The sequence below is a fragment of the Pseudonocardia nigra genome (assembly GCF_019396355.1).
Lineage (GTDB): Bacteria > Actinomycetota > Actinomycetes > Mycobacteriales > Pseudonocardiaceae > Pseudonocardia > Pseudonocardia nigra.
Genome location: NZ_JAHKRK010000032.1, coordinates 1 through 50886, shown reverse-complemented (window position 1 = coordinate 50886; position 50886 = coordinate 1). Strand labels below are relative to the sequence as shown.

49 protein-coding genes and 3 pseudogenes are annotated in these 50886 nt (G+C 73.2%); 26 read left to right on the top strand and 26 right to left on the bottom strand.

All coding sequences use genetic code 11. From position 1 onward, the window contains the following. A partial coding sequence (locus KME75_RS11215) for a cytochrome c oxidase subunit I (protein ID WP_219414532.1) occupies nt 1-992 on the top strand: 992 nt, incomplete at its 5' end. Between the two features lie 4 nt (nt 993-996). Here KME75_RS11215 and KME75_RS11210 read toward each other — a convergent pair. Then, nucleotides 997-1437, bottom strand: a complete 441-nt coding sequence (locus tag KME75_RS11210) for an Lrp/AsnC family transcriptional regulator (protein WP_219414531.1) — start codon at nt 1435-1437, stop codon at nt 997-999. 177 nt (nt 1438-1614) lie between these two features. Between KME75_RS11210 and KME75_RS11205 the strand changes: the two genes are divergently transcribed. Next, complete coding sequence (locus KME75_RS11205) at nt 1615-5106, top strand: indolepyruvate ferredoxin oxidoreductase family protein (protein ID WP_219414530.1); 3492 nt, start codon at nt 1615-1617, stop codon at nt 5104-5106. Between the two features lie 124 nt (nt 5107-5230). Here the strand turns inward: KME75_RS11205 and KME75_RS11200 are convergent, their stop codons facing one another. From KME75_RS11200 to KME75_RS11190, 3 genes are all read right to left on the bottom strand, one after another. Further along, nucleotides 5231-5713: a hypothetical protein gene (locus KME75_RS11200; RefSeq protein WP_219414539.1), complete on the bottom strand. Its 483-nt coding sequence runs from the start codon at nt 5711-5713 to the stop codon at nt 5231-5233. 14 nt (nt 5714-5727) lie between these two features. Further along, nucleotides 5728-7008 carry an NsdA family TPR-like regulatory protein gene (locus KME75_RS11195; protein ID WP_504739507.1) on the bottom strand — a complete coding sequence of 427 codons (1281 nt, stop codon included), beginning with the start codon at nt 7006-7008 and terminating at the stop codon, nt 5728-5730. 604 nt (nt 7009-7612) lie between these two features. After that, nucleotides 7613-8299 (bottom strand): DUF305 domain-containing protein, encoded by a 687-nt coding sequence (locus KME75_RS11190; RefSeq protein ID WP_219414528.1) that lies wholly within the window; start codon nt 8297-8299, stop codon nt 7613-7615. Nucleotides 8300-8502: 203 nt separating this feature from the next. Here KME75_RS11190 and KME75_RS11185 point away from each other — a divergent pair, with 203 nt between their 5' ends. The 4 genes from KME75_RS11185 (at nt 8503) to KME75_RS11170 (ending at nt 12120) form a co-directional block, all read left to right on the top strand. Beyond that, on the top strand, nt 8503-9873 hold the full coding sequence (locus KME75_RS11185) for an LVIVD repeat-containing protein (protein WP_246631885.1): 1371 nt from the start codon (nt 8503-8505) through the stop codon (nt 9871-9873). Nucleotides 9874-9927: 54 nt separating this feature from the next. Then, complete coding sequence (locus KME75_RS11180; RefSeq protein ID WP_308282694.1) at nt 9928-10350, top strand: STAS domain-containing protein; 423 nt, start codon at nt 9928-9930, stop codon at nt 10348-10350. A gap of 105 nt (nt 10351-10455) precedes the next feature. Next, nucleotides 10456-11694 (top strand): phospholipase D-like domain-containing protein, encoded by a 1239-nt coding sequence (locus tag KME75_RS11175; RefSeq protein WP_219414526.1) that lies wholly within the window; start codon nt 10456-10458, stop codon nt 11692-11694. A gap of 27 nt (nt 11695-11721) precedes the next feature. Beyond that, a complete protein-coding gene (locus tag KME75_RS11170; RefSeq protein ID WP_219414525.1) occupies nt 11722-12120 on the top strand; it encodes a sunset domain-containing protein in 399 nt (132 codons plus the stop codon). Nucleotides 12121-12141: 21 nt separating this feature from the next. Here KME75_RS11170 and KME75_RS11165 read toward each other — a convergent pair whose 3' ends face one another. Continuing rightward, the gene (locus KME75_RS11165; protein WP_219414524.1) at nt 12142-12564 is read right to left on the bottom strand and encodes a hypothetical protein; all 423 of its coding nucleotides are present in this window, start codon (nt 12562-12564) and stop codon (nt 12142-12144) included. A 359-nt stretch (nt 12565-12923) separates the two neighbouring features. On the opposite strand from KME75_RS11165, the gene KME75_RS11160 reads away from it, so the two are divergent. From KME75_RS11160 to KME75_RS11150, 3 genes and pseudogenes are all read left to right on the top strand, one after another. Beyond that, nucleotides 12924-13445: a cation diffusion facilitator family transporter gene (locus tag KME75_RS11160; protein ID WP_219414523.1), complete on the top strand. Its 522-nt coding sequence runs from the start codon at nt 12924-12926 to the stop codon at nt 13443-13445. A 242-nt stretch (nt 13446-13687) separates the two neighbouring features. Further along, nucleotides 13688-14085: pseudogene (locus KME75_RS11155) on the top strand (VOC family protein). A gap of 500 nt (nt 14086-14585) precedes the next feature. Further along, nucleotides 14586-14968, top strand: a pseudogene (locus tag KME75_RS11150) (oligopeptide/dipeptide ABC transporter ATP-binding protein); the annotation flags it as partial. 133 nt (nt 14969-15101) lie between these two features. On the opposite strand, the gene KME75_RS11145 reads toward KME75_RS11150, so the two are convergent. From KME75_RS11145 to KME75_RS11125, 5 genes are all read right to left on the bottom strand, one after another. Next, nucleotides 15102-16574 carry an LCP family protein gene (locus KME75_RS11145; protein ID WP_219414522.1) on the bottom strand — a complete coding sequence of 491 codons (1473 nt, stop codon included), beginning with the start codon at nt 16572-16574 and terminating at the stop codon, nt 15102-15104. 112 nt (nt 16575-16686) lie between these two features. Further along, entirely contained in the window at nt 16687-17166 is a 480-nt protein-coding gene (locus KME75_RS11140) for a peroxiredoxin (protein ID WP_219414521.1), read from the bottom strand. A gap of 10 nt (nt 17167-17176) precedes the next feature. Beyond that, nucleotides 17177-18511, bottom strand: a complete 1335-nt coding sequence (gene paaK, locus KME75_RS11135) for a phenylacetate--CoA ligase PaaK (RefSeq protein ID WP_219414536.1) — start codon at nt 18509-18511, stop codon at nt 17177-17179. Nucleotides 18512-18516: 5 nt separating this feature from the next. Further along, nucleotides 18517-20559 carry a phenylacetic acid degradation bifunctional protein PaaZ gene (paaZ, locus tag KME75_RS11130; protein WP_246631872.1) on the bottom strand — a complete coding sequence of 681 codons (2043 nt, stop codon included), beginning with the start codon at nt 20557-20559 and terminating at the stop codon, nt 18517-18519. 13 nt (nt 20560-20572) lie between these two features. Continuing rightward, nucleotides 20573-20728, bottom strand: coding sequence for a hypothetical protein (locus KME75_RS11125; RefSeq protein ID WP_372452584.1), 156 nt, complete (start codon nt 20726-20728; stop codon nt 20573-20575). A 62-nt stretch (nt 20729-20790) separates the two neighbouring features. Here KME75_RS11125 and KME75_RS11120 point away from each other — a divergent pair, with 62 nt between their 5' ends. From KME75_RS11120 to paaE, 7 genes are all read left to right on the top strand, one after another. Further along, entirely contained in the window at nt 20791-21615 is an 825-nt protein-coding gene (locus KME75_RS11120) for an enoyl-CoA hydratase/isomerase family protein (protein WP_219414520.1), read from the top strand. Then, entirely contained in the window at nt 21612-22259 is a 648-nt protein-coding gene (locus KME75_RS11115; RefSeq protein WP_372452583.1) for a TetR/AcrR family transcriptional regulator, read from the top strand. The genes KME75_RS11120 and KME75_RS11115 overlap by 4 nt, the downstream gene beginning before the upstream one ends. Before the next feature lie 72 nt (nt 22260-22331). Then, a complete protein-coding gene (gene paaA, locus KME75_RS11110) occupies nt 22332-23291 on the top strand; it encodes a 1,2-phenylacetyl-CoA epoxidase subunit PaaA (protein WP_219414519.1) in 960 nt (319 codons plus the stop codon). Next, nucleotides 23288-23647, top strand: a complete 360-nt coding sequence (paaB, locus tag KME75_RS11105; protein WP_219414518.1) for a 1,2-phenylacetyl-CoA epoxidase subunit PaaB — start codon at nt 23288-23290, stop codon at nt 23645-23647. The genes paaA and paaB overlap by 4 nt, the downstream gene beginning before the upstream one ends. Continuing rightward, on the top strand, nt 23644-24558 hold the full coding sequence (gene paaC / locus KME75_RS11100; RefSeq protein WP_219414517.1) for a 1,2-phenylacetyl-CoA epoxidase subunit PaaC: 915 nt from the start codon (nt 23644-23646) through the stop codon (nt 24556-24558). The genes paaB and paaC overlap by 4 nt, the downstream gene beginning before the upstream one ends. Continuing rightward, nucleotides 24552-25058, top strand: a complete 507-nt coding sequence (gene paaD, locus KME75_RS11095; RefSeq protein ID WP_219414516.1) for a 1,2-phenylacetyl-CoA epoxidase subunit PaaD — start codon at nt 24552-24554, stop codon at nt 25056-25058. The genes paaC and paaD overlap by 7 nt, the downstream gene beginning before the upstream one ends. After that, entirely contained in the window at nt 25058-26149 is a 1092-nt protein-coding gene (gene paaE / locus KME75_RS11090; RefSeq protein ID WP_219414515.1) for a 1,2-phenylacetyl-CoA epoxidase subunit PaaE, read from the top strand. The genes paaD and paaE overlap by 1 nt, the downstream gene beginning before the upstream one ends. Here paaE and KME75_RS11085 read toward each other — a convergent pair. Continuing rightward, the gene (locus KME75_RS11085; RefSeq protein ID WP_219414514.1) at nt 26127-27158 is read right to left on the bottom strand and encodes an HNH endonuclease; all 1032 of its coding nucleotides are present in this window, start codon (nt 27156-27158) and stop codon (nt 26127-26129) included. The genes paaE and KME75_RS11085 overlap by 23 nt on opposite strands. A gap of 140 nt (nt 27159-27298) precedes the next feature. Between KME75_RS11085 and KME75_RS11080 the strand changes: the two genes are divergently transcribed. Next, the gene (locus tag KME75_RS11080; protein ID WP_219414513.1) at nt 27299-27544 is read left to right on the top strand and encodes a hypothetical protein; all 246 of its coding nucleotides are present in this window, start codon (nt 27299-27301) and stop codon (nt 27542-27544) included. A gap of 45 nt (nt 27545-27589) precedes the next feature. Here the strand turns inward: KME75_RS11080 and KME75_RS11075 are convergent, their stop codons facing one another. Then, the gene (locus KME75_RS11075; RefSeq protein WP_219414512.1) at nt 27590-28135 is read right to left on the bottom strand and encodes a MarR family winged helix-turn-helix transcriptional regulator; all 546 of its coding nucleotides are present in this window, start codon (nt 28133-28135) and stop codon (nt 27590-27592) included. Nucleotides 28136-28206: 71 nt separating this feature from the next. Between KME75_RS11075 and KME75_RS11070 the strand changes: the two genes are divergently transcribed. Continuing rightward, nucleotides 28207-29046 carry a hypothetical protein gene (locus KME75_RS11070; protein ID WP_308282693.1) on the top strand — a complete coding sequence of 280 codons (840 nt, stop codon included), beginning with the start codon at nt 28207-28209 and terminating at the stop codon, nt 29044-29046. Beyond that, a complete protein-coding gene (gene fahA, locus KME75_RS11065) occupies nt 29043-30257 on the top strand; it encodes a fumarylacetoacetase (RefSeq protein WP_219414511.1) in 1215 nt (404 codons plus the stop codon). Before KME75_RS11070 ends, fahA begins: the two co-directional genes overlap by 4 nt. Here fahA and KME75_RS11060 read toward each other — a convergent pair. The 9 genes from KME75_RS11060 to KME75_RS11020 all read right to left on the bottom strand — a co-directional run bounded on the left by KME75_RS11060 (nt 30232) and on the right by KME75_RS11020 (nt 40553). Next, nucleotides 30232-31464 carry an amidohydrolase gene (locus KME75_RS11060; protein ID WP_219414510.1) on the bottom strand — a complete coding sequence of 411 codons (1233 nt, stop codon included), beginning with the start codon at nt 31462-31464 and terminating at the stop codon, nt 30232-30234. The genes fahA and KME75_RS11060 overlap by 26 nt on opposite strands. A 24-nt stretch (nt 31465-31488) precedes the next feature. After that, nucleotides 31489-32190 (bottom strand): hypothetical protein, encoded by a 702-nt coding sequence (locus KME75_RS11055; protein WP_219414509.1) that lies wholly within the window; start codon nt 32188-32190, stop codon nt 31489-31491. A gap of 15 nt (nt 32191-32205) precedes the next feature. Next, nucleotides 32206-32955 (bottom strand): DUF5058 family protein, encoded by a 750-nt coding sequence (locus KME75_RS11050; protein ID WP_219414508.1) that lies wholly within the window; start codon nt 32953-32955, stop codon nt 32206-32208. Between the two features lie 115 nt (nt 32956-33070). Further along, complete coding sequence (locus KME75_RS11045; protein WP_219414507.1) at nt 33071-33790, bottom strand: aspartate/glutamate racemase family protein; 720 nt, start codon at nt 33788-33790, stop codon at nt 33071-33073. A gap of 118 nt (nt 33791-33908) precedes the next feature. Further along, nucleotides 33909-35456 (bottom strand): helix-turn-helix domain-containing protein, encoded by a 1548-nt coding sequence (locus KME75_RS45790; protein WP_219414506.1) that lies wholly within the window; start codon nt 35454-35456, stop codon nt 33909-33911. Continuing rightward, the gene (locus tag KME75_RS11035) at nt 35453-36532 is read right to left on the bottom strand and encodes a DUF917 domain-containing protein (protein WP_219414505.1); all 1080 of its coding nucleotides are present in this window, start codon (nt 36530-36532) and stop codon (nt 35453-35455) included. Before KME75_RS11035 ends, KME75_RS45790 begins: the two co-directional genes overlap by 4 nt. Before the next feature lie 31 nt (nt 36533-36563). Continuing rightward, on the bottom strand, nt 36564-37628 hold the full coding sequence (locus KME75_RS11030) for an S-methyl thiohydantoin desulfurase family protein (RefSeq protein WP_219414504.1): 1065 nt from the start codon (nt 37626-37628) through the stop codon (nt 36564-36566). Then, nucleotides 37621-39183, bottom strand: a complete 1563-nt coding sequence (locus KME75_RS11025) for a hydantoinase/oxoprolinase N-terminal domain-containing protein (RefSeq protein ID WP_246631871.1) — start codon at nt 39181-39183, stop codon at nt 37621-37623. The genes KME75_RS11030 and KME75_RS11025 overlap by 8 nt, the downstream gene beginning before the upstream one ends. A 29-nt stretch (nt 39184-39212) precedes the next feature. Beyond that, nucleotides 39213-40553 carry a purine-cytosine permease family protein gene (locus KME75_RS11020; RefSeq protein WP_219414503.1) on the bottom strand — a complete coding sequence of 447 codons (1341 nt, stop codon included), beginning with the start codon at nt 40551-40553 and terminating at the stop codon, nt 39213-39215. A 332-nt stretch (nt 40554-40885) separates the two neighbouring features. Between KME75_RS11020 and KME75_RS11015 the strand changes: the two genes are divergently transcribed. The 3 genes from KME75_RS11015 (at nt 40886) to KME75_RS11005 (ending at nt 43818) form a co-directional block, all read left to right on the top strand. After that, the gene (locus KME75_RS11015) at nt 40886-41554 is read left to right on the top strand and encodes a hypothetical protein (RefSeq protein ID WP_219414502.1); all 669 of its coding nucleotides are present in this window, start codon (nt 40886-40888) and stop codon (nt 41552-41554) included. 17 nt (nt 41555-41571) lie between these two features. Next, nucleotides 41572-42207, top strand: a complete 636-nt coding sequence (locus tag KME75_RS11010) for a protein-L-isoaspartate(D-aspartate) O-methyltransferase (RefSeq protein ID WP_219414501.1) — start codon at nt 41572-41574, stop codon at nt 42205-42207. Nucleotides 42208-42345: 138 nt separating this feature from the next. Beyond that, the gene (locus KME75_RS11005) at nt 42346-43818 is read left to right on the top strand and encodes an Nramp family divalent metal transporter (protein WP_219414500.1); all 1473 of its coding nucleotides are present in this window, start codon (nt 42346-42348) and stop codon (nt 43816-43818) included. Nucleotides 43819-43836: 18 nt separating this feature from the next. Here the strand turns inward: KME75_RS11005 and KME75_RS11000 are convergent, their stop codons facing one another. Together KME75_RS11000 and KME75_RS10995 are read right to left on the bottom strand one after the other, a co-directional pair. Beyond that, nucleotides 43837-45021 carry a mandelate racemase/muconate lactonizing enzyme family protein gene (locus KME75_RS11000; protein WP_219414499.1) on the bottom strand — a complete coding sequence of 395 codons (1185 nt, stop codon included), beginning with the start codon at nt 45019-45021 and terminating at the stop codon, nt 43837-43839. Then, entirely contained in the window at nt 45021-46181 is a 1161-nt protein-coding gene (locus KME75_RS10995; RefSeq protein WP_219414498.1) for a M24 family metallopeptidase, read from the bottom strand. Before KME75_RS10995 ends, KME75_RS11000 begins: the two co-directional genes overlap by 1 nt. A 72-nt stretch (nt 46182-46253) precedes the next feature. On the opposite strand from KME75_RS10995, the gene KME75_RS10990 reads away from it, so the two are divergent. Then, nucleotides 46254-47147, top strand: a complete 894-nt coding sequence (locus tag KME75_RS10990; protein WP_219414497.1) for a LysR family transcriptional regulator — start codon at nt 46254-46256, stop codon at nt 47145-47147. Nucleotides 47148-47175: 28 nt separating this feature from the next. Beyond that, the gene (locus tag KME75_RS10985) at nt 47176-47871 is read left to right on the top strand and encodes a haloacid dehalogenase type II (protein ID WP_219414496.1); all 696 of its coding nucleotides are present in this window, start codon (nt 47176-47178) and stop codon (nt 47869-47871) included. A 4-nt stretch (nt 47872-47875) separates the two neighbouring features. Here the strand turns inward: KME75_RS10985 and KME75_RS10980 are convergent. After that, nucleotides 47876-48335 (bottom strand): annotated as a pseudogene (locus KME75_RS10980) (universal stress protein). Between the two features lie 114 nt (nt 48336-48449). On the opposite strand from KME75_RS10980, the gene KME75_RS10975 reads away from it, so the two are divergent. After that, nucleotides 48450-49184, top strand: a complete 735-nt coding sequence (locus KME75_RS10975; RefSeq protein WP_219414494.1) for an AfsR/SARP family transcriptional regulator — start codon at nt 48450-48452, stop codon at nt 49182-49184. Nucleotides 49185-49301: 117 nt separating this feature from the next. Continuing rightward, nucleotides 49302-49460 carry a hypothetical protein gene (locus KME75_RS10970; protein WP_219414493.1) on the top strand — a complete coding sequence of 53 codons (159 nt, stop codon included), beginning with the start codon at nt 49302-49304 and terminating at the stop codon, nt 49458-49460. Between the two features lie 26 nt (nt 49461-49486). On the opposite strand, the gene KME75_RS10965 is transcribed toward KME75_RS10970, so the two are convergent. Both KME75_RS10965 and KME75_RS10960 read right to left on the bottom strand, forming a co-directional pair. Next, nucleotides 49487-50569 (bottom strand): acyltransferase family protein, encoded by a 1083-nt coding sequence (locus KME75_RS10965; RefSeq protein WP_219414492.1) that lies wholly within the window; start codon nt 50567-50569, stop codon nt 49487-49489. Nucleotides 50570-50675: 106 nt separating this feature from the next. Next, nucleotides 50676-50886 (bottom strand): hypothetical protein (locus KME75_RS10960; protein ID WP_219414491.1); only part of this gene is annotated, 211 nt, incomplete at its 5' end.

The following is a 50886-nucleotide window of genomic DNA, read 5'->3' as shown; positions in this document are numbered from 1 at the left end:
ACCTGTTCTGGTTCTTCGGCCACCCCGAGGTCTACATCGTGGCGTTGCCGTTCTTCGGGATCATCACCGAGGTCATCCCGGTGTTCAGCCGCAAACCCCTGTTCGGCTACCGCACCATGATCTTCGCGACCGTCGCGATCACCGGGCTGTCCGCGGTGGTCTGGGCGCACCACATGTTCGCCACCGGGGCGGTGCTGCTGGCGTTCTTCTCCCTGACCACGTTCCTGATCGCGATCCCGACGGGGATCAAGTTCGTCAACTGGATCGGCACGATGTGGCGGGGCAAGATCACGTTCGAGACGCCGATGCTGTGGTCGGCCGGGTTCCTGGTGACGTTCCTGCTCGGCGGGTTGACCGGGATCCTGCTGGCCTCCCCACCGCTGGACTTCCACGTCAACGACACCTACTTCGTGGTGGCGCATTTCCACTACGTGCTGTTCGGCACGATCGTGTTCGCCACCTTCGCCGGGATCTACTTCTGGTTCCCCAAGATGACCGGCCGGTTCCTCGACGAGACCCTCGGCAAGGTCCATTTCTGGACCACGTTCGTCGGGTTCCACCTGACGTTCCTGGTGCAGCACTGGGTGGGTAACGAGGGCATGCCGCGGCGGTACGTCGACTACCTGCCCACCGACGGGTTCACCGTGCTCAACGCGGTCTCCTCGATCGGGGCGTTCGTGCTGGGTGCCTCCACCCTGCCGTTCCTGTGGAACGTCTTCCGCAGCTACCGCTTCGGCCGCGTGGCCACCGCCGATGACCCGTGGGGGTTCGGCAACTCGCTGGAATGGGCCACCACCTGCCCGCCGCCGCGGCACAACTTCACCGAGCTGCCCCGCATCCGCTCCGAACGGCCGGCGTTCGAGCTGCACTACCCGCACCTGGTGGAGCGGTTCCGGCACGAGGCCCACACCGGGCGCCCGGACCCCGGGGAGCTGGCGGCCCAGCAGGTCGGGCGCGAGGAACAACCCGACGCGGACCCGAAGTCGCGCTGACCGCTCAGCTCTCCCTGGTCCAGGAGCCGAGCACCATCAACGTCTTCGTCCCGACGACGTTGCCCGTGCGGCGCAGCTGGTCGATGGCCTGCTGGAGGTGGTCGAGGTCGCGCACCCTCAGCTGGATGAGCGCGTCCGGGTCACCGGCGATCGTGAACACGGCGTGCACCTCCGGGATGGCCGACGCACTCTGGACGATGTCCGCGACCCGCGTCGTCCCCGCGTAGCGCAGCTCCGTGAACGCCTCGATGGTCCAGCCGAGCTTGGCGTGGTCGACCTGGACCGTGAAGCCGGTGATCACACCCAGCTCCTGCAGCCGGTCGACGCGGCGCTTCACCGCCGCCACCGACAGACCGACCTCGCCCGCCATGTCCGAGTAGGTGCGGCGCCCGTCGCTCCGCAGCAGCCGCAACAGGGCGTGGTCGGTCGCGTCGATGTCGGGCACGGCACGGGCTCCTGGGACGGGACGTCGGTACTCTCCGGTCGCAAACAACCTCGCACGAGCGGGGTCACGCCGACAAATCCTTGCGTCTTCCCGGCGGATTCGCGGGGGGCACTTGTGTCAGCCGCCGGGCGCGCGGTGTCCTCTGCCCGACCCGGCCGGCCCGCCAGAGGGGGTTTCGTGAGCACCGTCGCCACACCCGTGACGCTCGATGACAAGTACGCCGCCGACGGCGGCCGCGTCCTGATGTCCGGCATCCAGGCGCTGGTCCGGCTGATGCTGGAGCAGCGGCGCCTCGACGAGGGGCGCGGCCTCGACACGCGCGTGTTCGTGAGCGGCTACCAGGGCTCGCCGCTGGGTGGGCTGGACATGGAGATGGGCCGGGCGCGCCGGTTCCTCGACCCGGCCGGGGTGGTGTTCCGCCCCGGGCTCAACGAGGAGCTCGCCGCCACCGCCGTCGCGGGCACGCAGTTGCTCGGCCAGGTGCCGGGGCGCCGGCACGACGGCGTCGCCGGGTTCTGGTACGGCAAGAACCCCGGCCTCGACCGGGCAGCCGACGCGATCCGGCACGCCACCATGTCCGGGACCTCGCCGCTGGGCGGGGCCGTCGCGCTCATCGGCGACGACCCGGGCAGCAAGTCCTCGACCGTGCCCAGCTCGTGCGAGCCGATGTGCCAGAGCCTCTCGATGCCGCTGCTCGCCCCGGGCTCGGTCGCCGAGGTGGTCACCTACGGGCTGCACGCCGTCGCGCTGTCGCGGGCCAGCGGGCTGTGGACCGGCCTGAAGATCATCGCGGACGTCGCCGACGCGTCCGCCACCGTGGACGTCGGGGCGCTGCGCCACGGCATCCCCGCCCCGCAGCGCGTCGAGCGGGGTGCGCCGCCCGTGCTGCTCGGCACCGCGTCCCTCGACGCCGAGCACGACATGCTCACCCGCAGGCTCGACCTCGCCCGCGACTACGCGCGCACGGCTGGGCTGAACCGCGTCGTGTTCAGCGCCCGGCAGGCACGCCTCGGAGTGCTCGCCTCCGGCACGGCGTTCGCCGTGGTGCAGCGGGCACTGGACGACCTGGGGCTCGACGAGGCCGCGATGGACGCGCTGGGCCTGCGGCTGATCAAGCTCGGAATGCCCTTCCCGGTCGACGCCGACGCGCTGGCCGAGCTGACCGTCGGCCTCGACGAGGTGCTGGTCGTGGAGGACAAGGTCCCGTTCCTCGAGGGGCACCTCAAGCAGGCGCTCTACCGCCGCCCGGGCGCGCCGGAGGTCGTCGGCAGGCGGGACGGGACCGGCAGGCCGCTGCTCACCGCGCGCAGCACCCTCGGTGCCGACGACGTGGCCCGCGCGCTCGCCGCCCGGATCGGGCCCGACCGGCTGCCCCGGGCCGCGGCCGCGCACGTGGAGGCGCTCGCGCCGGTGCGCCGCTCGCGCATCGCCCTACCTACGATCACCGGGCCCACGCTCGGCGGCGACGTCCCGTCGCGCACCCCGTACTTCTGCTCCGGCTGCCCGCACAACACCTCCACGCGCGCGGGCGACGACACGCTGGTCGGCGTGGGCATCGGGTGCCACGCGATGGTCGCGCTCGACGGCGGGGGCCGGGGCAACCAGGTCGGGATCACGCAGATGGGCGGCGAGGGGGCCCAGTGGATCGGGCTGGCCGCGTTCACCGACGACCGGCACTTCGTGCAGAACCTCGGCGACGGCACCTTCCACCACTCCGGGTCGCTGGCGATCCGCGCCGCCGTCGCCGCCGGCGTGACGATGACCTACAAGCTCCTCTACAACGACGCCGTGGCGATGACCGGCGGGCAGCGCGCCGAGGGCAGGCTCGACGTGCCCGCGCTGACCCGGCTGCTCGCGGTCGAGGGCGTGCGCCGCGTGGTCATCACCACCGACGAACCGCAGACCTACCGCGGCGTTCGGCTGGACCCCATCGCGACCGTTCGCCACCGCGACGAGTTCGCCGACGCCGAGCGCGAGCTCGCCGCCGTGGACGGGGTCACCGTGCTGATCCACGACGACCGCTGCGCCGCCGAGCAGCGCCGCCTGCGCAAGCGCGGGCAGCTGCCGACGCCCGCCGAGAAGGTCGTGGTGAACGAGCGGGTGTGCGAGGGCTGCGGCGACTGCGGGGACGTCTCCACCTGCCTGTCGGTGCAGCCGGTGGCCACCGAGTTCGGTCGCAAGACCCGCATCCACCAGGCCTCCTGCAACTCCGACTTCTCCTGTCTCAAGGGCGACTGCCCCTCGTTCCTGCTCGTCGAGCCGGGCAGCGCATCCCGCCGCCGCAAGGAGGTGCCGCCGCTGCCGGTGGCGCTGCCCGAGCCGCAGCCGCGGCGGGGTGGCGACGAGGTGCTCCTGCGGATGCCCGGCATCGGCGGCACCGGCGTGGTGACGGTCTCGCAGATCCTGCAGATGGCCGCGCACCTCGACGGCCTGCACGCGGCCGGGCTCGAGCAGACCGGGATGGCGCAGAAGGGCGGCCCGGTCGTGTCCGACGTCCGCATCGCCAAGCAGCCCGTCACCGGCGCGTTGCGGGCCTCGCGCGCCACCGCGGACGTCCTCGTCGGGTTCGACCTGCTCGGCGCGGCCGCCGAGGCGAACCTCTCGGCCGCGCGCCCCGGGCACACGGTCGCCGTGGTGAACACCGCCATCGTGCCGACGGCGGCGATGGTGACCGGCCGGGTCGTCCTCCCCGGCGGCCCGGAGGACGCGCTGGAGCGGATCGCCGCGGTCACCCGCGACCCGCTGCACCTCGATGCGCAGGCCCTCGCCGAGGCGCTGTTCGGCGACCACATGCCGGCGAACATGCTGCTCGTCGGCGCCGCCTACCAGCACGGGTGCCTGCCGGTGTCGGCCGAGGCGATGGAGGAGGCGATCCGGCGGGGCGGCGCGGCGGTGGAGAAGACCCTCGCGGCGTTCCGCTGGGGCCGCGCCGCGGTCGTCGACCGCGACGCCGTGCTCGCCGCCGTCGCGACGCCCGCCCGGGCCGTCGTCGAGGTCGACCCGGCTGCCGCATCGGTCGTGTCCGCGACGGGGGCGATCGGTGCCCTCGCCGACGTGCTCGCCACCCGCGTCGCCGACCTCGCCGGCTACCAGGACGAGGCCTACGCGCGCCGCTACGCCGAGGAGGTGCGCCGGGTCGCCGTGATCGCCGCCGAGCGGGCGGGCGCGGAGGCGGGGGAGCGCGTCGCCGTCGCCTATGCCACGGGCCTGCACAAGCTGATGGCCTACAAGGACGAGTACGAGGTCGCCCGGCTGCACCTCGACCCCGTCGAGCAGGCCCGCCGCGACGCCGAGTTCGGCCCGGACGCCCAGGTCTCGGTGCTGCTGCACCCGCCGGTGCTGCGGGCGATGGGGATGACTCGCAAGATCCGGCTGCGGCGCACGGCGGGCCCGGCGTTCCGGGCGCTGCGGGCGGCCCGGAAGCTGCGCGGCACGCCGCTCGACGTGTTCGGCTACGCGCACGTGCGCCGCGTCGAGCGCGAGCTCGTGGGCGAGTACCAGGGTGCCGTGCGGGCCGCGCTCGCCCACCTCGACGCCGCCACGGCGGACGCGGTGGTGGAGCTGGCCGAGCTGCCCGACGTCGTCCGCGGCTACGAGGACATCAAGCTGGCGAGGGTCGCGGACTTCCGCGAGCGGGTGCAGACGGCCCTGGCTGCCCTGGACGCCTGACGGCCTCTTCCCCGACCGTGCATATCCGCTGGTGGCCATGCGCACCTCCGGCGGTGGGCACCGCCACCGTTCGGCGTGCATGGTCGCCCGCCTGTTCCCAGGTCGCGGCCGATAAGCCCGGGGGTCAGCTGCGATGCGCCCCATCGGGCCACACGACGGTGACCGACACGCCGCGGCCGCGCGCCGCCTGCACCGTGTCCCCCGTGCCGCCCTTGCCGTCCGGGGGCGCGCCGTCCCACACCGCGACGAGCACGTCCACGGTCGTGAGCACCGCTTCGTTGGCTGCGACGTACGCGTCACGGTTCGACGTCTCGAACGGCAGCACGCGCACATTGTCGGCCTGCCCGATCAGGACCTCGAACTCCTCGCGGTTGTCCGGCTTGACTTTGCGTTCCCGGTAGTCCGCGGCGGGCAGGACAACGTCCAGCCGGCCACCCAGCTCGAGTACCGCGCGCGCGAACACCTGGTCGGCTCCGCGCGCGAGACAGCTCACGCCGACGAGCGGTTCCCCGTATTCGGCGAGCACCTTGCGCAGCTCGGCAGCGACGATCGGCACCGAAGCGGGCGTGAGGTTCATGTGTCCGGTGATTCCGATGCGCACGGGCAGCACTCCGTTTCCGTTCAGGCCGTCGTGACGGCGGCGATATCGTCCCGCGACTCCCGGATGGCCGGAACGGACGCGTACGTCGCCGCTTCCCGGCGCCAGTCGATCAGTTTCCGCCCGACGCGACCGGGGCGTTGTGGATCCACGAACGGCAGCGCGTTCCGCACGGTCGCGGCAGCCTGTTCGGGGTCCCCGGTGAACAGGTGCACCCGCGCGAGCGACACGAGATCGAACGCCCGAAGGCGCGCCCTGGCCGGGTCGCGCAGCGCGAGGGCCCGCCCGAGATACTCGGCGGCGTGCGCGGCCTGGCGGGGATCGTGCCGGGCAAGCTCGCGGTAGCGGCCACCGATCGTTCCGGCGAGTTCCGCGCCGTCGAGGCTGTGCAGCCAGCGCGGCTCGTTGCCGGGGTCGATGTCCTCGTGGGACTGCACTGCGGTGTCCACCGCCCGTTGAAACGCATAGACGCTGCCGCGCTGCGCGTGCCCCCAAGCTTCACGGGTCGCCAGGAGCGACCGAAGCGCCGGGGTCGCCGTGTCCCGCGTCGCGCGCTCCACCATGAGAACGATCTCCAACCCGTCGTCGGCGACGCCGAGTTCGAACGATTGCCGGGCGAGGGAGGCAAGCACGACCGCTCCGTACGAGGTGTGGTCGCCTGCTTTCGCCAGTCGCGCGGCGGTGAAGTAGTGCTGTTGGGCGATCCGGTGCGAACCCTCGTCGAACGCCATCGACGCGGCGATCTTCGCCAATTCCGCGGCGGCGAGGAACATCCGGACGGTGAGCGGGCCGTCCGGTGCGTCCCGGAGACGTTCGGCCACATCGGACAGTTGGCCCACCACAGCCGTGCGGCCCAATCCCGATCCCGGCTTGTCCCAGTTCCGGAACATGCCGACCACGCGTTCGACGGCTTCGACCTCGGCGAGAGCGAACGCGCCGCGCCGCGCGGACAGCGGCCCGGCCGCGAGCGGTTCGAGCCAGGGAGTCAGTGGCCCGAGCAGGCTGGCCCCGGCGATCGCCGCGGCCCGCAGCGCGTCCCGCCGGTTCACCACGTCCCACTCCACCACTGTCGTCGCATCGGCCACGATCGTGCCTCGCGTCCACGGTGCACTCGTGGGCGGGGTGCCGGTCGCACTGGTGGCGACTTGGCGCGCCGGAGCCCGGAAACCTAGCTCCGCGTCGGTGTCCGCGCCGAGCACGGCCCGCAGCGCGGCGCGGTATTCCCGGATCGGGTAGCGGACAACACCCCGCTCCTTCCGATCAGATGATCGTCCAACTCCTAACGGCAGCCGGTGGTGTCCCATAGGTACCGGTTCACCGCGTCGGCGAGTTCCGCGCGGGTCATGTGTTCGCCCGGCGCACGCCGCGACGGCATTCGCTCGCGCGCCGCGCGGAGCGCGCTGTTGTTCTCCCCCGACACGCGTCCCCTTCCGTTTCGACCCGGCGATCTTAGGGTTCTGCCGACGGTTGCAACGTGCATCTGGGGTGCCTGCCCCTGGTTGCCCCTGGCTGCTCCTCCGGTGCCCTCCAGCTGAGCACGGCGGGCGCGCACAGTCAGATGCCGTGGACTCCAGACCCGCAGGCGAGAACGCCTCGTCGCTCCTTGTCGAGCTCCTCGCCACCCGCTGGCCCGACATGCGTGCCCGCTTGCTCGCCGAACACGTCCACGACGGCGGCGGGCGCTGCCGGGGCTGTCGGGTGCCCGGCTACGGCACCCCGGGCGGCCGCTGGCCATGCCTCCTCGCCACAGTCGCGCACATGGCGCAGCAGCAAGCGGATGAGGACCCGAAAGCGAGGTAGCAGCCGAATGAGCGGGCCGGCGTGCGATGCGCACCGGCCGCACCCCTTCGGCGACGCGCCCAGAGGGTCTGGAGGACAGAGCGGGCCTCCCTCGGGTCGGCCCAGGCGTCACTCGGGGAGCAGCGCCCGCATCCGCTCGATCTCCGTCGCCTGCGTGACCGCGATGCCCTGGGCCAGCTCGCCCACCCGGATGTCGCGGCCGCCCGTGAGCAGCTCCTCCACCATCGTGAGCGCGCCCTCGTGGTGGGCAATCATCAGCGTGAGGAAGAGCCGGTCGAACGCCGGGCCGCTCGCCGCCGCGAGCTCCGCGAGCTGTGCCTCGGTGGCCATGCCGGGCATGTCCGCGTGGTCGTGCCCGCCGTGGCCGGAATGTCCGGCGTGCCCGTGCTCGGCGAGCAAGGACTGCATGACCGCGATCTCGGGGCCCTGCGCCGCCCGGATGCGGTCGGCGATCGCGGCGACCGCCGGGTCGGCCACCCGCCCGGGGGCCAGCGCCGCCATGTCGAGGGCCTGCTGGTGGTGCGGGATCATCCGCTGCAGGAACCGGATGTCGGCCTCGGTGGGCGCGGCGTCGGGCAGCAGCGCCGCGGCCTCCTCGCCCGGCATGACCCTCGCGGGTTCGCCGGGGGCCCCGGGGACCACCACCGGCGGCGGGGTCGGCTGCACGGCGCCGGACGGCACGGCTACCGCCGCGCCCGCCCCGGAACAGCCGCCGAGCAGGACGACGAGTGCCGCGGCCGGCAGGGCCGGTGCCGTTCGTCCGGCCCGCCGGAGCCGGCTGCGTCGTGGTTCCATCGCGTCTCCTCCGGTCGCTCGTGGCGTCCTCGGACCCGTTGCGTCACCCGGGTAGCTGTCGCTCCGAGGGGTGTTCACATGATGTAAGCGGCAGGCATACTCCGAGTCAACCCTGCTGTGGGTTACCCCCAATCAGCTCGGAAGGTGGTCGGATGTCACCCCGTTGGACCAGAACCGGTCGGACCGTCGGCGCCGTGATAGCAATGCTGACGCTGGCCGGGCTCGGCCTCGCCACCCCTGCGACGGCCGCGCCTCCACCCGACGCCGGCGAGATCCCCGGTGTCGACGAGATCGTCAGCAGCAAGAACATGCGCCAGATCGCGAACATCCCCAAGCAGCCGCCGTTCGAGGGAGTGAACTCCTTCGGTACCGACATCGCCTTCCAGGGCGACCTCGCCTACGTCGGCAACTACGACGGTTTCGTCGTCTACGACATCGCCAACCCGCGGCAGCCGGAGATCGTCTCCCAGGTGCTGTGCCCGGGTTCCCAGAACGACGTCAGCATCGCGGGCGACCTGCTGTTCCTGTCCACCGACTCGCGTCGCAGCGACAACACGTGCACGTCGACGGCCACCGAGGACCCGGTGAACTACTGGGAGGGCATCAAGGTCTTCGACGTCAGCGACCCGGCGAGCCCGCAGTACGTCACGGCCGTGGAGACCGACTGCGGCTCCCACACGCACACGCTGGTTCCGGCCAAGGACCGGGTGTACCTGTACGTGTCGTCCTACTCCCCGTCGCCCCAGCTGGCCGACTGCCAGCCGCCGCACGACAAGATCTCGATCGTCGAGGTGCCGCTGTCCGACCCGGCGAGCGCGCACGTCGCCGCGGAGCCCGTGCTGTTCCCCGACGGCGGCAACCCCGGCTCCGGTACCGAGACGGGCATCCGCGCCACCACCGGCTGCCACGACATCACCGTCTACCCCTCGAAGGGCCTCGCCGCGGGGGCGTGCATGGGTGACGGCGTCCTGATGGACATCAGCGACCCGCTGGCGCCGCGCGTCATCGAGCGGGTGCAGGACGACGAGAACTTTGCCTTCTGGCACTCGGCCACGTTCAACAACGACGGCACGAAGGTCGTCTTCACCGACGAGCTCGGCGGCGGCGGCGCGCCCACCTGCAACCCGGCGATCGGGCCCACCCGCGGGGCGGACGGGATCTACGACATCGTCGGCAAGGGTGACGACCGCAGCCTGGAGTTCCGCAGCTACTTCAAGATCCCGCGGGCGCAGGCCGACACCGAGAACTGCGTGGCCCACAACGGGTCGCTGATCCCCGTCAAGGGCCGCGACATCATGGTGCAGGCCTGGTACCAGGGCGGCGTGTCGGTGTGGGACTTCACCGACTCGGCCAACCCGGTGGAAATCGGCTACTGGGAGCGCGGGCCGCTGTCGGCCGAGGAGCTGGTGCTGGGCGGTTCCTGGTCGGCCTACTGGTACAACGGCCACATCTACTCCTCGGACATCCAGAAGGGCCTCGACGTCCTCGAGATCCGTGACCCGCTCGTCGCGGGCGCGGACCGCGTGAAGTTCGACGAGCTCAACGTCCAGACCCAGCCCTCGTACCGGGGCTGAGCGCCACGGAGCCGGGCCGTGGTCACGATCGCGGCCCGGCTCCACCGTTGTCGGGTGGCGCTGCGGACGTCCGCGACCCTGCGTAGGGTCCTGCGGGTGGTGGACGAAGGCGACGAAGGCACGGGCGACGCGGAGCTGCTCACGATCCGGCGCAGCAGCCACGGGAACGCGCTCGTGCTGACGGTGACCGGGGAGCTCGACGTCGCAACCGGGCCGCGGCTGCGCGCGATGCTCGCCGACGCGCTCGCCGAGCAGGCGACGGAGCCCGTGGTCGTGGACCTGACCAGGGTGACGTTCATGGGGTCGACCGGGATCGCCGTGCTGGTGGACGCCAGCTGGGAGGCCGACCAGCGGGGTCGCACGCTGCGCGTCGTCACGGGTTCCGCCCCGGCGGTGGTGCGGCCGCTCACGGCCACCGGCGTCGACAGCCTGCTTTCGACCCACCCGGATCTCGGCAGCGCGCTCGGTTCCGGCTGAGCCCGTTGGGGCACGCGCGTCACCCGGTCGTCGCTGTCGAGGCGTCCGCCCGCCCGGATCGGGGTAGCCCGTGACACCGGTTGCGGGACGGGCGGGAGGAACCACGTGGGCAGCAGCGGCATCGGTGCGCGCGAGGCCGTCGGGGACGGCACGGCGGGCGGCGACGTGCGGCGGCCGTTGGAGGCCCTGCTGGGCGTGCCGTTCACCGACGGCAACGAGGTGCAGGTGCTGCGCAACGGCGTCGAGACGTTCCCCGTGCTGCTCGGCGCGATCCGCACTGCCACGCGCTCGGTCGACCTGCTGTGGTTCGCCTGGAAGTCCGACGCGGGGATCACCGACGAGGTGACCGAGGCCCTCGCCGAGCGGGCCGCTGCCGGCGTCCGGGTCCGCGTGCTGCTCGACGGCTTCGGCGGGCGCCGGATCAGCCGGGCGCACCTGGCCCGGCTGCGGGGCGCGGGATGCGCGGTGCGGTTCTACCGGCCACTGCGGACCTGGCGCGTCACGGTCGTCAACGCGCGCTCGCACCGGCGGGTCCTGGTCTGCGACGAGGAGGTGGCGCTGACCGGCGGCACCGGCATGGCGTCGACCTGGTGCGGCGACGCGCGGCACCCGGGGGAGTGGCGCGACACCGCGGTGCTGGTGCGGGGCCCGGCGGTGGCGGGGTTGCGCGCCGCGTTCGCGACGGACTGGCTGCAGACCTCCGAACCGCTGATCGGCGATGCGGACCGCTTCCCCCCGGTCGCGGCGGCCGGCCGCAGTGCGGTCCAGGTGCTGCGGGCGTCCTCGGCGCCGGGGTGGAACGAGTCGGCGGTCGCCGTGCTGGCCCTGCTGCAGATGGCGCAACAGCGGGTGCGCATCACCACGCCCTACGTCCGGCTGCCCGCGCGCCTGCACGACCTGCTCGCCGCGACCGTGCGCCGTGGCGTCCAGGTCCAGCTGCTCGTCTGCGGCCCCCACGTGGACCGCCCGCTGGTGCATCTGCAGGGCGAGCACGGCTACCAGCGGCTGCTGGACTCCGGGGTCGAGATCTGGCGCTACCAGCCGACCTTGTTGCACGCGAAGACGATGACCGTAGACGGGCGGATCGGCGTGGTCGGCACCGTCAACCTCGACATGCGCTCGCTCACCCTCAACGAGCAGACCGCGCTGATCGTCGACGACCCCGCCGTCGCAGCGGTGCTGGATCGGCAGATCGACGAGGACCTGGACCGCTGCGTGCGGGTGCTGGACCGGGACTGGCGGGCCCGCGGACTGCGCAGACGCGTGCTGGAGGCCGCGGCGAACGCGGTGGCCGCGCCGGTGCGCGGGATCGGCGGCGCCGGGCTGACCGGCCGGAGGCCGTGACCGCAGGGACGAACCGGACGGAGGCGGATGGTGGAGCAGTTCTGGCTGTGGGCCGTCGTGGCGATCGCGGTCGTCACCCTGCTCGTCTACCTGGGACGGCGGTCAAGGGCGCGGGACCGGGGAAGCGTCGCCGACGCGCTCGCCCCGCCGCCACCGCCCGGGCGGGCACCCGCGCCGGCCGGCGGCGGGACGTCCGCCGCGGACGCGGACACGGGTCCCTACCCGGGGTCCGCGCTGCCCCGCCCCGACGGCTCCGCGCCCGCGCCCGACTTCATGGTGAAGGCCGACCGGGCGGCGATGCGCTACCACACGCCCGCGTCGCCCGGTTTCCTCGATGCGGCCGCGGACCTGTGGTTCCGCTCCGGCGAGGAGGCGGAGGCCGCGGGTTTCGCACCGGGGGACGCCCGCCCCCCGCCGGAGGTCTGACCGCGGCGGCGCCCCCGCGGCTCACCCCTCGAGCCGGGCGACGTCGAGAGCCTCGAGGTACGGCTCACTGCCGTACGTCTCGTGGATCGACCGCGCCAGCGGCTCGTCGGCCACGCCCAGGACCGCGTCGAGATCGAGCGCCCGGTGGACGATGCCCGTCACGCGCACCGGGGACTCCCCGGCGAGCTCGATGCCCCCGTCGTGCAGGACGAGCAGCGGCTCGGCGCCCTCGACGCCGCCGATCACGAACGCCCGCTCGGAGAGGATGCGCCGGACCTCGGCGCTGACGGTCACCTCCTCGCCGTCGAAGGACTCGGTGTCCTCGTGGACGTTCGCGACGGAGACCCCCGTCTCGTGTCCTGCGGTGTCGTCGCTGCAGCCCGTGAGCAGGGCCGCGGCGACCGCGAAGGCCCCACCCGCGCGGGCGAGGGTTGCCGTGCACATGTCTGCTCCTCGTCCGGGCGCCTGGTCGGCGCCCGTCGGTCGTCCGGCGTCGTGCACGAATCGGCTACCCGCGTTCGCAGCGGCATCACGGCGACGCCGATGACATTTCCTGTCACACCCGGGCGGCCGGTGAAAAGGGGAGGAAATGGGCATGACGATTTCTGCGATATGACACTTCGATAACGGCTCGTTCGCAGATCTCTGCGGCCGGGTACCGGCGGGACGTGCTCGGCGGCGGACTCCGCCGCCGGCATCGTCACCCGACCGTCACGACCGAGGATGGTCCGCCGCTGCCGGATGCGGGTAGCCGGGGGAGCAGGCCGCGGCACCGCCGTCGCGCGGGAGGAGAGGAACCGGACATGGAAGGTGGAGTCAAGACTGTCGTCGTCGCGTTCTTCACGAACGGGATACTCGCCGTCGCGAAGTTCGTGGCGTTCTTCTTCACGGGTTCGTCGTCGCTGCTCGCGGAGGCGTTCCATTCGACGGCGGTGACGACCAACCAGGGGCTGCTCTACTACGGGCACAAGAGCTCGCGGCGCAGGGCGACCCGGACCCACCAGTTCGGCTACGGGCGCGAACGCTATTTCTGGTCGTTCGTGGTGTCGTTCCTGGTGTTCAGCGTCGGCGCGCTGGTGGCGCTGTACGAGGCCTACCACAAGTGGACACATCCCGAGCCGATCTCGTCGCCGCTGATCGCCTACGGGGTGCTGACGCCGGCGCTGCTGCTCGCCACGATCGCGTTCCTGCTCGCGCGGGAGATGCGCAGCCTGCTGATTGGCGAGTCGGCGACCGCGATCGACGAGATCGAGCGCGACATCCGCGACTGCGTCGGCAAGGCCCGGATCATCGCGATCGAGCCGACCGTGACCGTTGGCCGGTAACCGGGGCGACGGGGAGAGAGGCACGCCGGTGGGACCCGACACGGGGACATCTCTACCGCGCCACGATCGGCGGCGACAACGCCCTCGTCGTCGAAGTCAACCTGTTCCGCCACACCTACAACACTCTGCGACCCCACCAGGCCATCGACGAACGCACACCACGCGCGGCTTACCTCGCCGTCGAACACTGCGATTAGCGTGTGGCCTTTGGCGGACCCGCTACTTGACTGGGAGGTCCTGACATGACCAGCAAGTTCACCGAGCTTGCGATCGACTGTGCCGATCCCAACGGTCTCGCCCGATTCTGGTGCTCGGTCCTTGACTACGAGGTGCAAGACGAAGACGACGGAATTGTCACAATTGGCTCCCCTATGGTGCCTGAAGGCAAGAACCACCTTGGCCCAGTGCCACCGACGTTGACATTCGCGCACGTGCCCGAGGGCAAGACCGTCAAGAACAGGCTCCACCTCGACGTCAACCCAACCGACAGGGAGCAAGACGAAGAGGTCCGTCGCCTGCGCGTCGCCTGCTCGACCTAGGTGCTCGACACGCCGACGTCGGCCAAGGCGATGAGAGCTGGGTCGTACTTGCCGACCCAGAGGGGAACGAGTTCTGCGTCCTTGCGGGTCGCCGCCCCTGATCGGAGGCCGCACACCGCGCCAGACCTACTTCCGGTCGCCTACCCACGCTCACTCGAACACGATGAGGAGCCCCTCCAAAGATGGAGAATCCCGACCCGAGCAAAATCAAATTCTGCCAACTTCTTGACTCATGACACTCCCGGCGATCCAGGCGCCGCGCGTTCACGACGGTTGCAGCATCAAGATCTAGAATCCGGTTTAGCGTCCGCGAGGCAAGGGCACGGACCTCGTGTGCGCAGGCCTCTGCTCGCCCTCGCGGCCATCGTCCTGATGCTCGCGAGCGCCTGCGGGGGCGGGGGCGCCCGGACCAGCAGCACGGTCGCCGACGGCACGGCCGTCCTCGGTGCTGACCAGGAGCCGGCGATCATCAATCCCTGGCTGAGCGAGGGCAACCTGCAGGCGACACACACGCTGAGCCTGACCATGCTCTACCCGCTGTGGCGTGTGACGCCGGATTTCGAGTACGAGCCGCTCCTGCTCGAGGGCATGCCGGAGGTCAGGGCTGTCGTACCTGTTCATCGCCCACGACCTGTCGGTCGTGCGCCACATCTGCGACCGGGTCGCCGTATGTACCTCGGGCACATCGTCGAGATCGGGGAGCGCAGGCAGATCTTCGAGAAGCCGACGCACCCCTACACCCGGTCGCTGCTCTCGGCGATCCCGATCAGCGACCCCGCGCAGCGCGGGATGCGGGAACGCCGGGTGCTGCACGGCGACACCCCGAGCCCGGCCGACCCGCCGTCCGGATGCCGGTTCCGGACCAGGTGCTGGAAGGCGGAGGACGTCTGCGCGGAGCAGGAACCGGCGCTGGTGGACCGCTTCGACCACAGTCATCCCTCGGCCTGTCACTTCGCCGAGCCGCCACCGGGATCGCGCCCCTGAAGGGCTGCGTTGAAGCTTGGCCCGCGCGTGGCCGGACGCCGAGCTCGTTGCCGTCCCGGGTGTCGGGCACCTGGTCGGTGCAGAGAAACGTGAGCGGAGTTCGTGGCGCTCGGCGCGTCCGCCGGGCGCCGGCTCAGCCGGGGTGGTTCGGCGTGGCCCCGCACGTCGGCTCCACCGGGGTCGGGGCGGCCGGAGCCCCGGCGGCGGGCGCGGTGGCGGCCGGCGCGGTGGTGGCCGGCGCCGGGCGCGCCGCGGTTGCCTGGTCCGCCCGGGACTCGTCCACAAGTGCCGCGTCCACGACCTGGCGCATGAGCGGGATGTCCGGGCGCGCGGGCCTGAAGGTCGCCTCCGGGTCGGACGGGTCGGGCAGGTCCGGGTCGAAGGAAACGGTGCGCAGTTGCGGAGGGAAGTGCTCGTCGACGAGCGTCACCAGCGGCGGGAGCAGGTGCTGCGGGATGTCGGTGGTGATGCTGTCGGTCGTCGCGTCGGCGACGGACCGGAAGCGCAGCAGCAGGTCGGCGGGGCTGTTCTGGGTGACCATGGCCTGGATGAGGCACCGCTGGCGGCCCATCCGGTCGTAGTCGTCGGAGTTGCGCCGCGACCGGGCGTACCACAGCGCTTCGAACCCGTTCAGGTGGTGGACGCCGGGCTGGAGCCACCCGTCGGGCTCGACGAGACGCCCGCTGTAGGTGACGCCGCCGATCGGCAGCGGTTCGGACCCGACGTCGACCGTGACCCCGCCGAGCGCGTCGACGACGGCCTCGAGCCCGGCCATGTCGACCATGACGTAGTGATGCAGGTCGAGGCCGAGCATGTGCGAGATCGAGGACATGAGCAGGTTCGCGCCGGGATCGTCGGTCGGTTCCGCCGGAGCCAGGTCGGGGTGGGCGGCCCCGTAGCCGTAGACGGCGTTGAGCAGGCGGGGGAAGCCGTCGGGGAACTCGGCGGCCGCGGGTGAGCCCCCCGGGAACGGCGCGTCCTGGATGTTGCGGGGGAGCGCGAACAGCACCGTTGCGGCGGTCTCCGTGTCGATGCTCGCGACGATCATGGTGTCCGTGCGAGTGCCCTCCCGGTCGGGGCCGGCGTCGCTGCCGAGCAGGAGGAGGTTGAGCCGGGGTGGGAGCACCTCGCCCTCCGGCTGCGACCCGTCCGCACCGCCGGAGCCGGACCCGGAGGCGAACACCGAGTTCAGCAACGAGCGCTGGGAGTGGGCCAGGTTCGCCGCGATGCCGAGCGGAAGCGCCACCACGGCACACAGCACGACGACCAGCCCGACGCCGACGACCTGTCTCCCGTTCGACCACGACCGGGGCCGGGCGAGCTGATAGGTGCGCACGATCACCGCGGTCCACGCGGCCGCAGCGAGCAGGCACACCACCGTGACGGCCACCAGCGTCGGTGCCGACACCAGGTGCTGGAGCAGCTCGGCTCGGTCGGTGCGGACGGCGATCACGGTGATGGCGTACACACCGGACAGGGACGCGCCCATGATCGCGACGCCTGCTCGTCGGCGCCCGAGGAGCAGGTGCCCCAGTCCGGGCAGGACCGCGCTCCCGGCCACGACGAGGAGTGCGCGGGGGAACGTGGGTCCGGTCGACGCGCGCATATGAACCGGGATAGCCCCGATTCGGCGCCTTCACCCGAACCTGGAGCCCTGGGCCGGAAACGTCAGGAAATCGTCAGGGTCGACATTCGGGATGCGGCCGGTCGAGTGATCCTCAGAGCCGGAGCAACAGATTCGAGCACGTCGTCAGGTCGATGCCCTTCTCGTCGACGTCGAGGCTCGTGACCACGCCGTCCTCGACGATCGCGGCGTAGCGCTTGGACCGCCGTCCGAGCCCGAAGCCGCTGCCGTCGAGCACCATGCCCATCGCCTCGGTGAACTCGCCGTTGCCGTCGGCGAGCATGAGGATGTCGTCACCCACGCCGTGGGCCTGTCCCCACGCATGCATGACGAACGGGTCGTTCACCGCGACGCACGCGATGCGGTCGACACCCTTCTCACGCAGCTCCGCGCCGCGCTCGACGAAGCCGGGCAGGTGCACGTTCGAGCAGCCGGGCGTGAAGGCGCCGGGCACCGCAAAGAGCACGACCTTCCCGGAGCCCAGCATCTCCTTCGCCGACACCGGCGAGGGTCCGTCGGTCGTCATGATGCGCAGCGTGGCGTCGGGGAGCGCATTCCCCACCTCGATCGTCATGCGTGCGAATCTAGCGTGCCGTGCGCTGGTCCTTCAGCCGCTGCAGCTTGCCCACCGAACGCTCCAGGGTCTCCGGGTCGACCACTTCACAGGCGACGGTGACGCCGACGTTCTCCTTGATCCCGCTGACGAGCTCGGCCGTCGCCGCGGCACGCCGCGCGGGCGGGCAGTCGGGGCGCGCCTCGACGCGCACGGTGAGGGCGTCCATCCGACCCTCGGTGGTGAGGACGAGCTGGAAGTGCGGCGCGAGCCCGGCGGTGCGCAGGACGACCTCCTCGATCTGGGTGGGGAAGACGTTCACGCCGCGCAGGATGATCATGTCGTCGCTGCGCCCGGTGATCTTCTGCATCCGGCGCATGCCCGGCCGCGCGGTACCCGGCAACAGCCGGGTGAGGTCGCGCGTGCGGTAGCGGATGATCGGCAGGGCCTCCTTGGTGAGCGAGGTGAACAGCAGCTCGCCCTCCTCGCCCTCGCGCATCGGCACGCCGCCGCCGTCGACACCGATCGGGTCGATCACCTCGGGGTAGAAGTGGTCCTCCCAGATGTGCAGGCCGTCCTTGGTCTCCACGCACTCCTGGGAGACGCCCGGACCCATCACCTCGGACAGGCCGTAGATGTCGACCGCGTGCATGTCCATGCGGTCCTCGATCTCGCAGCGCATCTGTTCGGTCCACGGCTCGGCCCCGAAGATCCCCACCTGCAGCGACGACGCCGCCGGGTCGAGGCCCTGCTTCTCGAACTCGTCGATGAGCGTGAGCATGTAGCTCGGAGTGAGCATGATGATCTCGGGGCGGAAGTCCTGGATGAGCTGGACCTGCCGCGGCGTCATCCCGCCGGAGACGGGGATGGCCGTGGCGCCGAGCTTCTCGATCCCGTAATGGGCGCCGAGGCCGCCGGTGAACAGGCCGTAGCCGTAGGCGTTGTGCACCTTGTGGCCCGGTCGGCCGCCCGCGGCGCGGATCGAGCGGGCCATGACCGTGGCCCACGTGTCGATGTCGCGTTCGGTGTAGCCGACCACCGTCGGACGGCCGGTCGTGCCGGACGAGGCGTGGATGCGCCGCACCTGGTCCTGCGGGACGGCGAACATGCCGAACGGGTAGTTGTCGCGCAGGTCGGCCTTCGACGTGGTCGGGAACTTCGCGAGGTCGGCGAGCTCGCGGCAGTCGTCGGGGTGCACGCCGTGGGCGTCGAAGCTCTGCCGGTAGAAGGGCACATTTTCGTAGGCGTGCCGCAGGGTCCACTGCAGGCGCTCGAGCTGCAGGGCGCGCAGCTCGTCGACCGACATGCGCTCGGCGGGGTCCAGCAGCTCCGGGGGCGGGGCCTCGCCGAGTCGCCGCTGCTGCATCGTCCTCACTTCGCGGCCTCCTTCTTCGCCACCAGGGTCAGCACGTCGTAGCGCGCGACCGACTCGCCGTCCTGGCGGGTCACGTCGGCGTCCCAGCGGACCTCGCCGTAGCCCGCGGTGTCGCGTGGGGTGAGCTGCTTGCAGGTGAGGGTGACGGTCAGTTCGTCGCCGAACTTCACCGGCGTGAGGAACCGCAGGTCGTCGACGCCGAAGTTGGCGAGCACCGGGCCCGGGTCCGGGTCGACGAACAGGCCGGCGGCCAGCGACACGATCAGATAGCCGTGGGCGACGCGCTCCCCGAACAGCGGGTTGGCGGCGGCCGCCTCGGCGTCCATGTGGGCGTAGAACGTGTCACCGGTGAACTCGGCGAAGTGCTCCACGTCCTCCTGGGTGACGCGGCGCGGGCCGGCGACGATCGTGTCGCCGGGGCGCAGCTCCTCGAGGTGCTTGCGGAACGGGTGCACGTCGGTCGGTGTGCGCTGCGAGCCCGGCACCCACCGCCCGGTGATCGAGGTGAGCGTGTCGGGGTCGGCCTGTACCGCGGTGCGCTGCATGTGGTGCAGCACGCCGCGGATGCCGCCCATCTCCTCGCCGCCGCCCGCGCGTCCGGGGCCGCCGTGCACCAGCGCCGGGAGCGGCGAGCCGTGCCCGGTGGACTCCTTCGCGTCGGTCGCGTTGAGCACCAGCAGCCGGCCGTGCCAGGGCGCGCTGCCGAGCACGACCTCGCGGGCGAACGCCGCGTCGGCGGTGACGATCGAGCCGGCGAGGCTGCCCTGCCCGCGCGCGGCGAGCTCGACCACCTGCGTGGTGCTCGTGTAGGGCATCACCGTGGCGACCGGGCCGAACGCCTCCACCTCGTGCGGTTCCGCCCGCTCCGGGTCGGCGACCAGCAGGATCGGGGAGATGAACGCGCCGCGCTCGGCGTCGGCGTCCACCACCTCGACGCGCTCGGGATCGCCGAACACGATCCGCCCGGCGTCGGCGAGCGCCTTGACGCTGCGGCGCACCTCCTCGCGCTGCTCCAGGCTCGCGAGCGCGCCCATCCGGACGCCCTCGCTGCCCGGGTGGCCGATCGTCGTCCGCGCGAGCCGCTCCGACACGGCCTCGACGACGGCGTCCACGTGCTGCTCGGGCACGAACGCGCGCCGGATCGCCGTGCACTTCTGGCCCGCCTTGACCGTCATCTCGGCGACCACGCCCTTGACGAACAGGTCGAACTCAGCCGTGCCGGGCGCCGCGTCCGGGCCGAGGATCGAGAGGTTGAGCGAGTCGGCCTCGGCGGTGAACCGCACCGAACGCTGCACGATCGTCGGGTGCGTGCGCAGCTTCGCCGCGGTGGACGCCGACCCGGTGAACGAGACCGAGTCCTGCTCGGTGAGGTGGTCGAACAGGTCGCCGATCCCGCCCGCGACAAACTGCAGCGAGCCCTCCGGCAGCAGGCCGGAGTCGACGATCAGCTCCACGAGCTTCGCGGTGAGGAACGCGGTGGGGCTGGCCGGCTTGATCAGGCTCGGGACTCCGGCGAGGAACGCGGGCGCGAGCTTCTCTAGCGGTCCCCACACGGGAAAGTTGAACGCGTTGACCTGCGCCGCGACCCCCCGCAGCGGGGTGCAGAGGTGCTGGCCGACAAACGTGCCGCCGCGGCCCAGCGGCTCGACGGCGCCCTCGACGTAGAACGTGTCGTTGGGCAGCTCGCGGCGGCCCTTCGACGCGTAGGCGAGCAGCGCGCCGATCCCGCCGTCGACGTCGAACTTCGCGTCGGCCAGCGTGGCCCCGGTCTGCGCCGACACCGCGTACAGCTCGTCGCGGTGCTCGCGCAGGTGTTGCCCGAGCGCCTTGAGCAGAGCGGCCCGCTGGTGGAACGTCAGCTCCCGCAGGGCGGGTCCGCCGACACCGCGGCCGTGCTCCAGCGCACCCGCGAAGTCCACCCCGGTGGACGAGACGCGGGCGATCTCCGCGCCGGTGACCGCGTCGTGCAGTGGCCTGCCCTCGTCGGTGGCGGTGTGCCAGCCGCCCTGCACGTAGCTGCGCAGCATGCTTGCTCCCATCAGATGCGCTCCATCAGCATCGCGACTCCCGGCCGACCCCGACGCACAGGGTGGCGAGGCCCCGGCGGCCGTCCTCGCGGCGCAGCCGGTTCAGCAGTGTGACGGTGATCCGCGCGCCGGAACAGCCCAGCGGGTGTCGTGTCCCGCCCCGCAGGAAGACCTCGCCCATGCCGTCCCTCGACCTCCGTTGGCGAACGATCGTTCGGTTGTCCGGCACGCTAGCATGGCGCGGTGACTGACGACAGGGGTGACGCGGGGCACACACCTGCGGTGCGGGTGGAGAAGGACGCCGAGCAGCCGGCCGTCGCCGTGCTCACGCTCAACCGTCCGGACCGGCGCAACGCGCTGACCCGCGAGCTCAAGGAGGCGCTGGTCGCCGCCGTCGCGCAGGTCGGCGAGGACCCGTCGGTGCGCGCGGTCGTACTGGCCGGCTCGGGCAAGGCGTTCTGCGTCGGTCAGGACCTCGCCGAGCACGCCGAGGCGCTGCGCGCCGACGCCGGGTCGGCGTTCGCCACCGTCGAGCAGCACTACAACCCGATCGTCCGCGGACTCGCCACCATGCCCAAGCCGGTGGTCGCCGCGATCAACGGCGCCTGCGTCGGAGCGGGCCTCGGCTTCGCGCTGGCCTGCGACTTCCGCGTCGCTGCCGAGAACGCCGTGTTCGCCACCGCGTTCGCCGGGATCGGCCTCACCGCCGACTCCGGGCTGTCGGCCTCCCTCGCCCACTCCCTCGGCGCGGCGCGTGCTCTCGAACTGCTCATGCTGGGGGAGTCCTTCACCGCGGAGCGGGCCGCGCAATGGGGGCTGCTGCGCGCCGCCGTCCCCGCCGACCAGGTGCTCGACACGGCGCTGGAGCTGGCTCGTACCCTCGCCGCCGGGCCCACCGCCGCCTACGCCGAGATCAAGAACGCGGTCGCCGTCGGCGCGGTGTCCCCCCTCGACGAGACGCTGGCGGCCGAAGGTGCGGCGCAGGCACGGCTCGGGGTCACGCGGGACCACGCGGGCGCCGTCGAGGCGTTTCTCGGCAAGCAGCGCCCGACGTTCGAGGGATCGTGACCGCCGCCGAGGACGCGCCGGTCGCCCTCGGTCGGCCGCGGACCCGTCGCGCACGGGGGGAGGCGGGGGCGCGCCGGCCGGTCTACGACGCGGCGTCGCTGCTCGAGGTCGCCGTCGCCGAGTTCAACGCCCGCGGATACGACGCCACCTCCATGGAAGACCTCTCGCGCGCTGCCGGGATCACGAAATCGTCGTTCTACCACCACGTCAGCGGCAAGGAGGACCTGCTGCGGGCCGCCCTGCAGAGGGCGCTCGACGGGCTCTTCGCCGTGCTCGAGGAGCGGCACGCCCGCACCGGGCGGCCGGTGGACCGGCTGCGCTACATCGTGCGACGGCAGGTCGAGGTGCTGCAGGCCGAGCTGCCCTACGTCACGCTGCTGCTGCGCGTGCGGGGCAACACCGAGACCGAGCGCTGGGCGCTGGACCGCCGCCGCACGTTCGACGCGGCGATCGCCGACCTCGTCCGCGAGGCATCCGCGGCGGGGCAGGTGCGCGGCGACGTCGAGCCGTCGGTGGCGGCGAAGCTGCTGTCGGGCACCGTCAACTCCATCGTCGAGTGGTACCGGCCGGGCCGGCCGGGTGCCGAGGCGCTGCCCGAGGACGTCGTGCGGTCGGTGTTCGAAGGCGTGCTGCCGCGGGAGTAGGCGCACCGGTTGCGCCCCGGGGCGTCGTGCGTCATCATCAGACGAACGAACATTCGGTTTAGGAGGCGGGCCGTGACCATCACTGCCGAGCAGGACCTCGCCGCGCACTTCGACGCCACCATTGCCGGGGACCAGCGCATCGAGCCGCGGGACTGGATGCCGGAGGCCTACCGGAAGACGCTGGTCCGCCAGATCGCCCAGCACGCGCACTCGGAGATCATCGGCATGCAGCCGGAGGGCAACTGGATCCTCCGCGCGCCGAGCCTGCGCCGGAAGGCGATCCTGCTGGCCAAGGTGCAGGACGAGGCGGGCCACGGCATGTACCTCTACGCCGCCGCGGAGACGCTCGGGGTCGACCGCGAGGAGCTCACCGAGAAGCTCATCGCGAACAAGCAGAAGTACTCCTCGATCTTCAACTACCCCACACTGTCCTACGCCGACGTGGGCGTGATCGGCTGGCTCGTCGACGGCGCCGCCATCTGCAACCAGGTCCCGCTCTGCCGCTGCTCCTACGGGCCGTACGCCCGGGCCATGATCCGCATCTGCAAGGAGGAGTCGTTCCACCAGCGGCAGGGCTACGAGCTGCTGCTCGCGATGGTGAACGGCACGGACGCGCAGCGCGAGATGGTGCAGGAGTCGACCAACCGGTTCTGGTGGCCGTCGCTGATGATGTTCGGCCCGCCGGACGCCGACTCGCCGAACACGCAGCAGTCGATGGCGTGGGGGATCAAGCGCCACACCAACGACGAGCTGCGCCAGCGCTTCGTCGACATGACGGTGCCGCAGGCCGAGGCGCTCGGGGTCACGCTGCCCGACCCGGGGCTGACCTGGAACGCCGAGCGCGGCCACTACGACTTCTCCGAGCCCGACTGGGACGAGTTCAAGGCCGTGATCACCGGCTCTGGCCCGTGCAACGCGCAGCGCCTGGCGCACCGCCGCCGCGCCCACGAGGACGGGGCGTGGGTGCGCGAGGCGGCCCAGGCCTACGCGGAGAAGCAGACCGCGAAGCGGGCCGGGAAGGCGGCGGCATGACCGAGAACTTCACCGCCGAAGGTGGCCACGGGGCCGTTCCCACCGAGGGGGTCGCCACCGGATCCGGGACGAAGCGCGGCAGCTGGCCGCTCTACGAGGTGTTCGTGCGCGGCAAGCGCGGGCTCAACCACGTGCACGTGGGCTCGCTGCACGCCGCCGACGCCGAGATGGCGCTGCACAACGCCCGCGACCTGTACACCCGCCGCAACGAGGGCGTCTCGATCTGGGTGGTCAAGGCCGAGGACATCACGGCGTCGAGCCCCGGCGAGAAGGACCCGTTCTTCGCGCCGTCCGGCGACAAGGTCTACCGGCACCCGACGTTCTACGCGATCCCCGATGAGGTGCCGCACCTGTGAGCGCGACCCAGGACGACCACGACGCCACCAACGCCTACCAGGCACTCGCCGACACCGTCGGGCACGACGACCCGCGATGGGCGTTCGGCTCCGGGGTCGAGGACGTTCAGGCCGAGATCACCTCGCCGGTGCCCGACGGTGTCGACGCGGCCGACCTCGCGCAGTACTGCCTGATGCTCGGCGACGACGCGCTGATCTGCTCGCACCGGCTGTCGGAGTGGGTGGCGAACGCGCCGGAGCTGGAGGAGGAGGTCGCGCTGGCCAACACCGCGCTCGACCTGCTCGGGCAGGCCCGGGTGCTGCTGGCCCGGGCGGGGGAGGTGGAGGGGCGCCAGCGTGACGAGGACGCACTCGCCTACCTGCGCCCGGAGGGCGAGTTCCGCAACGTCGCCCTCGCCGAGCTGCCCGACAACCTGGAATTCGGCCGCGCGATCGCCCGGCTGCTGCTGTTCTCGACCTGGCGTCTGGCGCTGCTGCACCGGCTGCTCGGCTCGCGCGACCCCGTCGTCGCGGCGATGGCGGGCAAGGGCGTCAAGGAGCTGACCTACCACCGCGACCACGCCGCCCGCTGGACGCTGCGGCTCGGCGACGGGACGCCCGAGTCGCACCGGCGGATGCAGGCGGCCCTCGACGCGGTGTGGCCCTACCTCGAGGAGCTGTTCCGCACCTCCGACGTGGAGCGGCGGCTCGCCGCGGCGGGCGTGGCGGTCGACCCGGCCGACACCCGCGAGGAGGTCGACGCCGTGCTCGACGAGGTGCTCGCCCGCGCCACCCTCACCCGGCCGGCGGTGCCGTCGATCGGCACGATCGGCGGCCGCGGCGGGCGGCAGGGGCTGCACACCGAGTACCTGGGACACGTGCTCGCCGAGATGCAGAGCGTGGCCCGCCAGCACCCGGGGGCGACGTGGTGACCGCGACGAGACCGGCTGCGCGCGCGGTCGTCGCCGAGGTCGTCGACCCGGAGATGCCGATGCTCACCCTCGACGACCTGGGCGTGGTGCGGGCGGTCGAGGAGGACGGCGACGCCGTCTCCGTCACGATCACGCCGACCTACTCCGGCTGCCCGGCCATAGAGGCGATGCGCGACGACATCCGCGCCCGGCTCACGGAGGCCGGGTACGCGCGGGTGGACGTGCGCACGGTGCTCTCCCCGGCGTGGAGCACCGACTGGATCTCCGCGGACGGGCGGCGCAAGCTCGCCGAGCACGGCATCGCGCCGCCGGCCCGGGTCGGCCCGCGCAGCACCGGACCGATCCCGCTGACGCTGACCCCGCCGTCGGCCACGGTCGCCTGCCCGCGCTGCGGCTCGCCCGCCACCGAGGAGTTCTCCCGTTTCGGCCCCACGGCCTGCACCGCCCTGCGGCGCTGCACGGCATGCAAGGAGCCGTTCGAGCACGTGAAGGAGATCTGATGGCGGCCCCCACGACGGAGGTGCCGGTGCCGCGGACCGGTGGGTTCCACCGACTGCGGGTCGCCGACGTCGAGCGCCTGTGCGACGACGCCGTGGCCGTCACGTTCGACGTGCCCGCGGACCTGCAGGACGTCTTCGCGTTCCGGCCCGGGCAGTACCTGACCCTGCGCCAGGTGACCGCCGAGGGGGAGGAGCGCCGCTCGTACTCGATCTGCGCCCCGGCGGGCGCGCTGCCGAAGGTCGGCGTGCGGCGGGTGGACACGGGCCTGTTCTCCGAGTGGCTGGTCGACCGGGTGGCGTCCGGCGACGAGGTCGAGGTGGCCCCGCCCGCCGGCTCGTTCACCCCCGACCTGGAGCCGGGCACCCACCACGGGCTGGTGGCGGCCGGGTCGGGGATCACACCGGTGCTGTCGATCGCGGCGTCGCTGCTGGCCGCGCACCCCGACACCCGTGTCACGCTGCTCTACGGCAACCGGCGCACCGACACCGTCATGTTCACCGAGGAGCTGGCCGACCTCAAGAACGCCTACGGCCCGCGGCTGCACCTGCTGCACGTGCTGTCCCGGGAGCCGATGGAGGCCGAGATCTTCACCGGCCGTCTCGACGCCGACAAGCTCCACACCCTGCTCGGCGCGCTCGTCGACGTCGGCGACGTCGACCACTGGTGGCTGTGCGGGCCGCTCGGCATGACCGAAGCGGCCGTGGAAGTGCTCACCGGGTTCGGCGTGGATCGCAAGCGGGTGCACCGCGAGCTGTTCTACGTCGACGAGCCGCCGCCCGAGCTGCACCGCCCGGACGCCGCCGTCGAGGGTGAGACCAGCGAGGTCACCGTCGTGCTCAACGGGCGCTCGACCACTCTGTCGCTGCCCAGGTCCGAGAGTGTGCTCGACTCCGCCCAGAAGGTGCGTGGTGACCTGCCGTTCGCCTGCAAGGGCGGGGTGTGCGGCACCTGCCGGGCGAAGGTCCTGGAGGGCGACGTGGCGATGCGCCGCAACTTTGCGCTGGAGGACGAGGAGGTCGAGGCCGGGTTCGTGCTCACCTGCCAGACCGTGCCCGTCTCCGACGCGGTCACGGTGGACTTCGACGCCTGAGGCCGAACCGCCTGCCGCGCCGCGGCCGGGACGCGGCGGGCTTGCGGCTGCGGGGCGAGCTGCCTGGTGGGCGCGGTGCGATCGAGATGTACCGGTGCCCGGTGGGTGTGGTGATCTCGACGGTGTGGCGGGTGCCTTTCCGGGTGCGGGCGACCCATCCCGGTGCCTGCCGGCCCAGGTTGCACTGCGCGCACAGCCCTTGTCCGTTGTCGGCGGAGGTCGGCCCGTGGTCGTGGTGGGGGACCACGTGGTCGCTGTGCCGGATCGGCGCCTCGCACCACGGCGTCCGGCAGAACTGGTCGCGGACCCGGATGAACCGGGCGAGCCCGGCGGGGAACGACCGGCGCTGGGATTCCATCGCGACGAGGCTCCCGCTCTCCGGGGCAACGTAGAGCCGGCGCAGCCAGGCGGCCTCCGCCTCGGCGGCGCTCACGACGAGCCGGCGCGCGAGGTCGGCGGGGATCGCTCCGAACCCGTGCACCACGCCGGGATCGTCGCTGCCAGGGCCGGTGCCGTCACCGAGCAGGGCGCCGTCGCTCATCACCAGCTGGATCTCCACCGGGACCGCGCCGGCGGAGGCCTGGCCGGTGACGCGCTCGACGAGGGTGTCGGCCATGATCTGGCCGCGGGTGCGGGGATCACCCGCTGCCACCCGGGAGTCCGTCTCCCGGCGCAGGGCGGCGTACATGGCCACGCCCTGGGCGACGGGGACGACCCCGGACAGGATGGCCATGGTGTCGGGGGCGGGGCGGCAGGTGACCCGCCGGTCGGCCTCGGCGTGGGCGCGCCTGCGGGCGACCGAGGCGGGATCGAGCCGGCACGCGAGCTTCTGGATCTCGGCGACGAGCCTGCGGTCGCCGAGCCCTTCCAGGGCCGCGGGGTCGCCGGCGAGCTGAGCGTCGATCTCCCGGCGGTGCTCGGCGGACAGGCACGCGGTCTCGCGCACGAGCAGGGTGGCGCGCCACTCGGAGATGATGCCGCGTTCGAGCGCGGCCAGGGTGTGCGGCATCTCGGTGACCAGTGCCTTGCCCAGCCCGAGGTGCTGCCCGCCGCGGAACGCCGATTCGCGCCGGGCCAGCCCGATCTGCCCGGCGACCCCACGGCCCAGCCAGGCCGATGGGACTCCCTCCGCGGCCTGGGCGGCGCGCTGTGCGTGTCGAGGGCGGCGGTGATCCGGGCCTGGGCTGCTGCCGCGGCCGCTTTCAGTTCCTCCAGCGCCCGGATCCGGGCAATCCGCTCCGCGTCGGGAACATCCGGGTCGAGCCGGGCCAGCCGGGCCACCCAGCCGGCGATGGCGCGCGCATCCAGCGGCGCCGCCGCCGGAGCGTCGATGCCGCCGCGCCGCATCTCACCGGGCTGCTCGAACACGCGTACGAGCGTATCGACGCCGACTGACACCGGCGGCGCGTCTTCGGCGCCTGTGGACAACTCCGTCCCGGCTCAGAACCGCCGGTTCGCCGCCAGCGCCGCCGGGCTCGCCATGAGCTTCTCCAGCAGCGCGGTGAGGGTGGCGAGCTCAGCGGGGTCGAGCGCGGCCGCCCAGCTCTGCTCGCGACGGTTGTGCGCGGCGAAGGCGTCGGTGAACTGGCGCTCGCCCTCGTCGGTGAGGGCGAGCAGCACGGCGCGCCGGTCGTGCTCGGCGGGGCGACGGGACACGAGCCCGTCGCGCACGAGCGTGTTCACCAGCGCGGAGACGGCGGCGCGGCTCATGCCGGACAGCTGTGCGACCCGCTTGGCCTCGATCGGGCCGGTCAGGAACAGCACGAACAGCACGCGGAAGCCCGGCCAGGACCAGCCGCGGGGCCGGTGCACGGCCGACTCGAGGTCGTAGGCGAGCGAGGTGGCGGCCCGGTGCAGGCTCAGGACCAGTCGCATCGCGGCCGCGTCGACCCCCGGCAGCGCCCGGACCGTGCGATCCATCGCGACGTCGACGAAGGACCAGTAGCTGAGGTCCTCGTCGTCGGGCTCGACGGAAGGGCTTCCCATGCGCTGCATTCTGCCGTACGTTCCCCCACAAACCGATCAAAGTTTTGATCGTATCTGCGGGAGGCCGACTCGTGACATTCGCGGGACTGCTCGACGACGCTGCGCTGTTCCCGCCGGGGAATGCGCCGATGGCTGGGGCGGTCCCGGCGCACCGGCGGCATCGGGACGCCTGGTACGCGGGACTCGTCGGTCCGTTCCTGGTGCCGGCCGCGCGACTCGACGAGCTCGCGGCACACCTGCCCGAGGACGGGGAGATACCGCTGGACCTCGGGCTCATCGCGGCGGCCGAGGCGCTGCCGGCCGCGCTCGCCGCGGTCGGGGCGGAGCGGCGGCTCGCGCTCGTGGCCGTGGAGGTCGCCCCGTCGCAGGCGACGGCCGCCGCGGTGGTCGAGGCGGTGCGGCAGCACGTTCCCGAGGGTGTCGCGGTGGCCGTCGGGGTGCCCCGCGGCCCGGTCCGGCCAGGGTTCCTCGACGCGCTGGCAGGTACCGGTCTGCGGGCGAAGCTGCGCACCGGCGGCACCGAGGCGGCCGCGTTCCCCGACGAGCGGGAGCTGGCCGAGGCGATCGCCGCCTGCCGTGCCCGCGCGATGGCGTTCAAGTGCACCGCGGGGCTGCACCACGCCGTGCGGCACACCGGCGAGGGCACCGGGTTCGCCCACCACGGCTACCTCAACATCCTGCTCGCCGCGGAGGCCGCGGAGCGGGGCGCCGACGCGGACACCGTGGCCGGGCTGCTGGCCGAGCGGTCGCCCGAGGCCGTCGTCGTCGCCGTCGCCGCGCTGTCCGACGACCGGCGGCGCGCTGCCCGCTCGCTGTTCACCTCGTTCGGCACGTGCAGCATCACCGAGCCGGTCGACGACCTCGTCGCGCTCGGCCTGCTCGCGCCCATGATTCCGGAGAGGACCCGATGACCTGGCTCGACCTGCCCGACGACACCCCGTTCGGCCTGGCGAACCTGCCGTATGGCGTGTTCAGCACCGCGGCCGGGCCCCGCCGCGTCGGCGTGGCGATCGGCGACGACGTGCTCGACGCCGGTGGCGCCGCGGCCGCCGTGGAGGCACCGTTCGCCGAGCTGCTCGCCGGGCCGCTGCTGGACCCGCTGCTCGCCGCGGGACGTCCGGCCTGGCAGCAGGTCCGGGCGGCGCTGACCGAGTGGCTCACCGACGACTCCTACGCCGACCGGGTGCGGCCGCACCTCCACCCGCGTGCCGCGGTGGCCCTGCACCTGCCGTTCACGGTGGGCGACTACGTCGACTTCTACGCCAGTGAGCACCACGCCACGAACGTCGGGAAGATCTTCCGGCCGGACTCGGCGCCGCTCACCCCGAACTGGAAGCACCTGCCGATCGGCTACCACGGGCGGTCGGGCTCGGTCGTGGTCTCGGGCACCGATGTCGTCCGGCCGTGCGGGCAGCGCAAGGCCCCTGCCGACGCCGAGCCGGTGTTCGGCCCGTCGGTCCGGCTCGACATCGAGGCCGAGGTCGGGTTCGTCGTCGGCGCGGGCTCGCCGATGGGTTCGACGATCGGCGTGGCGGACTTCGCCGAGCACGTGTTCGGGGTGTTCCTGCTCAACGACTGGTCCGCTCGGGACCTGCAGGCCTGGGAGTACGTGCCTCTGGGCCCGTTCCTGGGCAAGTCGTTCGCCACGTCGGTCTCGCCGTGGGTGGTGCCGCTCGACGCGCTGGCGCACGCCCGGGTGGCGCCGCCGCCGCGTGACCCGCAGCCGCTGCCCTACCTGCGCGACGCCGAGGACTGGGGGCTCGACCTCGCCATCGACGTGCGGCTGAACGGGCACGTGATCGCCCGCCCACCGTTCGCGACGATGTACTGGACGCCGGCGCAGATGCTCGCGCACACCACCGTGAACGGCGCGCCCACCCGCACCGGCGACATCTACGGCTCCGGCACGGTGAGCGGCCCGGAGCGCGACCAGCGCGGCTCGCTGCTGGAGCTGTCCTGGGGCGGCACCGAGCCGCTCGCGCTGCGCGAAGGCAGCACGCGGACGTTCCTCGAGGACGGCGACACGGTCACCATCACCGCCACCGCATCCGGCCCGGACGGCAGCCGGATCGGCTTCGGTGAGGTGACCGGGACGATCAGGCCCGCCCGACCCGCGACATGATCGCGGCGTAGGCGGCCGTCACCCCGGTGGTCAGCGTCGGCTCGACCACCGGGGCGAAGTGTGGCGAGTGGTTGGACGGCACCGGGTCGCCGCTGTCGACGACCTCGTCGGGCATGCCGCCGAAGAACCAGTACACGCCCGGCACGCCGATCGCCTCCGGCAGGTGGCCGAAGTCCTCGCTGCCCATCCGCGGCGCCGTCCGGCGCACCTTGTCCTCGCCCAGTGCGCCCGCGAGCGCTGCGCTGAGCTGTTCGGTGGCCTCCGGGTCGTTGTAGAGCAGCGGGAAGGTGTAGAGCTTCACGACCTGTGGCTCGGGTGCGCCCGACGCGAGCGCCTCGGCGTGGATGACCCGGCGCAGAGCGGCCAGTACGCGCGTGCGGACCTCCGGGTCGAGGTTGCGGACGTTGACCGTGAACTCCGCGGCCGACGGGATGATGTTCTCCTTGAGCCCGGCGTGGAAGCTGCCGATCGTCACGACGGCGGCCTGCTGCGGCGGCACCTCGCGGGAGACGACGCTCTGGATCCGCACCACCATGTGCGCGGCCAGCACCACCGGGTCGATCGTCTGGTCCGGCTGCGAGCCGTGCCCGCCGCGGCCGTGCACGGTGACCTTCCAGCTGTCGGCCATCGCCATCGCCGGGCCGCTCGACACCTCGACCGTGCCGGTCCGGCCGGGCCACACGTGTTGGCCGAAGACGACCTCGGGCCGCGGCACCCGGTCCCACAGCCCGTCGGCGACCATGGCGGCCGCGCCCTGGCTGGTCTCCTCACCGGGCTGGAAGAGCAGGACCACCGTGCCCGCCCAGGCGTCGCGGGTGGCCGACAGCAGCTCCGCGACCCCGATCCCGCAGGTGACGTGCATGTCGTGGCCGCAGGCGTGCATGACCGGCACGGCGGTGCCGTCAGGGAGCGTGCCGCGGGCGGTGCTCGCGTAGTCCAGCCCGGTCTGCTCCTGCACGGGCAGCGCGTCGGTGTCCGCCCGGAACCCGACGACCGGGCCGTCCCCGTTGCGCAGGACGGCCGCCACTCCGGTGCCGCCGACCGTGATCGCCTCCCAGCCCAGCGCGACCATCCGCGCGCTGATCAACTCCGCCGTCCGGTGTTCCTGCATCGACAGCTCGGGCGCGGCGTGCAGGCCCCGGTACAGCGCGTGCAGGTCCTCCCGCAGCGCGGCGGGGATCTCCAGCGGGGCGGGGAGCACGGTCATGGGTTTCCTCCAGCTCGGTCGTGATCATTCATTGTGAGCCGTGCGGTCGCGCAGCACCCACGCGAGGACCATGGTCACCAGCACCACGAGCGCCGTCGCGAACAGGGCGAGTGCCGGCAGGACGGGCACGAGCAGCAGTTGCATCACGGCGGCGACGACCACGGCGATGACGGTGATCCGTGGCTGCTTGACGAACGCGGCGAGCTGCACCACGACGGCGCCGATGATCGCGGGGAAGATGTAGAGCCGCGCGACCTCGACGATGCTCTCCGGCAGCACGCTCACCAGCCATGTGCCCAGGAGGCCGACGAGCACCAGCAGCGAGACCACGTGCACGACCACGGCGCCGCAGATCGCCATCACGGCGGCCAGCTCGGCGCGCCGGGTGCCCGGCTTGGCGTCGATCGCGACCTGGGCGACGATCGCCGACGGCAGCAGCTTGTTGGAGATGTTGCCGATCATGAAGGCCTGATACATCGCCGCGGGCCCCAGTACGGGGAAGTAGGTGATCGGCTCGATCACCCAGACCGCGGCGAAGACGGCCGCCACCGCCAGGAAGCCGGTCCACAGCTCGGCCTGGCTCGGCGAGAGGTCGGTGAAGAACACGAGGTAGGCGGGCGCGGCCCAGGACAGCGCCAGGCAGAGGCCCATCGTGATGCGTCCCCAGCGGGACGTGGTGCGGTCGTAGCGCGCGTAGGCCGCGAGCCCGGCTTCGGTCGTCGACACGGTCGTCCTCCGGTCTCAGGAAACGGGTGCGCCCGCGGCCCCGCTGGCGAGGTAGGCCACGACCAGGCCGATGATGATCGAGAAACCCAGCCCCCACTCGCGGAGCCAGGCCTGGCGCAGCGCCTTGGCCAGCGTGAGGCAGACTGCCATCGCCACGGCCGAGACCACGACGGTGATGATGTGCACCCAGGTCTTGCCCAGCTCGGCGATCCCCAGCGAAGCGAAGGCCCCGAGCAGCGCGGCCGAGGGGACGATCGCCATCAGCGCCGGGTTGACCGACCGCAGCCGCGCGTCGCCGCGCTTGAGCAGCGGGGTGAGCACGAGCGTCGCGACCATCCACATCCCGCCGGAGAGCGCCATGGCGAAGAACGCCACGGCGAACACCTCGGCCGTGTACCCGGTGCCGCCGAGGTCGGCGCCCATCGTCCCGGCGGCGAGGCTCGCCGAGGACGCCTCCGTGGCCGCGGAACCGACCAGGCCGATCCGCACGAGCACGGCGGGCGTGCCGAACAGGGCCAGCAGCGCCACCGCCACGATCACGATGGCGAGCGACGGACCGATCGCGGCCACCGCGCCCGAGCGGAACGACATGCGCAGGTCCTGGCGGGTGAACCCGATCTCGGGGCCCGCGCTGCGCGCCGCCCGCATGTAGATGACTGTCTGCAGAATGATCACTGCGAACACGGCGAGGGCGATGATCCACAGCACCGGGAGGTTGGCGTAGGCGGTGACCGGCGCACCGGCCGTGGCGGGAACGGACGTCATTGGCAGCTCCTGGCAGGGGTCCCGGACGGGTCACGTCGTGTGCCGGACCGTGCGACGGGAACCTAACAATTCCGGAGCGGGCATGTCGACCGTTCGTGCCCGGCCCGGACGCGGCTCAGGCCACGCGCTCCTTCGCGGGCGGCGGCATGTAGGTGGTGCGGCTGGCACGCAGGCCGAGTCGGTCCGCCCGCTCGAGCCAGGTGACGGCGGCCGCGGTCGGGTCGACGACGGGTACGTACGCCCCGTCCTTCTCGAGCCGGTCCTGCACCGCGCGGGCCACACCGAGCATGCCCGTGCAGCCCAACACGATCACGTCGGCCTCGCGGCGGGCGACCGCGTCGGCGGCCTGGGCGTGGATGCGGTCGACGAGCGCGTCGTGGTCGTCGAGGCCGAGCACGGGGATGTCGACCACCCGGATGGCGCCGAGGCGCTCGGCGAGCCCGTACCGGCGGAACAGGCCGTGAAGCATCGGCAGCACGTTGGGCCGCACGGTCACGATGCCGACCCGCTCGCCGAGGCCCAGTGCCGTGAGGACCGCGGGTTCGAACCCGCCGACGACCGGCACGTCGACGATCTCGCGCGCGGCCGGGACGGCGGGGTCGGCGAAGCAGGTGACGAACACGCCGTCGACGCCGTCGGCCGCGGCCTCGCGGACCCGGTCGAGGATCCCGGGGGCGGCGAGCGCCTCGTCGTACTCGGACTCGATGCTGGCGGGGCCGCGAGCGAGCGACACCACGTCGACCTCGGTGCCGGGTGCCGCCCACGCGGCGGCCTCGGCGCGGACGGAGTCGAGGAGTGCGTTGCCGATCACGGGCAGGATGACGCGCAGGTGCACGGTGAGCCTCCGGTCGTCGCAGGGTTGCGGCGACGGTAGGGCGCCGGGCGGGCGGCGGGAACGGGCCACGTGCACCGTCGGCCGGCTCGCGCTGTGCACGATGCCCCGGCCCGGCGGCTCAGGTCCCTGGCCGGTCCAACGTCCGACAGGCCATCTGCAGCGCCAGCCGCTGGCTGGCGTCGTCGAGGTCGACGCCGAGCCGGCCGCGCAGGCGGTGCAGCCGGGTGGTCACGGTGTTGCGGTGCAGCCCCAGCAGCTGGGCGGTGCCGGTGATCGACCCGTTCGCCTCCAGGTAGGCCCGCAGCGTGACCAGCAGCTGACCACCTTCAATGTCGCGCAGCGGCGCCAGCGCGGAGTCGGCGAAGGCCTGCAGGATCTCCGAGCGCTGCCAGGTGGCGAGCAGCCGGGCCACCCCGAACTCGTCGACGTGCTCGGCGGCCGGCCGGTGCTCGTGGGACCGGGCGAGGTAGGCCGCGTCGCGGGCCTCGGCGAGGGTCTCGGCGAGGCCGGTCGGGCCCCGGTGCGGGCGGCCGATGCCGGCCACGGCGCCCCAGCCGCGGGGCAGCGCCGCCAGGGCCCGGCGCACCCCGTGCACGACGGCGCGTCCGTCGTCGGGGCCCGGTTCGGCGTCCCGGCTCAGCCACGCCGACCAGGCGTCGCCGCGGTCGATCACGGCGGTCGGGCGCAGCCCGTGCTCACCGAGGGTGCCGCGCAGCTGGACGGTGATCGTCCACCGGTCCGGGTCCGCGCCGGCGCCGTCGACGATCAGGTGCAGCCCGACGTGCCAGTCCGGGAGCCGCCAGCCCAGCGACACCGCGCTTTCGGCGACGTCGCGCCGGAGGGCGGCGCGGCCGGCGAGGATCTCGGTGAGCAGGTGGGCCTGGAACGCGGTGTCGCGGTCGGCGGCGGCGCGCTGCCCGGTGAGCCAGGCCCGCACGAACGGCTCGGTGACGGCGAGCCCGGCCGCCACGGCCTCCCGCCTGCCGTCGTCGCCGCCGGGCAGGGCGCAGGTCAGCCAGGCGGCGGGCCGGTGCGCCCGCTGGTCCCCGACCGGGTGGACGAGCAGTCTGCCGCCCGCGGCGAGGTCGGCGTGCTGGGCGACGGCGAGGTCGAGCCGCAGCCCGGGCGGCAGGGCGACGGGGTCGCCGGCGACGGCGGCGCCGTCCGGGGCGAGCACCGACACCGGGGCGGCGAGCACCTGGCTCGCGGTGGCGACGACGTCCGGGCCGGTGGCCTTGTTCGCGAGCCGGCGCACGAGCTCCTCGACGAGGCGGGCGCGCACCAGCTCCGGGGCGCGCACCCGCACCGTCAGCCGGTGCAGCAGCTCGACGAGGTCGACTTCGCCCGCGGCGAGCACCGGGATGCGCAGGCGGTCGGCGAGCCGGATCGACGACAGCAGCGGTGGTGCTCCGGTCGCGGCGAGCACCAGCCCGGCCACCCCGGCGGCCTCGGCTCGGCGCACCAGCGCGTCGAGCCGGTACGGGGGGACGACCCGCGCGGCGTCGCACACGACGAGGTGCCCGTCGGCGGTTCCCGGGAGCTCCCCGCCGTACCAGGCAACGTTGCGCACTACGCGGTCCAGGCCCGCCGCGCCGGCGAGGGTGGTCGCCTGCGCGAGCAGCGGGTCGGCGAGCAGGTCGGCGACGCGGACGGGCCGGCCGCTCACGTCCACGCTCCGGCGAGGTCGAGGTCGAGGTCGAGCCCGAACGCGGCGGGCCCGACGACGGCGGCTGCGGCGGCGGGCCACCGGGCGAGCGCGGGAAGGTGCAGCACGGCCAGCGGCTGCCCGGGACGCAGCCGGGCGGGTGGGATCGGGGCGAGCGTGACCGGCTCGACCACCGCGAGCACGTCCGGGACGGCGGCGACCGGCACGCCGTCGACGGTCAGGGCGAGGTACTCGTCGAGCAGGTCCAGTCGAACGACGGCGCCGGTTGCGTGGTCGCGGACGGTGGCGCTGCCGAGAACGTGGTCGCGGCCGGGCCGGACCTCGTCGACGCGCCCCTCGCACAGCACGCTGGCCCCGATCCGCCGGGCGAGCTCGGCGGGGCCCGCGGGCCGCGCGGCGAGCTGCGCTCCCAGCCGCAGGCACAGCCCGAGGGAGCCGGACACGCCGTGGGTGACCAGCGCTGCGGCCGTGGCCGGGTAGATGGCGAACGCGGCCGCCCCGCCCAGCGCGGCGACGGTGGCGCGCAGCAGCCGCTCGGCCGCCGGCGCCGGGGCGGTGACGAGCACCTCCTCCGCCGCCGCGCCGACGACGGCCAGCGGCGTGATCGGCTCCCCGGCGACGGCGAGCGTGCTTTGGGAGATGAGCGGGAACGCCCGCCCCATCACGTCGCCGTCGACGACCGGCAGCCCGGTGGCGTGCGCGGCGAGCAGCGGGGTGAGGGCGTTGAGCCCGCCGATCTCGATGACGCCGACGGCCGCGGCGGGCCGGCCCACGGCGGCGGCCACGGCGTGCACGGCGCGGGCGAAGTCGGCGCCGTCCGGGGGCCGCTCGGCGACGACGTCGGGGGAGCCGACCAGCCCCACGTGCACGACGAGGGCGTCCGGCGGCAGCGCGGCGGCCGGGACGACGGGCACGGTGGCGCGGTCGGCCAGCGCGTGGCGCAGTGCCAGAACGCCGACGCGCACGTCCCCGCCGCCGCCGGACCCGAGCAGCGCCGCGCCGGCGCCGAGCGCGCCGGCGTCGGTCGCGCCCACGCCCCACCGCCGGGTCGGCGGGGACGTGTGCGGCGTGCTCACGCCGGAGATGATGACACCCCCGCGGCCGGTGTCAGACCGGCTCGTAGTCGTGGTCGTAGCCGAAGTAGCCCGGTCCGGCGAGCGCGAGCCCGGCGGGGGTGCGCCAGCGCGGGTCGCACGGCGCACCGAGCACGCTCACCCGCAGCCCGTACCGCAGCGTCTCGGTGGTCACCGGCTCGCCGGTGTCGGCGTCGAGCACGCAGATGAGGTCCGGGACGCTCACCACGACCCGGCCGTCCCGGCGGGCCACGAGGTGCTCGTTCTGGAACGACAGCTCCAGCACCGATCCGGTGTCGGGGCCGCTGCCGGTCAGTCGGGCCTCGCCGCGGGCGAAGCCGCCCGCGGTGCGGCGGGTGACGTCGACGACCTTGCCGGTGAAGACGCGCCTGCCGCCGAGCACGTCCGCCGCGGCCGCGACCGGGTCGGTGTGCTCCTCCCGGGCCCGCCGGATCGCCGTGCCGATCCGCTCGCACAGCGTGATCGTCCCGGCGACCATGTGGTCCTTGAGCTGGCGCCCCGTCAGCACGTAGAGGCTGGTCGCGGCCGTGCAGCCCATCTCCACCGCGACGCTGCGGGCCAGCCGCTCGGCCCACGGGTTGTCGATGGTGCGCAGCGCGAGGGTGTTGCCGCGCTCGTCGGCCATCGCCATGGGCGCGGCGGTGACCCCGGCGAGGGTGGGCAGCAGCATCTGCAGCTCCGGGAACGCCCGGCCCATGCCGTCGGCGTCGATCAGCGGCAGCGACTGCTCGGCGGCGACGACGAACGGCGTCATCGAGTTCAGCCCGCCCGCCTCCAGCGACACGGTGTGCGTGGCGGGCCGGCCGATGAGCTCCTCCACGGCACGCAGCGCGCGGCTGATCTCGTCGCCGGACGGGAGCTTCTCCAGCATGACGGTCGGCGCGCCCATCAGCGCGGTGGGCACGATGACCGCGTCGTCGGGCACCTCGTCGACGTCGACGAGCGTGACGGGGCCGTGCTCGCGGATCGCCTGCTGCGCCAGCAGCCGCCCGACGTAGGGGTCGCCCCCGCCGCCCGTGCCCAGGACGGCGGCGCCCCGGGCCATGTCGGGCAGCAGTTCGGCGGTGATCTCACGCATCGGTTCCTCCCAGGCTCAGCTCGCCGACGGCCTTGACCCGCACGCGCGTGGCGTTGCCGGGCAGGTAGGCCAGCGGCACCTCCTCGATGTCGACCACCGCGACGGACGCGGGGTCGGCGCCCGCGGCGACGGCCCGGTCGACCGCCTCCTGCCGGGCCTCGTCGAGCACGGCGTCGCGCCGCCCCGGCTCGATCGAGAACACGCGGTCGACCTCGCCGCCGACCTGCGCGATGGCCGCGCCGATCGCGTTCGCGACCGCGTGGTGCTCCGGGCGCAGCACGGCCGATGCCCCGGGCAGCTCGGCGGGCAGCAGGATGCTGCCGCCGCCGACCGCGACCACCGGGATCGGCTCGGCCGAGATCCGCATCCGGTCGACGATCTCGGCGGTGCGCTCGGTGATGCCGTCCAGCGCGGCGCGCACCAGCGAGCGGTCGAGCCCGGCGACCCGGTCGCGGTCGCCGAGGTCGGCCATCCCCGCGGCCACGGCGATGTCGGTGGCGGTCAGCTGGTCGCCGCCGAACACCACCGCCCGCTCGGTGAGGCGGTAGCCGACGCTCTGCGGCCCCACCCGCACCTGCCCGTCCTCGGTGGTGACGTGGCTGCCGCCGCCGATGCCGACCGAGAGCACGTCGGGCATCCGGAAGTTGGTGAGGATCCCCGCCACGTCGACGTCGGCGGAGGCCTCCCGCGGGAAACCGGCCTGCAGGATGCCGACGTCGGTGGTGGTGCCCTCGACATCGACCACCGCGCACGCCTCCTGCCGGGACAGGAACGCCGCCCCGCGCATCGAGTTCGTCGGTCCGGACGCGAACGTGGCCACCGGGTAGCGACGGGCGTAGTCGATGTCCATCAGCGTGCCGTCGTTCTGGCTGAGGAACACCGGCGCGGTGATCCCTGCCTCCCCGACGGTGCGCCGCAGCCCGGCCGTGACCCGCTCGGCGAGCTCGCGCAGCGCCGCGTTGATGATCGTGGCGTTCTCCCGGCCGAGCAGGCCCATCCGGCCGATCTCGTGGGAGAGGCTGACGGACACGCCCGGCAGCTCCGCGGCGACGATCTCCGCGGCCCGGCTCTCGAACTCGGCGTTGACCGGGGAGAACACCGACGACAGCGCGATCGAGCGGACACCGGCACCTGCCACCTTCTCGAGCACGGCCCGGAACTCGGCCTCGTCGAACGGGGCGATCTCGCGGCCGTCGTACTCGTGGCCGCCGTGGCACAGGTGGGTGTGGCCACCGAGCACCCGCACCAGGCGGTCGGGCCAGTCCACCATCGGCGGCAGCGCCCGGGTGGCGGGCAGCCCGAAGCGGATCGCCGCGGTGGGCGCGAGCTCCCGCCCCTCGACCAGCGCGTTGATGAAGTGCGTCGTGCCGATCATGACGGCCGCGACCTCGCCGGGGTCGAACCCGGTGGCCGCGCGCAGGTCGGCGAGCGCGGTGACGATGCCCCCGGTGACGTCGCCGGTGGTGAGCGCCTTCGTGGCGCCGAGCACCGTCGCGTCGCGCACGAGGACCGCGTCGGTGTTCGTCCCGCCGACGTCGATACCCAGTCTCAGCATTGCGGTCTCCTCGTTGCGATCGGGGGCGTTCAGCGGCCGGCGTCGGCCGGGGCCGGCGCGTCCGCCGGGACGGGATGGGTGGGCGCCGTTCCGACACCGCGCACCAGGCCGAGGCGGCCGGCGCCGACGTACAGCGCGAACGCCACCACCAGCGAGTTGATCGACGGCAGGCCCCACGCCACGAGCCCGCCGACGACGGCGGCGACGAACCAGATCACCAGGGTGGCCGGCACCCACACCGGGGCCGACGCCGGCAGCACCCCGTGTGCCCTGGCCTCGTCGAGCGCGGGCCGCCACCGGCGCACCAGGAAGTACTCGGCGACCATGATCCCGGCGATCGGCGGGAACAGCACGCCCAACAGCTGCAGGAAGCCGGTGAAGCCGCCGAGGATGCCGACGGCGCCGAGCACCGAGCCCGCGGCGCCCGCGACGAAGGTGACCGCGGCCCGGTTGACCCGCCGCCCGAACACGCGGTCCAGGAAGTTGACGATGCCCAGCGACGCCCCGTAGAGGTTCCAGTCGTTGATCTTCAGGGTGGCGGCGACGATCACCAGCGTGCCGAGGAAGCCCGAGGTCGAGGTGACGATCGCGACCACGTCGTTCGTCTTCAGCGCCAGCGCGAGCAGCACCCCGATCAGCCCGATCACGTACTCGCCCAGCGTGATGCCCACGACGGTCTGCTTGATCACGTCGCCGGTGGAGCGGTTGAAGCGGGACATGTCGGGGGTGATCACGGCGCCGACGATGAAGCCGCCCGCGACGATCGTCGTGCCCTGCAGCAGGGAGAGCGAGGGGCCGGCCGGCTCCGCGGTGAGCAGGTCGCCGATGTCGTGGCGGGCCAGCTCGGCCACGATCGACCAACCGGCGAGCAGCAGGAAGGCGGGCACGGTGATGTAGGCGGTCCAGGCCATCGACGCGAAGCCGAACACCACGATCGCGGTGACCGCCATGCCGAACAGCAGTGCCCAGCCCCAGACCGGCAGCACGCCGAGCAGGGCGGCCAGGCCCTGTGCGGACACCTCGTTCTGGATGCCGAACCAGCCGATGGCGCTCACGCTGATGGCCAGGCCGATGACCGCCGAGCCGGACGTGCCGAAGCCCGTCCACCGGGCCAGCACCGACGTCGACAGGCCCTCCCGCTGCCCGGCGATCCCGGTGAAGATCGTGACGACCTCCAGGATCACCGCGCCGAAGGTGATCGCGAGCACCGCGTCCCAGAAGCCCATGCCGAAGCCGAGCGTCGCGCCGATCAGGAAGCTCGCGAGCGAGCTGAGCATCCCGAAGCGCTGGATCGCGACCGAGAACCAGTGGTAGCGGGCCGCTGCGGGGACCCTGGCCAAGGCGTAGTCGTCGTGGTCGTCAGCCGCCATCGGTGTCTCCTTGTCTCGACGCGGCACGAGTGGGCGTGGATCGCGACGGTGCGTCCACCTCGACGCGTTGGGGTGCGCGGGACGCTAGGCAGCGGCGGTGGCCCCGACAATGGGCACGATGCCCAGCCGGCCCGCGCCGGTGGGCGATGTGCCCACGCCCGGCGGCCCGCCCGGTCGGGTGAACCCCGTCGCCCAGGGCGACCGGTGATGGCCTGCCCGTGTGAAGTGGGGAAACAGGGCGACGACCAGGTGTGCTCCGGGCCGGGACGGGGGAATCCGGGAGCAGCGGCCGACGCCGCGGCGTGCGTCGGCTTCTGTCTTCGGGGAGCCATATGATCGCGCTGCGCACCCTCGGGGTGGTCCTCGTGATCGTGCTCGGCGGCGTCGGGATGCTGGTGCTGTCGAGCGCGGTGTTGTTCGTCCTCGGCGTCGGGGCGGTCGTCGGGCTGTGCGCCTACTGGGCGGCGCCCGCCCTGCCCGACAGCCTGCTCGCCCGGGCCCCCGACACGCCCGCGGGCATCGGGGCCGTCGCCGGGGCGGGCACGGTCGGAATCTGCTTCGTCCTGGGCGGAATCGGCGTGCTCTTCGGGGGTGCGGTCGTCACGCTCGTCGTCGCCGGGGCCGCGTTCCTGGCCTGGCGCGGCCTGCGCGGCACCGCCGAGCTGCCGGAGGCGGAACCGCCGCCGCACGATCCGCCTGCCGCGCCACCCGCGCCGGCGGCGCCCGTGCTCCCGGCCGGCACCGCCGTCGCCGAGATGTCCACGCTCGACCTCTGCCGGGCGTGGCGGGTGAGCTATCTGCGACTGCAGCATGCCGCCGGGGCCACCGAGCTCGACGGCACCGCGCAGATCCGCCAGCGCTACCTCGACGAGCTCGAACGCCGTGACCTCGCCGGCTTCCGGCGCTGGATCGACAGCGGCGCCCGCGCCGCGAGCGACCCCGCTCGTTTCATCCGCACCGACATCGGGTCCCCCTCCCGCGAGGGTGGTGCGACCGGGTAGCCGGAGGGGAGTGAGCGATGCCGGGGGCGATGTCAGCGGCGGAGGAGCGCGCCGCGATGGTGGAGCGCCTCGCCGCCCGGGGGATCACCGACGAGCGGGTGCTGGCCGCGATGGCCGAGGTGCCGCGGGAGCGGTTCGTCCCGGCGGACGTGGCCGCCGACGCGTACGCGGACATGCCGCTGCCGATCGGGTCGGACCAGACGATCTCGGCGCCGTGGATCGTCGCCTTCAGTATCGAGGTGCTGGGCATCGGGCTGGCGGGCACCGCGTTGGAGATCGGGACCGGGTCCGGCTACGCCGCGGCCGTGCTGTCGCGCTGCTGCCGGACCGTGGTGACCGTCGAACGCCATCCGGGGCTCGCGGAGCGGGCGCGGGTGGTCCTCGCGGAACTGGGCCGCGACAACGTCGAGGTCCGGACCGGGGACGGAACCGCGGGTGCGCCCGACTGCGCCCCGTTCGACGGGATCGTCGTGACGGCGATGGCAGAGGACGACGTCCCGGCCGCCCTGCTCGAGCAGCTCGCCCCCGACGGGACGCTGGTCTGCCCGGTCGGGCACAAGGGGTCGGGGTCGTTGGTACGCCACCGCGCGGGCCGCCGCGAGGACCTTCTGGATGTCGCGTTCGTCCCGCTCGTCACCGGGAATCCGGACTGACCTCGCCCCTGTCCTTGCGCGTACGCAACGGATGCATAACGGCTATGGCTGTCCGGGTTTGCCGCCGGCCGTCCGCGGGGCACCGGAGGGGGCGCAGAGGGTTCGGTGCGGAGCGTTCGGCGAGCGGGAGGTGCCCTGATGGCCACAGCAGACGAGGGCGGCACAGGTAGGGGTGGCCCGGGCGGGGGCGGCACCGTGTCCGTCGCCGCCCGGTTCCCGACCAAACACCTCCCGGCGCCGGAGGTGCGGCCGCTGCCCGAGCCGCCGAAGTCCACGTGGCGGCTCATCGGCCCCGGCGTGATCGCCGCCGGGGTGGGGCTGGCGTCGGGGGAGTTCATCCTCTACCCCTACATCGCCTCCCAGGTGGGCCTGGTGTTCGTGTGGGCGGCGCTCGTGGGCCTCGCGACCCAGTTCTTCCTCAACATGGAGATCGAGCGCTACACCCTCGCCACCGGTGAGACGGCCCTGACCGGGTTCAGCCGGTTCTGGCGGCACTGGGGCCTCGTGTTCGCGATCATGACCTACTTCGCGAACCTGTGGCCCGGGTGGGCCACCAGCTCGGCCACCCTCGTCACCTACCTGTGGGGCGGCGACGCCCGCTGGATCGCCATCGGGATGCTGATCGCGATCGCGTTGATCCTGACGCTCGCCCCGGTCGTCTACGTGGCGCTCGAGCGCGCGGAGATGCTGAAGGTGGCGGCGGTGCTCGTGTTGCTGGTCGTCGGCGCGCTGTTCGCGATCGGCGCCGACACGTGGAGCGACGTGCCGCAGATCGTGACGAACGCCGGCATCCCGGTGGCGGAGCTCGGCTTCGCGCTGCTGCTCGGTGCGCTCGCGTTCGCGGGTGGCGGCGGCGGGCAGAACCTCGTGCAGAGCAACTGGATCCGCGACAAGCGCTTCGGCATGGGCAGCTACGTGCCGCGGATCGCGAGCCCCGTCACGGGGAAGCCGGAGGCGGCCCCGAGCACCGGCTTCATCTTCGAGATGAACGACGAGAACCTGAGCCGCTGGCGCACCTGGTGGCGCTTCGCCAACCGCGAACAGCTCTACACGTTCGTCTTGATCACGTTCATCTCGATCATCTTCACGTCCCTGCTGGCCTACTCCACCGTCTTCGGGCTGCCCGGGCTGGCGAACGACATCAGCTTCCTGCAGGCCGAGGGTCAGCAGTTGAGCGCCACCGTCGGCAGCTGGTTCGGCCCGTTCTTCTGGTTCATCGGCGCCTTCGCGCTGTTCGCGGCGGCGCTGGGCATCGTCGACTACACCAGCAGGCTGGCCGCCGACGTGCTCAAGACCTCCTACCTGCCACAGGCGAAGGAGAGCACGATCTACTTCGGCCTCGTCTGGGGTCTGGTGCTCATCGGGTGCATCGTGCTGCTGGCCGGGTTCGACCAGCCGCTCGTGCTGCTGGTGATCTCCGCGTGCGTCGGCGGCTCGATGATGGTGATCTACTCGGCGCTGCTCCTGTTGCTCAACCGGAAGGTGCTGCCCGGTCCGATCCGGATCAGGGCGGGCCGAATGGCCGCCCTGGGCTGGTCGTTCCTGCTGTTCGGGGTGCTGTCGGTCCTCACGATCATCAACCAGCTCGGCAGGCTGTTCGGCGGCGGGTGAGCCGGGCCCCGGCGTGCGTCAGAACTTCGGCAGGGCCGCGGAGGAGTGCAGGGCGCCCGGGTCGTGGAACCCGAAGCCGGCGCCCTCGGCGCGGTAGCGGGCCGCGTAGCGCTCGACGCGGTCGCGGTCCAGCTCGACGCCCAGTCCGGGGCCCGCCGGGACCGTCAGGTGCCCGTCGGCGTAGTTGACCGCCGGGCCACCGAAGTCGGCGACGACGTCGTCGCTGAGCAGGGCACCGTAGGCCTGGTTCGCGTACCTCGCGTTCGGCATGGCGGCGAGGGCGTGGACGGCCGCGGCCAGGGCGACCCCGAGCTCGCCCAGGCTGTGCTTGACCACCGGCAGCCCGGCCGTCTCACACATCCCCGCGGACCGGCGCATGTTCGCCAGGCCGCCGTCCATCTGGTTGTCCACGGAGACGACGTCCGCGGCACCCGCGCGGATCACGGCGAGCTGGGCGTGCCGGGTCCAGGAGGCCTCGTTCGCGAGCAGCGGCACGTCGATGCGGCGGCGCACGTAGGCCATCTCGTCGAGGTTGCGGCCGGAGACGGGCTGCTCGACGAACTCCAGGCCGTACCGGGCCAGCTCCCGCACCACGCGGACGGCGGCGCCCGGTGACCAGGCCTCGTTGGCGTCCACCCGGATCAGCGCGTCCGGGCCCGCGCCGTCGCGCAGCGCGGCGACCCGCTCGACGTCCCGGCGCGGGTCGTCGGCGCCGACCTTGAGGTAGCACGTCGAGAACCCGGCCTTCGTGGCGCGGCGGCCCTCCTCGGCGACGTCATCGGGCTCGGCGCGGGCCACGTAGTAGAAGAACTCGACACGGTCGCGGAACCGCCCGCCGAACAGCGTCACGAGTGGCTGCCCGCAGACCTTGCCCGCGATGTCCCAGCAGGCCATCTCGACCGCCGCGATCGCCGGGCTGCTCGCCCCGACGTGGTGCCAGGTGCCGACCACGTCGATGCGGCGGACGAGCTGCTCGATGCGCAGCGGGTCGGCCCCGATGACGAGCGGCCTCAGGCTCTCGGACACCGCGAGCACGATCTCCGCGGAAGGGTACGTGGCCGCTTCGCCGAGCCCGACGACGCCCTCGTCGGTCTCCAGCTCCAGCAGGACGCTGATCTGCCCGCGGCGCCTGCCGAACGCCCAGATCTCGTCGGTGCGGAAGGGGACGGCGACCGGGGTGGTGCGCAGGCCGGTGATCCGCATCAGCTCACCACCGTCAGCTCGCGCGGGACGGTGGTGAGCAGCTCGCACCCGTCCGCCGTCACCAGCGCGGTGTCGGAGACGACATGCCCGACCGGCCGCTCCACCCACGACATGAGGTGGAAGACCATCCCGGCGAGCACCTCGACGTCACCGCCGGGCCGGATGCCCAGCACCTCCGGCCCGCCCACCCAGCTGGGGGGATAGCCGATGCCCACCAGGTAGCCGCAGTGGTGGCGCACCGGTGGCGGACCCGCCGGCCCGGTCACGGCGCGCTGCCAGGCGGCGAAGACCTCGCCGGTGCGCACTCCCGGCCGCAGCGCGGCGCGGGCCGCGGCCAGCCCGGCGAGCGCTGCGGCGGCTGCCTCCTGCGCGGCTGGTGGGGCCCAGCCCGGATGGACGGTGCGGCACAGCGGGGCGTGGTAGCGCCGCACACAGCCCGACAGCTCCAGGAACAGTCCTTGACCGGGAGCCACCGCGCGGTCGCCCCACGTGACGTGCTCTTGTCCGAGCATGGCCACCGGGCGGATGAGCGGGACGAACCCCGGGGGCTCGCCACCCGCCGAGATCATCGCGTGGTAGGTCGCCGCGGCCACGTCCCGTTCCGCGGTTCCCGGCCGGGCGGCCGCGATCCCGGCCTGCATCGCCGCGTCGGACACCGCCGCGGCGCGGCGCGCCCACCCCGTCTCGGTCGCCGACTGGACGGCCCGTGCCGTCGCGAGCAGGTCGGAGCAGTCCCTCCAGGCCAGGGTGGGCAGCGCGGCGCGCAGTCCGTCCAGGACGGCGGGCGGCAGGAACGAGCCGTGCCGTTCCACGCCCACCGTCGCGCCGTCCGGCACCGCGTGGGCCAGCGCGCGGGCGGCCGCGTCCGCCGGGTCCTCGCCGTCGGCGAAGGTGACGTGCCGGGCGCCGGGCACCTGGGCCAGCACGGTCGCGCGCTCCATCTCGCGCGTGACGAGCAGCGGATCGCCCTCGGCCGGCAGCACGAGCATGGTGAACGCGAAGTACCCGAGGTGGTCCAGGCCCAGCAGGTAGTAGATGTTCTCCGGGCTCGTCAGCGCGACCGCGGTGAGCCCGCGGACGGCCATCGCCGCGCGCAATGCGGTGATGCGGGCGTCCCGGTCGGGATCGAGCGGGGCGAGGAGAGGGGTGGCGGTGGTCACGGCCGCAGCGTGCGGCCGCCCCGCCCCCAAGAACAAGTGAAGTTTTCTTCCGAGGATCGGTAGCATCACTGCATGTTGGAGCCGCGCCGACTGCGGTTGCTGCGGGAGCTCGCGGTCCGCGGCACGATCGCCGCCACGGCCGAGGCCTGCGGATACACCCCGTCGGGGGTGTCGCAGCAGCTCGCACTGCTCGAACGCGAGGTGCGGATGCCGCTACTGGTGCGCGAGGGCAGGCGGGTGGCGCTCACCGAGGCCGCGCACGTGCTGGTCCGGCACGCGGAGCGGGTGCTGGCGGAGCTCGAGGCGGCCGACGCGGCGCTGGCGGGGCTCGCCCGATCGGTCGGGGGCACGGCGCGCCTCGCCGCGTTCCCCACCGCTGCGGCCGCGTTCGTGCCCGCCGCGATCGCCCGGTGCCGGGCGCAACACCCGGATCTGCGGGTCGTGCTCGAGGAGCAGGAGACCGACGAGGCCGTGCTGGCGGTCCGGTCCCGCAGGCTCGACCTCGCGCTGGTGTACGAGTACGCGCTGCTGCCCCGCCTCGCCGACCCGGGTCTCGACGTCGAGCCCCTGCTCACCGAGCCGCTGCTCGCCGTCCTCCCGGCCGGCTCCACCGTCGCCGAACCGCTGACGCTCGCCGCTTTGCGCGACCGGGCCTGGATCGCTCCGCGCAGCGACACGGCCCTGCGCACGGTGCTGGACCGCGCCTGCGGGCTGGCCGGGTTCGCACCCGTGATCGACTACGCGAGCGACGACTACACGGTCATCGTCGCGCTGGTCGCGGCGGGGCTCGGGGTGTCGCTGCTGCCGCGGCTCGCGGCCGCGTCGCTGTCGGCCGACGTCGAGCTGCGGCCCGTCGCCGAGCCTGCGCTGACCCGCATGGTCTCGCTCGTCACGCGGGCGGGCAGCCGCGGGCACCCCGCGACGGCCGCGCTCGCCCGGTACCTCCGCGAGGCCGCCGCGGAATAGCCCGCCGGGGACCGGGCATTCCCCGATCATGAGTGAGACCACCACGGCCCGTCCGGCCCCGTCGCTGATCGTGTTCGATGTCAACGAGACGCTCTCGGACATGTCCCCGATGGCGGACCGGTTCGCCGCCGTCGGGGCCCCGCCGGAGCTTGCGCAGGTCTGGTTCGCCGGGCTGCTCCGCGACGGGTTCGCGCTGACGGCGGCCGGGGGAGTGGAGCGGTTCGCGGTGTTCGCCGACGGCGCACTGCGGTCGGTGCTGTCCGGGCGGCCGCTGGACCGGGACCTCGACGCCGCCGTGGAGCACGTCCTGGCCGGCCTGCCCGAGCTGACGGTGCACCCGGACGTCCCGGACGGGGTGCGTGGGCTGCGGGCGACGGGCAGGCGGCTGGTCACCCTGACCAACGGCCCGACGTCGACGGCGGAGCGGCTGCTGGGATCGGCGGGGATCGACGGCGAGTTCGAGCGGCTGCTGTCGGTCGAGGACGCGGGGGTGTGGAAGCCGGCAGCAGGGGCGTATCGCTACGCGGCGGAGACCTGCGGGGCCGCGGTCAGCGACATGCTGCTCGTCGCGGTGCACCCCTGGGACATCGACGGGGCCGCGCGGGCCGGGCTCGGCACCGCGTGGGTCAACCGCACCGGTGCGCCCTACCCGCCGTACTTCCGTCCGCCGCAGCACACGGTCACGCGGCTCGACGAGCTCCCGGCGGCCCTCGACCGGGGGTGACGGATCACCCGGGCGGCACGCGCTCGCCCTCCGGCACGTCCGGCACGAGGACGACCGGGCAGGACGCCTTGTGCGCGGCGCGCAGGGCCACCGAGCCGAGCAGGGCACCGGCGAGCACCCCGCGACCCTGGTTGCCCAGCACCAGCAGCTCCGCGCCGCGGGCGTGGTCGAGGGAGCACGGCGCTCGGGTCGCCCTCCCGGACGTGGGTCCGCACGGGGGCGGCCGGCTCGGACAGCGCCGCGTCGAGCCAGCGCCGAGCCTCGGCCTCGAAGTCCTTCTCCGGTGTCCCGGCCAGCGCGTTCGCGCCGAACTGGGGCGGCCGGTGCCAGACGGCGACGGCGTGCACCTCCGCGCCCGTCGTGCCGGCCTGCCGGACGGCCCAGTGCAGGGCCGCCCGGGCGCCGCTCGAGCCGTCGATCCCGACGACGACCCGGGCCGTGGTCGCGCTCTCCCTGTCCGCCATGCCGGTCGGGTACCCCGCATTCGGGACCGGTACCGTGCACACACGGGCGTAACGGCTGCCGTCCGGCCACCGACCTGCACCTCACCGCGTGCGAACCCGGGGGTGCACCCGCTCGTGACCAGGATCCAGCTGCACGGCCGGTTCGCGGTCCAGGTGGACGGCCGGGCCGTCGAACGGGACCTGCCCGGGCGCCGCGGCCGGCTGCTGGTCGCGTACCTCGCGGCGCACCGCCTCTCCGCGGTGGACCGGGCCACCCTCATCGCACTGCTGTGGCATCCGGCGGACCCCGGGCAGGGCGCGTCCGCGGGCTTCACCGTCGTCCTGTCGAAGACACGGGCGGCGCTGGCGCCGATCGAGATCCGCGGCCGCGGGAGCCTGCAGATCGTGCTCCCGCCGCACGCGATGATCGACGCCGCGGTCGCGGCCGCCGCGCTGCACGAGGCCGAGGCCGCGGTCGGCCGGAAGCAGTGGCGGCGGGCCTGGACGCAAAGCCTGAGCGCGCTGTTCGTCACCCAGCGGCAGTTCCTGTCGGACCTCGACCATCCATGGGTCGAGGAGCGGCGCCGCGCGGTGCGCCACGACCACGAGCGTGCGCTGGCGTGTTACGCCGAGGCCTGTCTCGAGCTCGGCGGCGTCGAGCTACCCAGCGCCGAGCGCAGCGCCCGCCGCCTGATCGACGCGCAACCGCTCTCCGAGACCGGCTACTGCCTGCTGATGCGCGCGCTGGCCCGGCGCGGGGACCACGCGGCGGCGCTCGGGGTGTACGACCGCCTCCGGAGCACGCTGCGCGACGACCTCGGCGTGTCCCCGAGCCCCGCCACCCAGGAGCTCTTCACCCGTCTCCTCTGAACGCGGGGGCGACCGCGGGCGGGCAAGGATTCGCCAACCTTTCCCTCACGTCCCGGCAAGCAGGCGGCGGATCCTGGTCCGGACGGGCACCGACCCGGCGAACGCGAGGAGGAGATCGTGAACCAGGTGAGCTGCGAGTGCGGGTTCTCGGCGCGCGACGACGACGAGGACCGGGTGGCGGACATGACGATGCAGCACGTCCGCGCCTCTCACCCGGACCTGGCCGACCAGGTGACGCCCGACGTGGTGCGGGGCTGGGTCGAACTCGTGCCGTGACGTGAGCGCACCTGTCCCGGTGCGGATCAGGCCGCCGGCCGGGCGTTCGCAGGCGATCGCCCCCCGGCGGACCGGGCGGGCCGGTAGGCCAGGCGCGACGGCAGTGCGAAGAGCCACGTGGCACCGGCCTTCACCAGCAGCCGGTGGGTCAGCAGCGACACCGCGGTGAGTGCGACGGCCAGCACCGGCGGGGCGAGGTACTGCACCGCGACCGGGAGGTCGACGTGGCGCAGGCCGATCATGACCAGCGCCAGCCACACCATGTGGATCAGGTACACGGGCAGGGTCTGCTGCCCCAGCGCCACCAACGGCCTGCCCACCCGGAACCGCACGATCAGCGCGGCGAACAGGATCCCGAACACCACCGCCAGGACGTTCAGCAGGAACGAGACACCGGGGACCGAGCGGAGTCCGAGCGCCACGGCGATCCCGGCGCCCACCACGCATGCGGCGGCCGCGAACACCACCGCCACGGGGGTGGTCGACCGGGCGAGGCGTTCGATCAGGTCGCGGGCGTAGCAGCCGACGAGGAAGAAGAACAGGTAGCGGGCCATGAACGTCCACGCGAAGCTGTCGATGCCGAGCAGCCCGGCCCCCGCCACCGCGGACAGGACGGCCGTGGCCCCCAGCTGCAGGGCCACCGGGACGCGCCGGACCAGCTTGCCGAGCACCGAGAACACCGCGAGCGCGTAGAGGAACCACAGGCTGGGGCCGGGGAGCAGCGGCGCCCAGAGCAGCACCTCGAGGCGGGCCGAGTCGTCGGGGTCGACACCCTCGGGGACGGTGGTGAAGAACGCCCACCGGAGCAGGGTCCACAGCAGGTACAGGTACAGGAAGAACGCCACCCGCTTGTGGAGGAGCGTGCGCCACGACGCGGCGAGCGGGCCCGCGGCGAAGAGGCCGGAGGCGAGGAAGAACAGCGGCATGCGCAACGAGGCGAGTGCCGAGTTCGCCGCGACGACCGGGTCCGGGGCCTGTCCCGACTCGGCGAGGAACATTACCGCGTGGTGAGTGACGACGAGGAGGATGGCCATCCCCTTCGCCGCGTCGACCCACGCCAGCCGCCGCTCACGGGTCGCGGTTCCACCTGCCGAATACTGGGATGCCATCACAGGATGCATCGTTCCCGGGCCGCCGGAGTGTTAGCCGTTTCTTCCGGTCGGCAGGACGAACCTCACGCTAATGTCGGGTGGCACGACGGGCGCCCGGCGGCGCTCACTCGGGGCGCCGCAGCCGGACCGTGTCGATCTCGTCGAGCTGCAGCCGTTCGGTGGGGGCGTCGGCCGCGGCGAGCTGGACGGTGACGGCGTCGGCGCCGGCCGGGGCGGGGACCCGCCTCCGCCGCGCCGCGCGGCTCAGGGCGGCGGTGATGCGGTCCGGGACGGTGCTGTGCTTGCGGCCCAGCGCGGGCTTCTCGACGAGGTAC

Bases quoted from the DNA above. Each gene is read 5' to 3' on its own strand.
- KME75_RS11025 (WP_246631871.1), bottom strand. From the start codon at position 39,183: ATGCTGAGACTGGGTATCGACGTCGGCGGGACGAACACCGACGCGGTC.
- KME75_RS11015 (WP_219414502.1), top strand. From the start codon at position 40,886: ATGATCGCGCTGCGCACCCTCGGGGTGGTCCTCGTGATCGTGCTCGGC.
- paaE (WP_219414515.1), top strand. From the start codon at position 25,058: ATGGCGGCCCCCACGACGGAGGTGCCGGTGCCGCGGACCGGTGGGTTC.
- KME75_RS11050 (WP_219414508.1), bottom strand. From the start codon at position 32,955: ATGACGTCCGTTCCCGCCACGGCCGGTGCGCCGGTCACCGCCTACGCC.
- KME75_RS11125 (WP_372452584.1), bottom strand. From the start codon at position 20,728: ATGGGCGAGGTCTTCCTGCGGGGCGGGACACGACACCCGCTGGGCTGT.
- KME75_RS11010 (WP_219414501.1), top strand. From the start codon at position 41,572: ATGCCGGGGGCGATGTCAGCGGCGGAGGAGCGCGCCGCGATGGTGGAG.
- paaZ (WP_246631872.1), bottom strand. From the start codon at position 20,559: ATGGGAGCAAGCATGCTGCGCAGCTACGTGCAGGGCGGCTGGCACACC.
- KME75_RS10965 (WP_219414492.1), bottom strand. From the start codon at position 50,569: ATGGCATCCCAGTATTCGGCAGGTGGAACCGCGACCCGTGAGCGGCGG.
- KME75_RS11170 (WP_219414525.1), top strand. From the start codon at position 11,722: ATGGTGGAGCAGTTCTGGCTGTGGGCCGTCGTGGCGATCGCGGTCGTC.
- KME75_RS11140 (WP_219414521.1), bottom strand. From the start codon at position 17,166: ATGACGATCGAGGTGGGGAATGCGCTCCCCGACGCCACGCTGCGCATC.
- KME75_RS11160 (WP_219414523.1), top strand. From the start codon at position 12,924: ATGGAAGGTGGAGTCAAGACTGTCGTCGTCGCGTTCTTCACGAACGGG.
- KME75_RS11030 (WP_219414504.1), bottom strand. From the start codon at position 37,628: ATGCGTGAGATCACCGCCGAACTGCTGCCCGACATGGCCCGGGGCGCC.
- KME75_RS10990 (WP_219414497.1), top strand. From the start codon at position 46,254: ATGTTGGAGCCGCGCCGACTGCGGTTGCTGCGGGAGCTCGCGGTCCGC.
- KME75_RS11060 (WP_219414510.1), bottom strand. From the start codon at position 31,464: ATGACCGTGCTCCCCGCCCCGCTGGAGATCCCCGCCGCGCTGCGGGAG.
- KME75_RS11000 (WP_219414499.1), bottom strand. From the start codon at position 45,021: ATGCGGATCACCGGCCTGCGCACCACCCCGGTCGCCGTCCCCTTCCGC.
- KME75_RS11020 (WP_219414503.1), bottom strand. From the start codon at position 40,553: ATGGCGGCTGACGACCACGACGACTACGCCTTGGCCAGGGTCCCCGCA.
- paaB (WP_219414518.1), top strand. From the start codon at position 23,288: ATGACCGAGAACTTCACCGCCGAAGGTGGCCACGGGGCCGTTCCCACC.
- KME75_RS11085 (WP_219414514.1), bottom strand. From the start codon at position 27,158: ATGCCGCACACCCTGGCCGCGCTCGAACGCGGCATCATCTCCGAGTGG.
- KME75_RS10985 (WP_219414496.1), top strand. From the start codon at position 47,176: ATGAGTGAGACCACCACGGCCCGTCCGGCCCCGTCGCTGATCGTGTTC.
- paaK (WP_219414536.1), bottom strand. From the start codon at position 18,511: ATGCAGCAGCGGCGACTCGGCGAGGCCCCGCCCCCGGAGCTGCTGGAC.
- KME75_RS11075 (WP_219414512.1), bottom strand. From the start codon at position 28,135: ATGGGAAGCCCTTCCGTCGAGCCCGACGACGAGGACCTCAGCTACTGG.
- KME75_RS11190 (WP_219414528.1), bottom strand. From the start codon at position 8,299: ATGGAACCACGACGCAGCCGGCTCCGGCGGGCCGGACGAACGGCACCG.
- KME75_RS11145 (WP_219414522.1), bottom strand. From the start codon at position 16,574: ATGCGCGCGTCGACCGGACCCACGTTCCCCCGCGCACTCCTCGTCGTG.
- KME75_RS11185 (WP_246631885.1), top strand. From the start codon at position 8,503: ATGCTGACGCTGGCCGGGCTCGGCCTCGCCACCCCTGCGACGGCCGCG.
- KME75_RS11165 (WP_219414524.1), bottom strand. From the start codon at position 12,564: ATGTGCACGGCAACCCTCGCCCGCGCGGGTGGGGCCTTCGCGGTCGCC.
- KME75_RS11005 (WP_219414500.1), top strand. From the start codon at position 42,346: ATGGCCACAGCAGACGAGGGCGGCACAGGTAGGGGTGGCCCGGGCGGG.
- fahA (WP_219414511.1), top strand. From the start codon at position 29,043: ATGACCTGGCTCGACCTGCCCGACGACACCCCGTTCGGCCTGGCGAAC.
- KME75_RS11195 (WP_504739507.1), bottom strand. From the start codon at position 7,008: ATGGGACACCACCGGCTGCCGTTAGGAGTTGGACGATCATCTGATCGG.